The organism is Leptospira tipperaryensis (genome assembly GCF_001729245.1).
Taxonomy (GTDB): Bacteria; Spirochaetota; Leptospiria; order Leptospirales; family Leptospiraceae; genus Leptospira; species Leptospira tipperaryensis.
Map to the genome: position 1 here is coordinate 3,437,672 of NZ_CP015217.1, position 57,236 is coordinate 3,494,907.

Annotated in this window: 60 protein-coding genes (2 of these 60 running past the window's edge); 38 read left to right on the top strand and 22 right to left on the bottom strand. The window is 43.5% G+C overall.

Annotation, left to right across the window (positions count from 1 at the left end; genetic code table 11):
• The 16 genes from ppk1 to A0128_RS16255 all read left to right on the top strand — a co-directional run.
• On the top strand, window positions 1–921 hold the end of the coding sequence (gene ppk1, locus A0128_RS16175) for a polyphosphate kinase 1 (protein WP_069608451.1). It extends 1,218 nt beyond the left edge of the window; the window shows 921 of its 2,139 coding nt (coding positions 1,219–2,139); its start codon lies beyond the left edge, outside the window; it ends in the stop codon at window positions 919–921.
• Between the two features lie 31 nt (window positions 922–952).
• Window positions 953–2,371, top strand: coding sequence for an FAD-binding oxidoreductase (locus tag A0128_RS16180; protein ID WP_069608452.1), 1,419 nt, complete (start codon window positions 953–955; stop codon window positions 2,369–2,371).
• The gene (locus A0128_RS16185) at window positions 2,371–3,954 is read left to right on the top strand and encodes a bifunctional GNAT family N-acetyltransferase/carbon-nitrogen hydrolase family protein (RefSeq protein ID WP_069608453.1); all 1,584 of its coding nucleotides are present in this window, start codon (window positions 2,371–2,373) and stop codon (window positions 3,952–3,954) included. The genes A0128_RS16180 and A0128_RS16185 overlap by 1 nt, the downstream gene beginning before the upstream one ends.
• A complete protein-coding gene (locus tag A0128_RS16190; protein ID WP_083244153.1) occupies window positions 3,936–4,298 on the top strand; it encodes a transmembrane 220 family protein in 363 nt (120 codons plus the stop codon). Before A0128_RS16185 ends, A0128_RS16190 begins: the two co-directional genes overlap by 19 nt.
• Window positions 4,279–4,908, top strand: coding sequence for a VTT domain-containing protein (locus tag A0128_RS16195; protein ID WP_069608455.1), 630 nt, complete (start codon window positions 4,279–4,281; stop codon window positions 4,906–4,908). The genes A0128_RS16190 and A0128_RS16195 overlap by 20 nt, the downstream gene beginning before the upstream one ends.
• 349 nt (window positions 4,909–5,257) lie before the next feature.
• Complete coding sequence (locus tag A0128_RS16200; protein ID WP_069608456.1) at window positions 5,258–7,705, top strand: TonB-dependent receptor family protein; 2,448 nt, start codon at window positions 5,258–5,260, stop codon at window positions 7,703–7,705.
• A 315-nt stretch (window positions 7,706–8,020) separates the two neighbouring features.
• Complete coding sequence (gene lruB / locus A0128_RS16205) at window positions 8,021–9,337, top strand: imelysin LruB (protein ID WP_069608457.1); 1,317 nt, start codon at window positions 8,021–8,023, stop codon at window positions 9,335–9,337.
• Window positions 9,338–9,370: 33 nt separating this feature from the next.
• The gene (locus A0128_RS16210; protein WP_069608458.1) at window positions 9,371–10,888 is read left to right on the top strand and encodes a di-heme oxidoreductase family protein; all 1,518 of its coding nucleotides are present in this window, start codon (window positions 9,371–9,373) and stop codon (window positions 10,886–10,888) included.
• A complete protein-coding gene (locus A0128_RS16215; RefSeq protein ID WP_069608459.1) occupies window positions 10,885–12,090 on the top strand; it encodes an imelysin family protein in 1,206 nt (401 codons plus the stop codon). The genes A0128_RS16210 and A0128_RS16215 overlap by 4 nt, the downstream gene beginning before the upstream one ends.
• A gap of 383 nt (window positions 12,091–12,473) precedes the next feature.
• Entirely contained in the window at window positions 12,474–13,028 is a 555-nt protein-coding gene (locus A0128_RS16225) for a hypothetical protein (RefSeq protein WP_069608461.1), read from the top strand.
• Between the two features lie 85 nt (window positions 13,029–13,113).
• Complete coding sequence (locus A0128_RS16230) at window positions 13,114–13,536, top strand: MAPEG family protein (RefSeq protein WP_069609352.1); 423 nt, start codon at window positions 13,114–13,116, stop codon at window positions 13,534–13,536.
• 50 nt (window positions 13,537–13,586) lie between these two features.
• Complete coding sequence (locus A0128_RS16235; protein ID WP_069608462.1) at window positions 13,587–14,036, top strand: hypothetical protein; 450 nt, start codon at window positions 13,587–13,589, stop codon at window positions 14,034–14,036.
• Window positions 14,020–14,454 (top strand): PRC-barrel domain-containing protein, encoded by a 435-nt coding sequence (locus A0128_RS16240; RefSeq protein ID WP_069608463.1) that lies wholly within the window; start codon window positions 14,020–14,022, stop codon window positions 14,452–14,454. The genes A0128_RS16235 and A0128_RS16240 overlap by 17 nt, the downstream gene beginning before the upstream one ends.
• A 109-nt stretch (window positions 14,455–14,563) precedes the next feature.
• Window positions 14,564–15,277, top strand: a complete 714-nt coding sequence (locus A0128_RS16245) for a phosphate signaling complex PhoU family protein (RefSeq protein WP_069608464.1) — start codon at window positions 14,564–14,566, stop codon at window positions 15,275–15,277.
• 143 nt (window positions 15,278–15,420) lie between these two features.
• Complete coding sequence (locus tag A0128_RS16250) at window positions 15,421–17,649, top strand: WGR domain-containing protein (protein WP_069608465.1); 2,229 nt, start codon at window positions 15,421–15,423, stop codon at window positions 17,647–17,649.
• A gap of 91 nt (window positions 17,650–17,740) precedes the next feature.
• Entirely contained in the window at window positions 17,741–18,250 is a 510-nt protein-coding gene (locus tag A0128_RS16255) for a DUF1564 domain-containing protein (protein WP_069608466.1), read from the top strand.
• 39 nt (window positions 18,251–18,289) lie between these two features.
• Here the strand turns inward: A0128_RS16255 and A0128_RS16260 are convergent, their stop codons facing one another.
• The 4 genes from A0128_RS16260 to A0128_RS16275 form a co-directional block, all read right to left on the bottom strand.
• A complete protein-coding gene (locus A0128_RS16260) occupies window positions 18,290–19,099 on the bottom strand; it encodes a prohibitin family protein (RefSeq protein WP_069608467.1) in 810 nt (269 codons plus the stop codon).
• 29 nt (window positions 19,100–19,128) lie between these two features.
• Complete coding sequence (locus A0128_RS16265; RefSeq protein WP_069608468.1) at window positions 19,129–19,557, bottom strand: FxLYD domain-containing protein; 429 nt, start codon at window positions 19,555–19,557, stop codon at window positions 19,129–19,131.
• A 157-nt stretch (window positions 19,558–19,714) separates the two neighbouring features.
• Window positions 19,715–20,392 carry a hypothetical protein gene (locus tag A0128_RS16270; protein ID WP_069608469.1) on the bottom strand — a complete coding sequence of 226 codons (678 nt, stop codon included), beginning with the start codon at window positions 20,390–20,392 and terminating at the stop codon, window positions 19,715–19,717.
• Window positions 20,389–21,096, bottom strand: a complete 708-nt coding sequence (locus tag A0128_RS16275) for an alpha/beta hydrolase (RefSeq protein ID WP_069608470.1) — start codon at window positions 21,094–21,096, stop codon at window positions 20,389–20,391. The genes A0128_RS16270 and A0128_RS16275 overlap by 4 nt, the downstream gene beginning before the upstream one ends.
• A gap of 160 nt (window positions 21,097–21,256) precedes the next feature.
• Between A0128_RS16275 and A0128_RS16280 the strand changes: the two genes are divergently transcribed.
• On the top strand, window positions 21,257–22,024 hold the full coding sequence (locus A0128_RS16280; protein ID WP_069609353.1) for a beta-ketoacyl-ACP reductase: 768 nt from the start codon (window positions 21,257–21,259) through the stop codon (window positions 22,022–22,024).
• A gap of 328 nt (window positions 22,025–22,352) precedes the next feature.
• The gene (locus A0128_RS16285; RefSeq protein WP_156781865.1) at window positions 22,353–23,423 is read left to right on the top strand and encodes an Lsa36 family surface (lipo)protein; all 1,071 of its coding nucleotides are present in this window, start codon (window positions 22,353–22,355) and stop codon (window positions 23,421–23,423) included.
• A gap of 51 nt (window positions 23,424–23,474) precedes the next feature.
• On the opposite strand, the gene A0128_RS16290 is transcribed toward A0128_RS16285, so the two are convergent.
• Genes A0128_RS16290 through A0128_RS16300 form a run of 3 tightly spaced genes read right to left on the bottom strand, consistent with a single transcriptional unit; the run spans window position 23,475 to window position 25,648 of the window.
• Window positions 23,475–23,795, bottom strand: coding sequence for a DsrE family protein (locus tag A0128_RS16290; protein WP_069608471.1), 321 nt, complete (start codon window positions 23,793–23,795; stop codon window positions 23,475–23,477).
• A 40-nt stretch (window positions 23,796–23,835) separates the two neighbouring features.
• Window positions 23,836–24,966 carry an NAD(P)/FAD-dependent oxidoreductase gene (locus A0128_RS16295; protein ID WP_069608472.1) on the bottom strand — a complete coding sequence of 377 codons (1,131 nt, stop codon included), beginning with the start codon at window positions 24,964–24,966 and terminating at the stop codon, window positions 23,836–23,838.
• 1 nt (window position 24,967) lies between these two features.
• Entirely contained in the window at window positions 24,968–25,648 is a 681-nt protein-coding gene (locus A0128_RS16300) for an ArsR/SmtB family transcription factor (RefSeq protein ID WP_069608473.1), read from the bottom strand.
• A gap of 94 nt (window positions 25,649–25,742) precedes the next feature.
• On the opposite strand from A0128_RS16300, the gene A0128_RS16305 reads away from it, so the two are divergent.
• From A0128_RS16305 to A0128_RS16320, 4 genes are all read left to right on the top strand, one after another.
• Window positions 25,743–26,291, top strand: a complete 549-nt coding sequence (locus A0128_RS16305; RefSeq protein WP_245667165.1) for a class I SAM-dependent methyltransferase — start codon at window positions 25,743–25,745, stop codon at window positions 26,289–26,291.
• A gap of 175 nt (window positions 26,292–26,466) precedes the next feature.
• Entirely contained in the window at window positions 26,467–27,291 is an 825-nt protein-coding gene (locus A0128_RS16310) for a sterol desaturase family protein (RefSeq protein ID WP_069608475.1), read from the top strand.
• Window positions 27,292–27,307: 16 nt separating this feature from the next.
• Window positions 27,308–28,399, top strand: a complete 1,092-nt coding sequence (locus A0128_RS16315) for a hypothetical protein (RefSeq protein WP_069608476.1) — start codon at window positions 27,308–27,310, stop codon at window positions 28,397–28,399.
• A 36-nt stretch (window positions 28,400–28,435) separates the two neighbouring features.
• Window positions 28,436–29,140, top strand: a complete 705-nt coding sequence (locus A0128_RS16320) for a class I SAM-dependent methyltransferase (protein ID WP_069608477.1) — start codon at window positions 28,436–28,438, stop codon at window positions 29,138–29,140.
• A gap of 9 nt (window positions 29,141–29,149) precedes the next feature.
• On the opposite strand, the gene A0128_RS16325 is transcribed toward A0128_RS16320, so the two are convergent.
• Window positions 29,150–30,208: an AraC family transcriptional regulator gene (locus tag A0128_RS16325; protein WP_069608478.1), complete on the bottom strand. Its 1,059-nt coding sequence runs from the start codon at window positions 30,206–30,208 to the stop codon at window positions 29,150–29,152.
• A gap of 299 nt (window positions 30,209–30,507) precedes the next feature.
• Between A0128_RS16325 and A0128_RS16330 the strand changes: the two genes are divergently transcribed.
• From A0128_RS16330 to A0128_RS16350, 5 genes are all read left to right on the top strand, one after another.
• Window positions 30,508–31,668 carry a thiolase domain-containing protein gene (locus A0128_RS16330; RefSeq protein ID WP_069609355.1) on the top strand — a complete coding sequence of 387 codons (1,161 nt, stop codon included), beginning with the start codon at window positions 30,508–30,510 and terminating at the stop codon, window positions 31,666–31,668.
• A 2-nt stretch (window positions 31,669–31,670) separates the two neighbouring features.
• On the top strand, window positions 31,671–32,027 hold the full coding sequence (locus A0128_RS16335; protein WP_069608479.1) for a Zn-ribbon domain-containing OB-fold protein: 357 nt from the start codon (window positions 31,671–31,673) through the stop codon (window positions 32,025–32,027).
• Between the two features lie 113 nt (window positions 32,028–32,140).
• Window positions 32,141–32,560: a c-type cytochrome gene (locus tag A0128_RS16340; RefSeq protein ID WP_069608480.1), complete on the top strand. Its 420-nt coding sequence runs from the start codon at window positions 32,141–32,143 to the stop codon at window positions 32,558–32,560.
• Window positions 32,561–32,654: 94 nt separating this feature from the next.
• Entirely contained in the window at window positions 32,655–32,870 is a 216-nt protein-coding gene (locus A0128_RS16345) for a hypothetical protein (RefSeq protein WP_069608481.1), read from the top strand.
• Between the two features lie 49 nt (window positions 32,871–32,919).
• Complete coding sequence (locus A0128_RS16350) at window positions 32,920–33,258, top strand: STAS domain-containing protein (protein WP_069608482.1); 339 nt, start codon at window positions 32,920–32,922, stop codon at window positions 33,256–33,258.
• Here the strand turns inward: A0128_RS16350 and kdsB are convergent.
• The 8 genes from kdsB to A0128_RS16395 all read right to left on the bottom strand — a co-directional run bounded on the left by kdsB (window position 33,251) and on the right by A0128_RS16395 (window position 39,474).
• A complete protein-coding gene (gene kdsB / locus A0128_RS16355; protein WP_069608483.1) occupies window positions 33,251–33,991 on the bottom strand; it encodes a 3-deoxy-manno-octulosonate cytidylyltransferase in 741 nt (246 codons plus the stop codon). The two genes, A0128_RS16350 and kdsB, sit on opposite strands and share 8 nt — an antisense overlap.
• Entirely contained in the window at window positions 33,991–34,515 is a 525-nt protein-coding gene (locus A0128_RS16360; protein WP_010573664.1) for a flagellar basal body-associated FliL family protein, read from the bottom strand. The genes kdsB and A0128_RS16360 overlap by 1 nt, the downstream gene beginning before the upstream one ends.
• Before the next feature lie 40 nt (window positions 34,516–34,555).
• Window positions 34,556–35,383: a flagellar motor protein MotB gene (gene motB, locus A0128_RS16365; protein ID WP_069608484.1), complete on the bottom strand. Its 828-nt coding sequence runs from the start codon at window positions 35,381–35,383 to the stop codon at window positions 34,556–34,558.
• A gap of 15 nt (window positions 35,384–35,398) precedes the next feature.
• Window positions 35,399–36,181, bottom strand: a complete 783-nt coding sequence (locus tag A0128_RS16370; RefSeq protein ID WP_069608485.1) for a motility protein A — start codon at window positions 36,179–36,181, stop codon at window positions 35,399–35,401.
• 6 nt (window positions 36,182–36,187) lie between these two features.
• Complete coding sequence (locus A0128_RS16375) at window positions 36,188–36,412, bottom strand: flagellar FlbD family protein (RefSeq protein WP_069608486.1); 225 nt, start codon at window positions 36,410–36,412, stop codon at window positions 36,188–36,190.
• 5 nt (window positions 36,413–36,417) lie between these two features.
• Window positions 36,418–37,518, bottom strand: a complete 1,101-nt coding sequence (locus A0128_RS16380) for a glycosyltransferase (protein ID WP_069608487.1) — start codon at window positions 37,516–37,518, stop codon at window positions 36,418–36,420.
• A 519-nt stretch (window positions 37,519–38,037) separates the two neighbouring features.
• Complete coding sequence (locus A0128_RS16390) at window positions 38,038–38,457, bottom strand: nuclear transport factor 2 family protein (RefSeq protein ID WP_069608489.1); 420 nt, start codon at window positions 38,455–38,457, stop codon at window positions 38,038–38,040.
• 216 nt (window positions 38,458–38,673) lie between these two features.
• A complete protein-coding gene (locus A0128_RS16395; protein WP_069608490.1) occupies window positions 38,674–39,474 on the bottom strand; it encodes an MlaD family protein in 801 nt (266 codons plus the stop codon).
• Window positions 39,475–39,828: 354 nt separating this feature from the next.
• On the opposite strand from A0128_RS16395, the gene A0128_RS16400 reads away from it, so the two are divergent.
• Genes A0128_RS16400 through ftsZ form a run of 3 tightly spaced genes read left to right on the top strand, consistent with a single transcriptional unit; the run spans window position 39,829 to window position 43,032 of the window.
• Window positions 39,829–40,575: a cell division protein FtsQ/DivIB gene (locus tag A0128_RS16400; RefSeq protein ID WP_069608491.1), complete on the top strand. Its 747-nt coding sequence runs from the start codon at window positions 39,829–39,831 to the stop codon at window positions 40,573–40,575.
• A 1-nt stretch (window position 40,576) separates the two neighbouring features.
• Window positions 40,577–41,806 carry a cell division protein FtsA gene (gene ftsA / locus A0128_RS16405; RefSeq protein ID WP_069608492.1) on the top strand — a complete coding sequence of 410 codons (1,230 nt, stop codon included), beginning with the start codon at window positions 40,577–40,579 and terminating at the stop codon, window positions 41,804–41,806.
• A gap of 23 nt (window positions 41,807–41,829) precedes the next feature.
• Window positions 41,830–43,032 (top strand): cell division protein FtsZ, encoded by a 1,203-nt coding sequence (gene ftsZ / locus A0128_RS16410; protein WP_069609356.1) that lies wholly within the window; start codon window positions 41,830–41,832, stop codon window positions 43,030–43,032.
• 212 nt (window positions 43,033–43,244) lie between these two features.
• Here the strand turns inward: ftsZ and lep are convergent, their stop codons facing one another.
• Window positions 43,245–43,577: a LipL41-expression chaperone Lep gene (gene lep / locus A0128_RS16415; protein ID WP_069608493.1), complete on the bottom strand. Its 333-nt coding sequence runs from the start codon at window positions 43,575–43,577 to the stop codon at window positions 43,245–43,247.
• A gap of 27 nt (window positions 43,578–43,604) precedes the next feature.
• Window positions 43,605–44,672: a lipoprotein LipL41 gene (locus tag A0128_RS16420; RefSeq protein WP_069608494.1), complete on the bottom strand. Its 1,068-nt coding sequence runs from the start codon at window positions 44,670–44,672 to the stop codon at window positions 43,605–43,607.
• A 165-nt stretch (window positions 44,673–44,837) separates the two neighbouring features.
• Here A0128_RS16420 and A0128_RS16425 point away from each other — a divergent pair, with 165 nt between their 5' ends.
• The 3 genes from A0128_RS16425 (at window position 44,838) to ispF (ending at window position 47,288) form a co-directional block, all read left to right on the top strand.
• Window positions 44,838–45,362, top strand: coding sequence for a hypothetical protein (locus tag A0128_RS16425; protein ID WP_069608495.1), 525 nt, complete (start codon window positions 44,838–44,840; stop codon window positions 45,360–45,362).
• The gene (gene nadA / locus A0128_RS16430) at window positions 45,359–46,333 is read left to right on the top strand and encodes a quinolinate synthase NadA (protein ID WP_069608496.1); all 975 of its coding nucleotides are present in this window, start codon (window positions 45,359–45,361) and stop codon (window positions 46,331–46,333) included. Before A0128_RS16425 ends, nadA begins: the two co-directional genes overlap by 4 nt.
• A gap of 463 nt (window positions 46,334–46,796) precedes the next feature.
• The gene (ispF, locus tag A0128_RS16440; protein ID WP_069608498.1) at window positions 46,797–47,288 is read left to right on the top strand and encodes a 2-C-methyl-D-erythritol 2,4-cyclodiphosphate synthase; all 492 of its coding nucleotides are present in this window, start codon (window positions 46,797–46,799) and stop codon (window positions 47,286–47,288) included.
• Between the two features lie 105 nt (window positions 47,289–47,393).
• Here the strand turns inward: ispF and A0128_RS16445 are convergent, their stop codons facing one another.
• From A0128_RS16445 to A0128_RS16455, 3 genes are all read right to left on the bottom strand, one after another.
• Entirely contained in the window at window positions 47,394–48,137 is a 744-nt protein-coding gene (locus tag A0128_RS16445; RefSeq protein WP_069608499.1) for an LIC_13076 family protein, read from the bottom strand.
• 87 nt (window positions 48,138–48,224) lie between these two features.
• Window positions 48,225–49,325: a hypothetical protein gene (locus tag A0128_RS16450; RefSeq protein WP_069609357.1), complete on the bottom strand. Its 1,101-nt coding sequence runs from the start codon at window positions 49,323–49,325 to the stop codon at window positions 48,225–48,227.
• A 232-nt stretch (window positions 49,326–49,557) separates the two neighbouring features.
• Window positions 49,558–50,004 (bottom strand): GNAT family N-acetyltransferase, encoded by a 447-nt coding sequence (locus A0128_RS16455; RefSeq protein ID WP_069608500.1) that lies wholly within the window; start codon window positions 50,002–50,004, stop codon window positions 49,558–49,560.
• Between the two features lie 131 nt (window positions 50,005–50,135).
• Between A0128_RS16455 and A0128_RS16460 the strand changes: the two genes are divergently transcribed.
• The 4 genes from A0128_RS16460 (at window position 50,136) to A0128_RS16475 (ending at window position 53,979) form a co-directional block, all read left to right on the top strand.
• A complete protein-coding gene (locus tag A0128_RS16460; protein WP_069608501.1) occupies window positions 50,136–50,483 on the top strand; it encodes a DoxX family protein in 348 nt (115 codons plus the stop codon).
• Window positions 50,484–50,646: 163 nt separating this feature from the next.
• Complete coding sequence (locus A0128_RS16465; RefSeq protein WP_069608502.1) at window positions 50,647–51,531, top strand: tetratricopeptide repeat protein; 885 nt, start codon at window positions 50,647–50,649, stop codon at window positions 51,529–51,531.
• Entirely contained in the window at window positions 51,528–52,511 is a 984-nt protein-coding gene (locus A0128_RS16470) for a DNA-processing protein DprA (protein ID WP_069608503.1), read from the top strand. Before A0128_RS16465 ends, A0128_RS16470 begins: the two co-directional genes overlap by 4 nt.
• Window positions 52,468–53,979 carry an HTTM domain-containing protein gene (locus A0128_RS16475; protein WP_069608504.1) on the top strand — a complete coding sequence of 504 codons (1,512 nt, stop codon included), beginning with the start codon at window positions 52,468–52,470 and terminating at the stop codon, window positions 53,977–53,979. Before A0128_RS16470 ends, A0128_RS16475 begins: the two co-directional genes overlap by 44 nt.
• A 2-nt stretch (window positions 53,980–53,981) precedes the next feature.
• Here A0128_RS16475 and ygiD read toward each other — a convergent pair whose 3' ends face one another.
• A complete protein-coding gene (gene ygiD / locus A0128_RS16480) occupies window positions 53,982–54,752 on the bottom strand; it encodes a 4,5-DOPA-extradiol-dioxygenase (RefSeq protein WP_069608505.1) in 771 nt (256 codons plus the stop codon).
• A gap of 447 nt (window positions 54,753–55,199) precedes the next feature.
• On the opposite strand from ygiD, the gene A0128_RS16485 reads away from it, so the two are divergent.
• Window positions 55,200–57,236, top strand: partial view of a beta strand repeat-containing protein gene (locus A0128_RS16485; protein ID WP_069608506.1) — the 5' portion only. It continues 3,642 nt past the right edge of the window; the window shows 2,037 of its 5,679 coding nt (coding positions 1–2,037); it begins with the start codon at window positions 55,200–55,202; its stop codon lies beyond the right edge, outside the window.

Here is a 57,236-nt window from a genome sequence, read left to right on the forward strand (position 1 = left end):
GGGGATTCTCCGATCATCCAATACCTCGGACAAGCGGCGGAGAATGGAAAACAAGTCACCGTTCTTGTGGAACTCAAGGCTCGTTTTGACGAAGAAAGAAACATAAAGTGGGCGCAGAAACTCGAAGCGCGCGGCGTTCACGTCGTCTACGGCGTTGTCGGATTAAAAATTCATTGTAAGATGCTCCTCGTAGTTCGCAAAGAAGACGATCACATGGTGCGTTATGTGCACCTTGGAACCGGAAATTACAATTCTACAACTTCCAAGTATTATACGGACCTCAGTTTTTTTACCGTAAACAAACAGATTACCGAAGACGTTTCCACGATCTTTAACACGATCACGAGTTATGCGAAGATGCCGACTTTGAACCTTCTTTCGGCTTCTCCCCACAACCTCAAATCCACCTTTATCACGATGATCGAAAAGGAAACTGAGAATGCCCTCGCGGGAAAACCGGCGAGAATCATCTTCAAGATGAATTCCCTCGTCGATCCGCATATTATACTTTCATTATATAAAGCGAGTCAGGCCGGAGTCAAAGTGGATCTTATCATCCGCGGAATCTGCTGCCTCAAACCGGGACTCAAAGGAATCTCCGAAAACATCACGGTTCTATCCATCGTGGGAAGATTTCTGGAACATACAAGAATCTACTTCTTTCATTCCGGAGGAGCGGAGGCGACCTTCCTCGCTTCGGCGGATTGTATGCCACGGAATTTTGAAAGAAGAATCGAAGTTCTTTTTCCGATTTTAGAACCCAAGAACAAGGAAAGAATCAAGAAAATTTTGGACGTTCAGTTGAGAGACAACGTAAAAGCGAGATTTCTCCATCCGGACGGGCACTATCGCAAAAGAACCTTGGAGAAAGACGAAAAGATGGTCGATTCTCAAATTGAAAGAATGAACTTCGCAGAATAATTACGAAACCTGAATATACGAAATTAGAATTATGACTACAACTTCCACAATCAACAAATCAGAATTAAAATCCCTCATTGGACCGGGAAAAATATTTTTTAGAAACGATCCGGACTTTGACGAAGCGACCTTTCTTTCTTTTGGAACCGACAGAACCAAAGTTCACAGTCCCGATTTCGAAATTCTCGCTTTTCCCACAAACACCGAGGAAGTTGCAAAAATCGTAAAGTACGCTTTTGAAAACGATATCTCCATCGTTCCTTCCGGTGGAAGAACGGGTTACGCTGGAGGAGCGATCGCGAAAAATCAAGAATTGGTTCTTTCCCTTTCCAAGATGGACAAGGTCCTGGACTTTGATCCTTTTTTCGGAAGTATCAAAGTGCAAGCGGGAATGATCACGAAAAATCTTCACAAAGAATCCGAAGAAAGAGGATTCTACTTTCCGGTGGACTTCGCATCCACGGGTTCTTCCCATATCGGCGGTAACATCGCGACTAACGCGGGTGGCGTGAGAGTCGTCCACTACGGACTCATTCGTCAGTGGGTTTTAGGACTCACCGTAGTAACGGGCTCCGGTCAAATCTTAGAATTCAACGGCGAAGTTCTTAAAAACAACACCGGATACGATCTCAAACAACTTTTTATCGGCTCAGAAGGAACGTTAGGCGTCATCACGGAAGCAACTCTGAAACTCACTACAAAACCTCTGGACAACCGGGTTCTTCTCGTAGCGGTTCCCGATTTTGTCTCCATTCTTTCCCTTTTCAAGGAAACTCACCAGGTGAAGGTTCCCCTTCTCGCATTTGAATTCTTCACCGAATATTGTCTCGGAAAAGTAAAAGCCCATTTGGGAGTTTCCGATCCGTTTTCGGCTCCGAGCCCGTATTACGTTTTGATGGAATTCGAAATCGCCGACGAAAGCGACGATGAAAAACTCTTCGGCTTTTTGGAAACGATCACGGAAAAGGAACTGATCAGCGACGGAAGTCTCGCTCAGAATTCCAAACAATCCGAAACCTTTTGGAAGTATCGGGAAGGAATCAGCGAAAGTATTTCCATCGATTATACGGTTCATAAAAACGATATTTCACTTCCTCTTCGAAATATGGAACCCTTCCTCGTGGAAATGGAAACCCTTTTAAAAGACGAATACCCAGGTTTTGAAATCGCGCTCTTCGGTCACGTAGGCGACGGCAATCTTCACCTAAACATCGTTAAACCCAAGGATCTTTCCAACGAAGAATTCTTCAAAAGATGCAAGAGCGTGGATCCTGATATGTTTCGTTTATTACAAAAATATCATGGATCGATCAGCGCGGAACACGGAATCGGACTTTTAAAAAAGGATTTTCTCCATTTTTCCAGGTCGGAAGCCGAAATTCTTCTGATGAAAGAAATCAAAAAATCCATGGATCCGAAGAACATCATGAACCCCGGTAAAGTGTTCTGATGATATCCACGAACGGAGCCGGCGGAAAAAAACCGAGGAAGAAAAAGAAGAAGATTCAATCCGATCATAGGATCGTAATCCGAGCTCTTACCTTGGACGATTACGACGACGTCAAAGAAATTATGGACATCGTCTTTCCGGAGTTTGACGGAGCCTGGAAAAGAAATCAGTACGAATCTCAGATCACAAAATTTCCGGAAGGCCAGATCTGTATCGAAGACAACGGAAAAGTCGTCGGCGCTGCGATCAGCCAGATCATCAAGTGGGCCGATTACGGAGACAATCATACTTACGAAGAAATCGTAGGAAAGGGAGATCTCAAAAATCACAACGAGGAAGGAGATTCCCTCTACGGAGTCGATATCTTCGTTCACCCGGAGTATAGAGGTCTTCGTCTCGGTCGAAGATTGTATGACGCGAGAAAAGAACTCTGTGAAAGACTCAATCTCAAAAGAATCGTAGTCGGAGCTTGGATGCCTGGTTACGAAAACTATGAAGACTCGATGACTCCGGCGCAATACATCGAAAAGGTGAGAGACAAGGAAATCTACGATCCCGTTCTTTCCTTCCAGTTGGCAAACGGCTTTCACGTTAGAAAACTAAAACGCGGTTACTTCGGAAACACAAAGGGTTTTAGCTCTTACGCTGTTCTATTAGAATGGTTGAATATATACTACGAAAAAGAAGAAACCACTCTTATCGGCGGTAAAAAAACCGTGGTCCGAGTTGGAGTCGTTCAACTTCAGATGCGGCCCGTGACCGGGATCGAAGAATTGATGAAACAAGTCGAATTCTTCGTGGATACGGTCGCCGGATACAACGTGGACTTTGTTTTATTCCCCGAATTCTTCAACGCATCACTTCTTGCAAAATACAACGATCGAAGCCCTTCCGACGCGATGCGGGCTCTTTCCAGTCATACGGAAAGTATCATCGAAAGAATGGTGGAACTCGCGGTTTCATACAACGTGAATATCATCTCCGGAAGTATGCCGGAGTACAGGGATGAAACCCTGCACAACGTTTCCTATCTTTGCAGAAGGGACGGAACCTACGAAGAACAGTATAAACTCCACGTAACCCCGGACGAAGACTTCTACTGGGGAGTGAAAGGTGGATACAATCTTTCCGTGTTCAACACGGATTCTTGTAAGATCGGAATTCTTATCTGTTTCGACGTGGAATTTCCGGAGCTCCCGAGAATTTTAGCGGAACAAGGAATGGACATTCTTTTTGTTCCTTTTTATACGGACACGAAGAACGGATACAACCGAGTCAGACACTGCGCGATGGCAAGAGCCATTGAAAACGAATGTTACGTAGTAATCTCCGGCTCCGTCGGCGCTCTTCCTCATGTGGAGAATATGGATATCCAGTATGCTCAGTCTGCTGTTTTTACTCCTTCCGACTTTGCTTTTCCTCACGACTGCGTCGCCGCAGAATCCGTTCCAAATACGGAGATGACCTTGATCGCCGACTTGGATCTCGATCTTTTAAAAGAACTTCGTAAAAAAGGTTCAGTCAGAAATCTAAGCAATCGAAGAAAAGACTTATACGAACTCAAATGGATTTACGAATCATGAAAGCATTTTCTATTACGATCATTCTTCTTTGGATTTTGTTTGCCGGTCTTCAATGGAACGATCCGGATCCTTGGCTCTGGATGCCGATCTACCTCAGCGTCGTCGTTTTATATGCAGGATTTTTGATATACCCCGAGAAGACAAAAATCTGGCTCCGAACCTCTTTGATTCTTTCCGCGGCGTTTTCAGCGGGAACGGTTCTCGCCGCGATGCAGATCCAAAATCTTTCCTTCGACGACGAGGTTACGAGAGAAACGGGAGGACTGATTCTTTCAGCGATCGTTTCTCGTGTGCCTTCTTATATCATTCGAAAGAGAGAGACGAGTGCTGTTTCAAAAGGATGAAATCTTTTCGTATCACAAGAAAAGAAATTTCTATTCCGGTCTGATTTTTCTTTCCACAGTTTTTATAGCGCTCACACTTTTGATCTTGGCGACTTCCGGGATTCTTAAATTTGAAATTCCGGGCTTGAGCGCCGTTCAGAAGCTCGTCCTCTACGTGAGCAAGGAAATCCAAAAACCGAGTTTGATCGGCGTTTTTTTTACGACCCTCTTCGGCGGTTTGTTTTTCTTTTATCTTCCCATCGAATTCTTATACATTCGTGCGACCTATTCCAAACTCGACGGAAGCGATCTCATTATGCTTCATATTCTCGGACTTCTGATTTCTTTCTCGATCAATTATTTTCTGGGAAGAATCGCGGCCCGCGCTTGTATCAAACTGATAAGTCCGAAAAAATTTTACAGGATGAAAGGATTTCTAAATCGTTACGGTGTTTTGGCGATCTTTGTTTTCAACGCTCTTCCTTTGCCGGCTCCGATCTTGAGCGCGATCCTCGGAGTCATCCGTTATAAGAAGAAAATTTTTTATCCAGTCTTCGTTGCGGGGCAACTCTCTCAGTCCGTCGTGATTCTCTTTTTTGTTCGTTACGTTTTTACGGGTAAGATTTTCTGAAGAATTCTTTTTGAGGGAGTTCCTACTTTTCTTTACGGCCTTTTTGTAAAAAACGCGGGAGTTCCCACATTCGTTTAACGGAAAAATTATTTGGCACGTGAAAAGCAGAGGAGTTCCTACTTTTCTTTACGGCCTTTTTTGTAAAAAACGCTGGAGTTCCCACATTCGTTTAACGGAAAAATTACTTGGCACGTGAAAAGCAAAGGAGTTCCTACTTTTTCCTCCCCCATTCCCTAAGTTCTAGTTTTTGAGAATTTTTCTAAGCGCTTCATTCTTTTCTCCTCAATCTCCCTTGACTCTAAACTCAGCCCTCAAATATTGAGAATCATTTTCAAAATCGAAATCGACGATGCATAAAAAAACAATTCTGTCCGTCTTAATTCTCTTCTTCCTTTTCTCTTGGGGAGTTCCCGCACAACCTCAGGAAAACACCGAAAACAAGGAAAAACAACCCCCGCCCCCGACCGCGGAAGAGACCGAAAAAGAAAAATGGTCTCGAGGAACCATCTCCGTGATCGGGAAAAAGAAAAACGACCTCAAACGGATTCCCGGTTCGGCGACCATCATCGAAAAAGAATATCTCGAACAAACTCGTCCGGTCGATTCCATGGAAGTCCTTCGAAGAGTTCCTGGAGCTTCGATTCGTTATCAAGATACGGGCTTGATCTTGAACGTCGGTTTTAGAGGGGTTAATAGCGATCTCGGAAGAAAGGTTCTCATCCTCGAAGACGGAATTTTTACTTCTCTCAATCCTTATTCAGCTCCGGAACAATACTACACGCCTAACATCGATCGTATGGAAAGAATCGAAGTGGTAAAAGGATCCGGCGCCATTCTCTTCGGGCCTTCCACCATCGGGGGCGTGATCAACTTCATCACAAAACGTCCGCCAAAAGATCCGGTTCTCTCGGTTTCGATGCAGGGTGGATCTTATGGATTCTTCTCCTCTCAAATTTCTTACGGGGGAACCTTTGGAAATACGGGAATCGATATCTCGGTTCTTAGAAAACAAGGAAACGGTTTCCGTGATCATCAAGACTTTCGACTTCACGAAGTTTCCTTTAAATCCGTAACCGATATCAATGAGAAACACGCACTCACAACAAAATTTTTAGGAACCGTCCAAGACGCAAACATGACCTATCTCGGTCTTACGACGGGGCAATTCTGGAACAATTCTTCTTCGAATTTTGCGGAACAAGACAATCGTAAACTTCAGAGATATTCCGGCGACTTGGGTCACGAATGGAAAATCACCGACAACTCCAAACTTGTCTCGAAAGTTTACGCAGCTTATACGGAAAGAAACTGGACTAGACAGAATTATGTTCGAAACACCGGCTCTAATTTCAGCACCCTTCCGAGCAACGTAATCAAAGCCTATGATACGGAACCTTTTGTAAATAGACCGGGAGACACGGTCTATATGCTCGATAGCGTAGGTCATAGGGACCGTTCTTATCGTTTTGTAGGCGCGGAATCCCGCTATCAACTCGATTATCAGTTTTTTGGAATTAAGAATCAGTTGGACGCCGGTCTTCGTTATCACTACGAGACTGCGGATATCAAATACATAGATGGACCGTCTACTCCTGATTATGCGATCTTTGGAAACGGTTTGGGAAATCCTGCGACCGGAACCGCTTCTTCCGAATATTCTCTTGCAAAATCGGGACAACTCAGAGATCACGAAGTCAACAATACGAAATCGATCGCGGGCTTTGCACAAAACAGTTTTAAATTCTACGATAAGTTTTCGGTGATTCCCGGAGTTCGTTATGAAACGTTTACTCAGAATCGAACGATTCTTCGTCAGCAAGCGGTCGATCCCGTGACAAACCAACCGGATCTGAATTCTCCTCCGCAAGAAGTCGACAAGGGAAGCACTCACACTTATCGAGTTCTCATCCCCGGTTTGGGTCTTACTTACGATATCAGAAAAGACCTGACTTGGTTTGCGGGCGCACACAAAGGATTCTCCCCTCCTCGTTATCAAGATGCGCTTAACAATTCCGGCGTGATCAACAAAATCGATCCAGAATATTCTTATAACTATGAAACCGGGATTCGAGGGGATATTACAAATTACTTAAACGCTCAAGTGACTTATTTTGATTTGAACTATATCAATCAGATCATCATTACTTCTTCTACTTCCGGAAACGATTCCGCTTCTTCCGCTAAAAACGGCGGAAGAACTTATAGCCGCGGCCTCGAAACGAACTTCACTTTCGATCCGGCAAAACTCTTTGACGCGAACTTTAAACTTCCGATCGAACTCATCTACACAAGGGCCGATGCGAAGATGAACCAATATTCGATCGATACTTCCAAAGTGACCGCCAACCAATCTCTCTTGGATTTTATAGTTACCCAGAGAGATAAAAATGGGAACTATGTTCCTTACGTTTCCAGAGATACCGCTACGATTTCTCTCGGTTATATTCATCCGAAGGGATTTTATGCAAGAGCTGAATATCAATATTTCTCGGCCCAGTTCCACGACGATACAAACACTCGAACGACCTATTGGGCGGATTCCATCACGGATCCTCTCGGCAAAAAAGTATTACAATATTTGAATATTACTTCTGACAGCTCCGGTGAAACCGGAGTCATCCCGGCCTACGCTCTCGTGAACGCTTCTCTGGGTTATAAGGACCCGATCAAACGTTGGAGCGTCTTTGTGACGGGGAAAAACTTAGGGGACGTTCGCTACATTTCCGGACGCCTCCCGGAAGGGATTCAAGTTGGACCCTTTCGTCAGATCAACGTAGGAGTTAGTTTTGAACTCTGAGAATCTGAAAATGAAATCTTTCTTTTCAAACGCGGCTTTCGCTGTGGAGTTTTTGCGTGTGAGATCCTACTTTTCTCCGGAAAATCCTTCCTTCCAGAGACGGATCTCCTTTGAAAAACGTAGGAACCCCCTTTTTGAGGGATTTTTTTGCGGGAGTTCCCGCAATTTTGATCGAGCAGCATATTTTCGATTGACCAAAAATATGATTTTGAGAATTAGTATCAATATCATAACAACCAGTTCATCGAAAATTCCCCGGTTGTCGGCGAAAGCTTCCATCCGGGACCTTTTTTCAAAGACATCCAGGAAACTCTCATGCATCTAAAAAAAACATCTCTTCTCTCGATTCTCCTCATCACGACTTCTTTTCTATTTACGAATTGTAAGTCGGAAAAGAATAACAACGATTCGACGATACTCGCCGGTATCGTGGCGTTAGGATCCGTCCCGACCGCGACAAAGGCTCAGGTCATCGATCGTTATCTCCAATTGGGATATGAATCTTACGATCAAAGTTATAAGGACGCAGTCACTCTTCAAACTGCTGTCACTGCATTTGCAGCAGCCGCAACTCCATCCGCGGCGGATCATACAAATTTAAAGAATCTTTATGTAATCGCTCGGGCTTCTTATCTTGTCACCGAAGCGTTTCGTTTTTCTTCCGGCCCGATCGACAACTCCGATGCGGTTGGTTGTGGAGCGGCTGCGGACGGATCCGGATCGTCGGAATGTGAAGGACTTTTGAATGCATGGCCTTTGGACGAATCCGCGATCGACAATTATATCGCGGGCGCCGGAGCTACGACCTATACTGCAATCTTAGCAGTAAACGGAAATGCAACCGCAACAGGAGCAACGGAAGGAAACGATGAAAAAGTAGTCACCGTTGGCTGGCACGCAGTTGAATATCTTCTCTGGGGACAAGATCTTTCCAACGCTGGAGTCAATCAGATTTCCGGACAACGCCCGGTGAGTGATTTCGCAAACGCAACCGCAGGGGGAGCCAGAAGAAAGGCTTACTTGAAAGCAATCACAGACGCGATGGTTGTTCAACTGAAACTCATCCGCGACCAGTTCTCCGACGGAACCACATATTCCAATCTTATGAAATCCAATCCAAGCGCGGGACTCACAAATATCTTTCAAGGTCTTGGCAAGTTCATCGCCGGAGAATGGGGTGGACAAAGACTTACCGGAACGTTTGACGGACAACAAGAAGAAGAACATTCCTGCTTTAGCGATACGACAAAAGCGGACTTCTACTACGACGCACAAGGCGTCCTCAACGTATGGTTTGGATCTTTTCAAATTAAAAAAGGAGTCGTGACTTCTACCGGCCCGGGCTTAAGCTCCCTTTTCGGAACTCTCACCGCTCCACCGATCGCTTCTCAAGTGACGGCTTCCAGAGACGCATTCTGCCTCAATCTTCCGGAACAAGTCGCCGATCCGAATTACACGACCACATGTCCTTCCGGATCTTTGACAGGACGTTACGATCAGATCATCCGAAACACGGATTCCGAATATAATATTCTATTCAATACTCAGAAATTGATCGGAGACACTCTGAAAAAAACGATCACCGACGCGGCAAAAGCGGTCGGGGTTTCGATCACGGACTTTTCCATTTAAGTTAGAAAATAAAATACAAAAAGATGAATCGTTATGAAAAACAAAAATACAAAAATGAGGGAAGAATTTTCTTCCTTCATGGTTTCAGCATATTCTAATATACGCAAAGGATTCCTCTTGGGAATCTTTTGTGTTATATTTTCACAGTGTGGAATTTTAGATCAAAAGAAAAAAAACAACGATCTAGAATTGGCAACCATTCTTCTTGTCCTTCAAAATCTGGACCCGGGCGAACAATACTCCGGCGGATTTACGACAACATTTGATAGCACCGTAAACGCGTTTGATTTGGTCGCGTCCAATCTTCGCGAAGGCGGGAACATTGACTTTCAGGGCGGGAATTCCTTTTTCAATCGCCTCTGGGTTCAAGGCGGCAATTCCGCCTCCGACGGTTTAGGCCCGGTTTTCAACAGCACTTCCTGCAACGGTTGTCACGTAAAAGACGGAAGAGGAACTCCTCCCGCAAGCGGAAGTAGTAATTTTTCAACGATGCTGATCCGAGTCAGTAAGAATGGAAAGGATTCGATCACAGGCGGTCCCCTCGGACTCGACAACTACGGTTTGCAGATCAACGACCACGGAGTCGCGGGTCCGCCCTTAGTTCCGGCGGAAGCGGTAACGACCGTAACTTTCGCCGAAGAACCGGGAACCTTTCCTGACGGCGAAGCCTATTCTCTTAGAAGACCGACATTTACGATTTCGGCTTGGGCCTTCGGAACTCCTGCCGTAGTCAATCAGTCTCCTCGCACTTCGCCGATGATTCCCGGACTTGGACTCTTAGAAGCGATACCGGAAGCGACGATTCGTTCCTTTGCGGATCCGGACGATTTGGACGGAGATGGTATATCAGGAAAACCGAATACAGTCTGGGACGCCAAACTTCAAAAAAAGGTACTGGGTCGATTCGGATGGAAGGCAAACGAGCCGAACTTAACTCAGCAAAATCAGGGAGCGTTCTTAGGAGATATAGGAATCACGAGCCCTCTCTTTTCAACTCAGAACTGTACCGCGGCGCAGACGAATTGTCTCGCGTCCACTCCGGGGAACAACGGAACCGCGGAAGGAACTGAAATTTCGACGAAGACGGCGAATCTCGTAACCTTATACACAAGACTCGTAAGCGTTCCGGGGAGAAGAAACTGGACAAACACGGACGTAGTGCGTGGAAAAGAAATCTTCACACAAGTCGGTTGCAACGCTTGTCACAAACCTTATATCTTTACCGGTCCCATAGACGGATTTCCGGAAATTTCTTTCCAACACATCAAACCTTATACCGATCTTCTTCTTCACGATATGGGAACCGATCTCGCGGACAATCGAGAGGACTTTGATGCAACCGGAACCGAATGGAGAACTCCTCCTCTTTGGGGAACCGGACTCGTTCAAAAAGTAAACGGTCACAACAACCTTCTTCACGACGGAAGGGCAAGAGGTCACAAGGAAGCGATTCTTTGGCACGGAGGAGAGGCCCTCAATTCTAAAAACAAATTTATCGCTCTACCGAAAGCGGATCGGGACAAACTGATTCTTTTCCTGGAGTCTTTATGAGAACTTTAGAGTTTTCTAATAAACTCCGAAAGAGCGCCGACTTTGCAAAAAAAGTCAAAATTCTTATATTGACCTTCTTTGTGATTTTTCCCGGAATCCGTTGTGAGGAAATCGGAAAAATCTCCGGCGCAGAAACCTTGATAGTAGCCCTTTTTGCAAACGCAAGTACGGGAGAATTTTTGAATTACACCGCCAATCGAGTGGCGGTTCCTCAGTTCAATAAACTCTTGGTCGCTTCGAACCAATTGAAGACAAGCGCCGCAACGTATCAAACGACTCAAAATACGACCACTCTTGCCGATCTTCAGAACCAGTGGCTGGCGACGAGAAGACTCTTTAAACAAGCGGAGATTTTTTATATCAACCGTTCCTATCTCCCTTCCACGTATTTTCATAGGCTGGATGGATATATTTTGGGAGAAACCAATCGACCGGTTTCCACCGATCTCGATACTGCGGCGGCAACAACTCCTTCGTCGAGTACAGTAGACGGCTATCCGCTCACAAGAAAAGGATTTGCCGCGTTAGAATACTTTATCTTCGACGATGGAACCGGAAACAAAACGGCGACTGCAATCAATACCGCAAACGGAAATGCCGGAAGAAGAGCGTATATCGCATCTCTCGCGACTGTGATTCAACTTGATTCGCAAAGACTTTACAACTCATGGAATTCTTCTTTTGCAAACGAGTTGGCGACAGGATCCACTTCCTTTGCTGGAATCAAGGACGCCGTCGATTCGTTTATCAACGGGATCGTCCAGTTGGAATACGTAAATCAGGACGTCCGCATCGGAACACCCGCCGGGCTGACTCTTGCAGGCACGACTCAGTATCCTGCAAAATTGGAATCGATCTACAGCGACACTTCTTACCAAGATCTTCTTTCCTCGGTGGAAGGATTAGAACTCGTTTATGCCGGAAATGCAGGAGAGGCGGATTCTCGATCTCTGAGTTATTTGGTGACGTTGCAAAATAGCCAATTGGATACGAGAGTAAGAAGTAGGATCGCAACTCTCAAGAGCAATCTTCAGAGTAGAATCAACGCATCCGTCACGTTAAAAGCCGATCTCACGGGCAATCTGACATTTGTGGACGAACAAGTTTACGATCGATTCAAAGAATTGAGGACGATCTTTGCTACCGAAGTCATCGGAATCTTAGGAGCCAACGCACTCCCGTCCAACGCGGACGGAGATTAAGTTTTTAGAATATTCTTTTTTTATGATTTGAAAGAATCAAAAGGAACAAACAAAGGTTTGTTCCTTTTTTTATAGAAATGGAAGGATTTAGAGGGAATACATAAGGCAGGCCCGGATTCACAACCGCGTTCGAATAAGAATACTTTCTAATTTTCAAACCCGGATCCGCAAACTTTCTTTCCACGCCGCTGGAACAGTGAATTATAGAAGGTTCTGAAAAAGTGGAAACCTTCACGATCAAAAGCACTTTTGGAAAAGATTCAAACCGTATTTAAGAATAAAAAAATGAAACTTCTTATCTTTTCACAGTTTGGCTCTCGTTATTTTCTTTGCAAAGCCTTCTAATGTTTTAAAATCGAATTTAACAAGTCGGAAATTTTTCTATGAATCTTTCTAAGAGCGCAGTCGTTTCCTCACTTTTAATTTTTATTTGGATTCCGTTTCTTTGTATGAGCCAAGTTCATTACCAAACAATTTCTCTGGAAGAGTTGGTCCGAAGTTCCCCTTATATCTTTTTGGTCCGCGCGGAAAATCCGTCCTTTTCCGTTACAAAAATTAAGATTCATTCCAAACTTCTAAAAGAACTTGGAATTCAAGAAAAACTGATAAAAAAAGTTCCCGATTTTGAAAGAAGAATCGGCCATTACCGAATTCAAGAGGTTTTAAAGGGAAGCTGGGATCAAAAATCAATCTCGGTACTTCCGGCGAATTTTATAAATTCTCTCGAACTCCATATTCTTTACTATGGAACCGGACTTTCTGTTTCTCCCATCTATCTTTCTTACAATTCTCCCCAGAATCTAAACGAAGAAAATCAAGATTTTATCATATTCTTACATCGTTCTTCCCGACCTGCAATGTTTGAGTGGACCACGGTGGGAAGCCTCGAATCCATCGATCGTAAGGAAGAGATTTTGAATCTGATCTCCAAACAATGAGAAGAACTTTCAAATGTGAAAATCCGACTTGCCATCCAAAGGAAGATTGATTCCATTCTCCGAAAAAACAAAGAGTGGAGAACAAATGAATCCGGCAATCATCGCGTTAATAGGTTTTACGGCTTGGACGATCCTTCTGGGAATCGGAGTGATCAGCATTCGCACGTTTAAGGTCCTAAAGGGAGAAAAGAAATCAAACGAGTTTCCTTCCGGAATCCAACACGGAAGCAATTTCTATTGGAGACTCAACAGAGCGCACGTTAACTGCGTAGAAAATCTTCCGATCTTTGCAACCTTGGTTTTGATCGGAGCTTTCGTCGGAGTCTTAGATTCTACGTTCGCAATGGTAAGCCAAATCATCTTAGGAGCGAGATTGATACAAACCGCCGCCCATCTCAGCTCCGGTTCCGATATCGCGGTGAACGTTCGCTTTACGGGATTCGTGGTTCAGTATGGAAGTTTTATCTGTTTAATCTGGCAGATTCTTCACAAATCGGGAATTGTCTAAAAAACAAAAAGAATTGGATTCTTTAGAATTCTCCTGAATTCTGGAATCAGATGATTCTATTTGCGGACAAAGAAAAAGAACTCAAAGACTCGAAAAGTTTTTGGGCCTGCCTGGGACGAAACGTTCTCTCCAAATCCGGAGAGAACTCCGGAAGATTGATCGACGTTCGAATTCTTTCTGGAAATCTTTCGGGCATCCTCGTCCTCAAAGGTTTTCGAAAAATTTACTTTTCGAAAGAATATCTCAAGTCCGATTCCAAAGAAAGAATCCTTTTAAAGATCGATCCTCCGAGTAACCTCCTCGGCAAAAGAGTATATGACAAAAACGCGAGACTTCTTGGATCCGTAGTCTCGATTCAAGTCGCGCCGGGAACTTCCAAGTTGGTTCGTTTTTGGGTTCGAAAATTTCCATTCTCCCCTAAAATCGAATTTTATCCCGAAGACATCGAAACCTCTATTAAGAATGTCTTATTAAAGAAAGATTATGCCAAACGAAAGTAACATAATCACTTCCGATGATATTCTCGGAAAGGAAGCGCTGGATCCGGAAGGCCAGATTCTCGGGGTCGTGGTCAAACTTCATATCGATCGTGTGGAAAAAAGAATCACAGGAATCACAATCGATCAGGGTTTTATGAAACCCGATCTTTTTGTGGGAATCGACTTTGTTCGCACTTTAGGAGTGGACGCAATTCTTCTGAATACGATTCCTTTTGAAAAATACAAAGGCCTAAAGGTTCTAAACAGCGACGGCTCCGAAGAAGGCGTGGTCGAAGAAGTGATTTCCAAAAACGGAAAGTTAGAATTCCTACTCGTCAAGACCTCCCTCAATCCTCTTTCCAAGGAAAGAAAAAAGATCCCCGCGTCTAAGGTTCAGGAAATCGGAGACAAGATCTTACTCAAAAGAAAATCTTCTTGACCAAAACCGGTTTTTAAGAAGGATTCTGAGTACCTGAACTTTTGTCCACTTTCCGCGATAAATTTAATTCGGAACCTTGTTATCAAATCTACAGGTCTTAATAAATTCTATGACTTCCAAGTTTGACTTCCTCCGCAAAAATCTCTACAGTATGGCGGAGCTCTGTCTCGAACAAGTACTCATTCTCGACGACGCTTTGGAAACCGACGATTCCGAACTTGCAAGAAAGCTAATCGACCGAGACGATCTCATCGACAACCTCGAAAAACAAAACGACAACCTTTCTCAGAACGCGATCTTAGAAGCCGTCGCCAATCGAAATTCCATGGGAATGGATCAAGTCGACGGAGAAGTCATTCTAAAAAGAGATCCTCTCCGCTTTGCACTTTCCGCGATTCGGATTACTCGAAACTTAGAAAGAATGGGAGATCAGATCGTAAACTGCGCGAAGTGTTTTCGAAGAGGTCTGATTCCGAAACGGTTTTTCTGTGACGAGGAAATTCTAAACAAACTTTTATCCAGAGTCATTACCATCGTGGGTATGGCCGTGGAATCTTTGGTCGAAGAAAAAAATCGTTTCTATGGAAGCGTTCATTCGGTCGAAGAAGAGATCAACAATCTCTGTCAATCCGCATTCTTAAAATTCGTAATGGATCCAAGATTGGATAAAAATCAATTTGCCGATGTGTATCGTCTCATCCTTTGTTTGGAAAGAACGGGAGACTATGCGGTCAACATCGCGGAAGAATTGGTCCGTTTGAATACGGGAATGGATATTCGACACGTTTCGGATCCGGTTCAAGCAATCGCAAAGACAAGCTGAGATTTCTTTCACACCTAACTCTAATTAGTTGTCTCTGGATGTATAATTCTGTTCATTTCAGAATATAACGTGATAGGTAAATATCTCTGCGATGAGTTATACTATGAACGCGTAATTTTTAAATCTAAGAATTTGGTTTTATCATGAGAAAACACTTCACTCATACTCAGAACGGGATCGAAACATTTTGGCAAATCGAGCTCTCCGGATATTCTATCCTTCTTTCCTTCGGAAAAACGGGTTCACTTGGAAAACGAAGAATTCTCAACTTCGAAAAGAGAGACGAATGCAGCAAAGAATTCGAAAGACTCGTTGAAGAAAAAACAAAACAAGGATTTCAAGAATCCGATCAGATTCCACAATACAAAATTTTTTCCGGCGATCCTAATTATTTACAGAGCTGGAATCAAATCTTAGAATCTCCCGATCGGAAAGAAGCGCTTAGGAATCACTTTCAGTTTTTGTTGGAAACGGAAGAATGCAAATCACTCCTGGATCAAATTCTTTCCCAAATCACGGACGTAAAAATCGAAGAAGATCAATTGATTCTTACCTTGCCTTGGTCTTACGACGACGAAACTCCGGTGCATCTTTGCTGGCAAAAGCCGTTTCTTGGAAAAATTCATACTTCGGTTCCGAATTCCATGGCAAAGTTTGCTTGTATCTTTAACGGAATCGAAATCAAACACGACGAAGACGATTATCCGACCTTTGCAATCCGAGGTATTTCTACAAATACGGATTCTCCCGATCGACCCGCAAACGTAGAAAGCGACTACGGTTGGGAAGAAGAAATCTTAGAAGAAGGCGAAAGTTGGTGGATCTCTCCGCTGGAAATCGTAGGAAAAGATTTCTCCGACGTACAATCGTTAGGCGCCTTTGACGATAGCCAGAACTGGCTCGTATATCATCCGTTTATCAAAAACAAATACGGAGAACCGGCGATCTCTTGCGTGGATCACGGAAGTTGTGATTTGGAACCGCCTACGGTTCGTTACGGAATGGGCGGATTCTTACTCAGAGAAATTTGCCGCTGGGTTCGAGACATTGAAGTCGATTCGGAAGAAGAATTGAGTTTGGACGGAACTCCGATCGTTTCCAGAAAATTTCAAGAATTTATGGCTCACAAGGCGGTTCAGATTTCCGAGAACGATTCCGACGTCGCAAAACGTATTTTAGAATTCGACTGGCATTCTTTCGCATTCAAAATTCACAGAACGATTTTGAAATGGGTAAAAAGTCTTGGAAAAGAAGGCGCCGTAAAAGAAAAGATTCTCGTTTTTGATTCTTATTGGGACGACGCTGGTGAAGTCGTTTATCTCGGTTTTGATTGGCACGCGGGAAGCGACTACGATGAAGCGATGTCGGAAGGTGCGAACGTCATCGATTACATTTTGAATTTCACTTCCTTCTACGATTTTATATTAGAAAATCATGAATCTTCGCAAATTTCCGGGGATGAGATCGTGGAAATTCTAGGAGACGATTACAATTCCGTTCGAGATATTCTCGCGTTTCTTTCGATCGAAAATTTTATCTCGATCGCAAACGGTAATGAATTCAAAAAAATCCCGAAAGAGGAAGAAGGGATTTATTTTGCCTATTCGCATTATCACGACGAAGACGCGGATGTCGCTTATCATTCTCAGAAAGGAATCGAGAAAAAATTCTTCGATGAATATTTTCCAAAGGACAAAAAACCTAAGAAAGAAAAGGAAATCTCGGAAAAAGAACAGGAACTTCTGGACGATATCGTCGGCGACGTCATGGAAGACTACGCCGGAACTTGGAAGAGCACGATGGAACAATCCATCGAACGTCTCGACAAAAACTTTCACGAGAATCAAGAAAGGTATCAGAGAGAATTCAATCGTATCTTAGAATACAGAGAAAAAGTCACCAAAGAAGAGGAAAAAGAAAGATTGAGCGATTTAGGAATGCAGATCAGTTCCATCGCTCTGAATCGTTTTTTAAAGGAAAACAAACCGGAACTCGCGGGTTGGGTTCTCAACTGTTATCATGAAATTTATCCTACTCTCGGAATCAATCGTAAGTCCGTAGTGAAGGGGAACGATTCCGGGAAGATGTACAACACGACCGAATACTTTGCCGGAGACATCATCGTCTTTATCGCCAAATACGGCGGTGGGAAATTTCTTTCTTTGGTGGAGAATTTGCTTCCTCTCGAGATCAAGGACAGTCGTCTCGCTTTCAATCTCGCTTGTTTGAATTCTTTGGAAAAAAATAAATCCAATACGCTTCGTTATACTCAGATCGCTTTGGCTCTTGGAAAACCGAAGAGCGATTTTAAAGACAGAGACTTTGATAATTTTCGGGATGATCCGGAGTTTCATTCTCTCGTCGCTCATTGATCACGAGTAAAAGGGAATGAGGAAAATTTAATTCCCTGAGTTATATTTTTTTTTCCGCCTTACGGTTCGTTGGCGAGGAACCGTTTGGAGTATGGGAACAATTCATCTATACACAAACAGAAAAATTCAATCCGTCTTATTTGAAGCCAAAAAAGAAGTCGAGACCATCCTATTTCCGGAACGTTATCTGAATTCTTTGTCCGGTAAAGAGAGGAAAGAACTCCCGGGAAAAATTCTTCCGCTCCTGAAAAGATATCAAAAGTTTATGTTATCCAAGAGAAGAATCAATCCGAGAGCCGGAAAGACTCTTTATCAGGGAGATCAAGGAAGGTTGGTGCGCGTGAATTTAAGAATTGAATCCGAGGCCTGGATCCTCCTCGGAGTTCTTTCTGCGACCCACGGAGTGTCTCGTTGTTTTATGGTGAACTACCTTCTTTGGCTGGATGACTCCGGAGTGGGAGATTCTATCGATGAGGCCTTGAACGTAGGATGTCCACCGTTCCATAACTCGTACAGCTATATCTGGCACCTCGACCTGCTCGGAAAAAGGATCATTCGAAGAATAGAGTTCGATCCCGACCCGCTTTTTACCGATTCTTAAAAGAATCTTCCCAAAACGGATCAGGACCTCAAAAAAAAATTATTCTTTCGGACTAACTACGATCGGTAAATTGCTCTTATCGAGAGGAATAAAAATCATCTTAGAATTCGGATTATCAAAAGCTTTATACTGAAGATATCTCGTAGTCAACTTCTCATTGATGATCGCCTGCGATTTAGCCTGACCTTCCGCGCGAATCATCTGCGCTTCCGCATCGGCTTTCGCCCTCTTCTTCGCAATTTCGATGTTCTTCTCTGCGATTTCGAGTTCGTATTTTTGCTGTTCCAACTCTTGTTGTTTCGTCAACTTTGCTTCGATCGCGTGCAACATATTTGGAGAATATTCTATATCATCCAGGATCACGTCGAAAACTTCGATATGTTTTCCCCTGGTTCTTTCGATCACGGCCGTCTTGATATCTCTCGCAAGAACCGCGCTGTTTTTTGAAATCTGAATCATCTGGTGATGCGAAACTATATTCCGGATCGACGCGCGAAACTCGGGCTGCACAATACTTCTATAATATTCGGGACCGACCTCTACGTGGAGCTGAAAGATCTCTTCCCGAATCGGGCGAAGAATGATGACGGCCTGAACGTCGATTTTCAAATCGTCGTTTGTAAGCACGTCCACCTTCTCTTTATGAGAATCCCATTGCATCGAATACGTATAAATATCATTCCAAGGTAATAACCAGTAAAACCCGTTTAAGACCGGATCCTTACTAAGACCGACTTCCGTAAGTCCGAACGGTTTCCAGAACAATCCTATCTGTCCGGGATGAACCGTGGAACCGCAATTCAGAGTCAAAACCAGGAGAACACTGAGAAAGAATTTTTTCCTATTCATAAGTAATCTCTTATATTCCTTTTTTTATATTAATTGATACCGTCAAATTCGATGGTAAAACGTTTTATCAACTTCGGATCCACGTATTTTGCGCTCGCGTAAAAATCCCTTTTGTGACCAAAAGGAAGTCCCTGCACCGCAAATTGACAAGATTCCAGAAGAACGTCGTCCTTATCATAGAAGTTCATCGTAAAAAAAGCTTCCGTGTGATCCTTCCCGGAAAGGTTTTCAATCTGTCCGTTGATCTCTAAGAACGTAAACTGATCTTGCAAACCTACATTGTAATATTTGTATTTCCCATCGATCGTCAATTCTCCATTCGGAACTTTGTTTCCGATCATTAGAGCTGGGAAGATAAGGAAGAAAAACAAGAGAGGAATCAGCTTGGACCAAATTCTTCCTTGTTTTGAAGAAAGAGCTTCGCGGAACAACACGGCTTTGATTTTTTTTTCAGTCATAGAATACTCGATCTAAAAGCGTATCACTCATTTCAAAAAACGGAAATCGCTTTCTAAACACTGTCCAATATTTTTGCTATTTTTTGAATGTACGACGCCAAAAGAGAAAGATTCCGAATATAAGTTACAAAGGTTAGGCCCAAGTTGAAGTTCCTTTTCAACTATTTTCAGGAACCTGATCCAGATAACTTTTCAATTCTTCTTTTAGACCGGGAGGCAAGGCGAGACCGGCGCCTTCGATTCTTTCGTTGTATTTGTTAAACGAAAAGCGGTGTCTCGAAGTACGAATGTAATCTTCCAAGGCTTCGGAACCCCAGTCTAAAATGTCCTGTATAAATTCTTCATTCTCTTCCAGCTTTTCGCAATAAGGAATGAAAAGAGGACGATTGACCGGTCTTCCGATCGTTCTATAAAACATAAGTCTTTTGAGAAGATCACTGCCTTGTAGATTCTCTTTCTTTTCCATGGCTTTTTCAACCATTCTTAGATTGATACAATCCAAAAACTCGACTTTCAGATTTTCATCGTTCAGACGTTTGCGAAGAGAGGTTTTGATCTCTTCGGTTTCATAGAGAAAGTTAGGGCAATACTCGGGGCATTCCACTTCTTTGTGAAGATCACAAAAATGAAGAAGAATACAATCGATATCGGATGCCGTTTCCACGATTCCAAAATTGATCGAGCCAAGAATTTCGACTCCCGTATGAAAACCTTTCTCCTGCAATTCCTTGAGGGCGATCCGAAAAGCCTGCATCCGTTTGAGCGCCTCTTTCGTATCGTAATTTCGATACTTGTTTTTGAGGGCGATGTATTTTTCTACGAGCGTTGCTGTCATCCGGTGATGTTCCTGAGATACAGGTTTATTCCCTTAAGTACGACCTCGGGAATTTCATGTCCACCCGGAAAAGCGATCATTTCCCCTTTCCATCCCGCACCGATCAAAAGTTGTTCTAATTTTTTCGCGGCGGGATAACCGAGAACGGGATCCATTCTTCCATGACTCTGAAAAAATTTGTAATCCTTCTTCTTCTCCGCCAAACGTTTCCAATCCGTTTCACTAATAAGAGTTCCGGATAAGATAAGAAGCCCGGCAGGATTGATTTCAGAATGAAGCGCGATGTCGGTGGCGAGCATCGCACCTTGACTGAATCCCCCCAGGATCACTTTGTCCAAAGAAAGTCCCAGACTGGAAATCATCTCGAGCGCTTTTTCGCGCGCGCTCTCCAGTCCCGCCGGATAACGATCCGAAAAATCTCTATATCCTCCCGTAGTCATCGCCCTCTGCAACGCTTCCATATCGATCGGAAACCAAGCCCTTCCGTTGTAACCCGGCATCACAGGAATTTCTAAAATCCCGTTTGGAAAAAGCCAATTGGTTCCTTCCGGAAGATCGAGATACGCGCTGAGGGGAGAAAGATCGTAAGCGTTCGCTCCGTATCCGTGAAAAAGAATCACCGTGTATGCCTCGGGATTTCCTGGCAGATAAACGGCTTCGATAGGACCGATCGATTCTAAAGGACGATTGTATGAAGATTGCATGTTTTGATTCTCCAAATTCAAAATGAAAGAATGTTCATCTAACGAATATATATTTTCGTTTTAGAAAGGCAAAGGAAATTCGAGAGAAAGTTTTTACTTGGCAATTCTATTTCTCTCACGGAAATGGAAAGCCAATCAGTATCTCGACACGAGGGAAATCATGTCTAAACAATTCGAAGGAAAAATAGCACTCGTTACCGGAGCGGCGTCTCCACGCGGGCTCGGAAGAGCGATCGCAAATACTATCGCTAATGAGGGAGGGGACATAGTAGTATGCGACCTCAACAAAGAACATATTGAACAAGCCGCAGCAGAGATCGCGAAAGAATTCGGTGTGAAAACCTTAGGAATTCCGTGCAACGTAACAAAGCCCGAAGACTGCGACGCTGTGATCGCAGGAATCAAAGAAAAATTTGGTAAGTTGGATTTTCTTGTAAACAACGCGGGAGTTCTCAAAGACAATCTTCTCATGAGAATGACCGAGCAAGAATTCGACTTCGTTATGGATGTGAACCTAAAAGGTGTTTTCCTCATGACAAAATCGGCTTCCAAACTTCTTCTCAAAGCCGAGTCCGGAAGAATCGTAAACATCTCTTCGGTTTCCGGTCTTACGGGACAACCGGGACAAGCAAACTACTCCGCTTCGAAAGCGGGAGTTATCGCTCTCACGAAAGTTTCAGCGAGAGAATTTTCCGGAAGAAACGTTCTTGTGAACGCAGTTTGTCCGGGATACGTTCAGACCGACATGACCGCCGCCCTTCCGGAAGAAGTGAAGAAAAAATTAACCGATCCTATGTTCATTCCGCTGAGAAGACCAGGAACACAACAAGAGATCGCGAACGCAGTAAAATTCTTCTTAAGCGATCAATCCAATTATATCACCGGCACCTATTTAAGAGTAGACGGCGGCGCCGCTATCGGAATGTAATTTGTCCTCTTTGAATTTTGCAGGGGCCTTTTAAGAATGGCTTCTGCAAAATTCAAAATTCTGCATGTATTTTTCTTTTTTTCCAAGTCGCTTTTCTTTCTTTTCATTTCATAAATCGAAAGCGATAACTCACCGAAAAGTTTAACAGGGACGTATTTAAGTCCGGGTGCAAGCTCTTTTTAAAAAAGAAACTTTGTCGTAACAAGAGAACTCGCTTCCTTATAAAATAGAATTCTAATTTTCAGAATTGTTTCAAATTGTTTATAGGAAAAATAAAGAAGCGATCTATCACTGGTAATGTAGGAAGAACAACTTTTTGAAAAGAACCTTGAAAATCCGAAAATTCACCTGCTTCAAGATATTCTTCTTTGTCTCCTTACTCTTCGGCGATTCCCTTTTTTCGGAAGCCGCCTGCGTAGGAACCGAATGCGCGTCTCTCCCTGCGGAAGTCGTCATCGGAAGCAACCTCATCGATCCTGCGTTAGACGCGGTTTATACAAAGGAGTTCCTACTTTCTATGGGAGAAGCCGCCGTATTGCAAAATATCAACTCTTCCATGTTAGGAGGAACGATTTTTACCAAAAGAAGAATCGGTGCTGGTTATTCTATCGCAAGGACCAATTTGAGTCCGAGAAATTACTTCTTCGAAAACTCGGAATTGCGGGAACTCCCCAAACAAGGAATGGCCGCCTCTCCTTCGGTCAACTTCGGTTTCAACTTAGGAAGTCTCTTCGAAGGACCGAGTCCGCAACTCTCGAAATGGAACATTCACTTCCACTATTTTCCCTACGAACTCTCGGAACAAAACGTTCCGTTTTTAAAATTGAGGAAGACGGACCTTCACGGAAAAGTAGCAAACACCGGTTTTAACGTAAGATACTTTCCTTTTTATTCATCCGCAAACTCTTCCGATGGAATCGGCAAAGACGGACTCTCCTTAGGCTTCGGAATCTTTCAATCAATCCAGACGATCAGCCTACATTCTTACGATCGAAAACCGACAAACATTCGTCTCTCGGGACAACCTCGAAAATGGATCGGGATCAACGATCTCACATACAATTCAAATATCTATTCGGCTACATTCGATTTTCGTTATGCAAAGACGATCGGATTTTTTTCCTTCTACGGAGGCCTCGGCGGGATGTTCAATCAAGGAAGTGTGGGAATCCAAGTGGAAAGAAATTTCGCTCTTTCAGCTCTCGCAAACAAAGACGATTTCACGACCAATCCGACCCTCGTCTATCTGGATCTAAAGCGAAATCTTTTTGTAAATCATTCCAATTGGTATGGAACGATCGGGATGGAATTCAACTGGAAAGACGCGAGCGTAATTATAGAATATTTAAAAAATAAGAATTCAGAGTCGGTCAGCTTGGGAGTTTTTATTCATTTTTAAGAATCCTTAAAAACTACGTTTTCATAAACATTATAAAAATTGAATCTATTTTTAAAAACTCAATAGTTTATCGCTTTCGGAAATGATTTCGTAAAGATCGGCGAGGTTGGAATACTTGCAAAAATCCTCCCCTTTTGTGTGTCTTAAATCCAAACAAGTTCCACACGCGAGAATGTCTCCGCTCCCGTCCTGAAAAAACGAGATCTGATCTTTGATTTTAAATTCGGAAGAATCGAGTCGTAACGATTCGACACCTTCACCCAAAAGAAAAACTTTTACGGAATCTCCTTTTTTCAAAGCAAAGTTCCCGATTCGGAAAGCGTTGTAAACGGTTTCCGGTTGTGAGGTATAAATGATAATTCCTAATTTCATCTTTGATTTTCCTTTCTTCGGTTTAACAATTTTCTACGACTTATACCCATCGCCAAAGCCACCACTTTTCAAAAAGAACCTTTGCGAAATGCCAGAATCGAGAAGGACGACGAATAGAAACACCCGGGCCGTCTTTAGAATAAAATCTTCCGGTAGCAAACCCAGCCTTCCGGGCGCCCACTTCCAAGAAACAGCCTCCTTCTCCACGAAACATATCCTTAGGAGTTCGAAGTGATATTTCATCCGCAATTCTGGACGCAACAATTTCGGCTTGAGCATGAGCAAAGACTCCCGCTTTCGGAAGCGGTTTACCGGAAGGAAGCGCAATTGTAGTAACGTCTCCGATCGCATACACGTTTGGAAGTGAAGTGTTTAGAGTTACCGGATCCACTTTTACCCAACCTGTTTCCGTTACAATCGGTGAATCCTTCAAAAACATCGGAGGCGAATGAGCGGGAATACCGATTAAGAGATCGAAAACGATCTTTTCCTCGTTGGAAAAAATCAATTCCTTTCGCTCTGAATCGATTTTTGTAACTGCTCTTTTATTCTGAAAAGAAATTCCCTTTTGTTTTAGAAGTTCAACGACCTGAATTCCGGCTTCCGGTCCACCCGCCGACATGGGCATCTCTTCGGGAGTTACAATCGTAATCTTTGGTTGTATTTTTCTCTCTTTAAAAAACGAATCGATCAACAATGCGGCCTCGTATGGAGCGGCGGGGCATTTGAAAGGAAGCGAAGAGATTAGGATAGTTACGTTTCCGGATGAAGAAGCGAAAAGTTTTTCTTTTGCTTTCATAACTCCGTCTACGGAATACAAATTGAATGCACCGTCTGAAAACCCTGAAATCTTTTCAGGATTCAAATCCGCACCGGGCGATAGCACGAGATAATCATAGGACAGTTCGTTTGAAATCGTATTTACGATTTTTTGATTCCAATCTATGCTCAAAACGGAATCGACGATCAGATTAACTCCTTTTGATCGTATCTTTTTTTGAAAATCGTTCGGTTTTCTTTTACCCACCAATGCCCAAAGAAGAGAAGGAGAAAACGTATGAATTTCAGAACGATCAATCATAATGATTTCGACATTCCGATTCTTTTTTCTCAATTCCCTCGCGACAACAATTCCGCCGATTCCGGCGCCAATGATTACGACTCGTTTCATCCTAATTCTCTCCTTCTTTTATCAATTCAATACCGTGATTTTTGAAATCGAGCGGACCCTGCGGAATTCGATACGCATGCAAACCCTTCGCCCTTAGAATTTCCACCGCTTCTTTGGAAAGAACACAATACTTACCTCGACAGTAGGCCACGATCTTCTTACGTTTTGGAAGCGTGTCCATTTTTGATTTGAGTTCGCTCAAAGGAATAGAAATCGATCCGGGAACGTGTCCGGAATTGTATTCGTTTTCGGGACGCACATCGAGAAGTATGATATCTTTCGAAAAAACTCGTTTTAAAAAATCCTTATATTCGAGTTCGTTTAATTCTTCTTCGGAATCAAAAAAAGAATCCATTGCCACTCTGATTTCCGCGCTATATTCTTCTCCCGTCGAGGCAAGACTCTCGAAGATCGAAATTCCCGCAGATTCGATACGATAAAAAATATTTCTCCCGTCCTTACGATCCGTTACGAGGCGCGCTTCTTTTAAGATTTGAAGGTGATGCGAGGTCGCGGCCACGCTCATTCCGATTTCCCTGGATAAAAGATCGACGTTCTTCTCGGCTTGAAGCAAAAGATCCAACAATTCGATTCGTTTTGGGTCCGAAATCGCCTTCCCGTATTTTGCCAGAACGGCATAGATAAAATTCTTAAATTCGCGACCCGATTTTTGATTTTTCATACTTCCTCAAATATTCAAACATATATTTGAATATTTGATTGACTCTGTCAATCCTATTTTTTAAATTCGAACCATGAAAGTAAGAGACAGCGGTATGCCGGAAGCAGAATATTGGGACACTCTTTTTAACGTGCCCTTAATCTTAGAAAGAATGAATTTGTTAAAAGAAATCGGAACGATCGTAGAATTCGGATCCGGCTACGGAACGTTTACGCTCCCATTGGCAAAAAATCATAAGAATCGAATCCTTGCCTTTGAGATTGAAAACGACTTAGTCCAAGAGCTTCAAGAAAAAGCAAAACGGGAAGGTTTGGATCATATCGTTCCGATCGAAAAGGACATCATTGCGGACGGAACTTCTCTCACACCGGATTCCGTGGATTATGTTATGATCTTCAATCTTTTGCACCACGAAGATCCGATCGCAATTTTGAAAGAAGCGCACCGAATTCTAAAACCGGGAGGTTATGCCGGACTCGTTCATTGGAACTACGATCCGAAAACTCCTCGCGGTCCCAAAATGGAAATTCGTCCCAGACCGGAAGAGATTTATAACCGAGCCAAAGAGACGCAATTCCAAATCGAAACGGCTCAACCGATCGACCTTCCCCCTTATCACTATGGCTTCCTCGCGCGGAAATAAAATTAGCAATCCGAATGCTGATTCTTTCCTGCATTCAGCAAAAACAAAAAGCGCGGAAAAGGCTGATCGAATCCGGCTTTGATCAGCCTTTTGCCGGATTCGATAAGAGGAGAATCGGAAAATAGGTTCTAATCGTTCGTAAGTTCGAACCAAACACCGGACTTAAGGATGAACCATGAACGAACAATGCCACTTTCTTCAAACCGTATCGGCGCTAATCCCTCACGCGCCGAAAATCTTTCTGATCGATTTTCTCAGATACTTCGTATTCGCCGGACTCGCTTTTACGGGACTTTATATCTGGAAACATCCCTTTCAACACAGAAAGATTCAGACTAAAAACGCAAAACCTTCCCAGTTTAGAAAAGAGTTTTTATACTCCGTCTCTTCGGTCGTAGTCTATACAAGCGTAACCTTGATCGTCTTGGTTCTGAAAGAATACGGATTTTTTAAGTTCTACGATAGAATCGAAGACTATGGTTGGGGTTATCTTCTCTTAAGCGTATTTCTCATTCTGTTGATCCAGGACTTTTACTTTTACTGGACTCATCGTTTGATGCATACGCGACTTTTTTTCAAAACCTTCCACAAAGTTCACCACGACTCTACGACACCTTCTCCTTGGACGGCGTATTCTTTTAGCCCTTGGGAAGCGCTCGTTCACGCAATGATCATGCCGATCGTGGTCTCCCTATTTCCGGTCCACACGCTTGCGCTCGTGATCTTTATGACATTCCAGATCATCAGAAACGTATTGGGTCATAGCGGTTATGAAATGTTCCCAAGCTGGATCCTATCCAATCGAATTCTAAAGTATATCAATACGAATACGAATCACGATATGCATCACCAATACTTTCGATATAACTTCGGACTCTATTCTACGATTTGGGATGAGATGTTCGGAACCGTTCATCCGGAATACGAACAAACATTTAAGAATATAACCGAACGAAAACCGATAAATCTTTCTCAAGAAGTTGAGACAGGATCCAATTAAGTTTTTGTGAAAAGAAATGCAGAACGTAGCCATCATCGGAATACTGATTTTGTTTAGTCTCTTTTGTCAGCAGACACAAAAATTCTACCGCGGACAAGGAATGCTGGTCGGAAAGGAAAGAGAACTGGCCGTAGACAGCGATGCGGCCGTAAAACTACTTCAGTCATCGGAAGCGGAATTGAGAATTCCATCACTCAAAGAACTTTCGTCTTTGGTAAAACGATATTCTTCCGATTACGCTACGATCTTTTTTCTAAGAGCCATCTACTCAAACCCGTTTCAGAAGCGATCCCAAAAACTATATTTGAATTTTGCCGAACGATTGAAAACATCCGGCCTCTCGAAACGAGATCTCGTCAGGCTTGACAAATTCCAATTTCTTTTTGTTCCAGGACTCGCTTATCGTCTCGACACTTCTACGGGGGCGGATTTTTCAAGACAACGCGAATGGTTTGGAAAACGAGGAATCAAAACCGTTCTTATAGAAACCGATGAGTTCGGTCTTGCTAAAAACAATGCGCTTATCATCGGGAAATATTTAGCGACTCATTCCGATAAACGCAAAATAATTTTAGTCAGCGCCTCGAAAGGAAGCCAGGACGTTCTCGCCTATCTGAATGAAATCGCTTCTCCGGAAGAAACCGCACGGATTCACTCTTGGGTCAATATTGGAGGGATCAATCGAGGAACCTTGCTTGCGGATGAATTCACAAAATTTCCGAAATCGCTGTTGGCGAAAATTCTTCTGGGATTTCGCGGGAGATCGACCGAACTCGTAAAGGATCTACAAAGAAAACAAGGTCCGATAGAATCTGGAAAATATTTTTTTCCAGACACGATTAAGGTGATTCATTTTCAGGGAGTTTTGCTGGAATCACAGGTGAACGATAGAATCCGGTCTCGTTATAAGATTTTAAAACCGTTTGGCCCGAATGACGGACTGACATTGACGATCGATTCGATCATACCCGATGGAATCGTAATCACTGAAATCGGTCTCGATCACTACTTTCAGGATCCGGAGATCGACATAAAAACAGCCGCCCTTGCCCTGCTTGCGGCGGACAATGAAACGATCTACAATAATTTAAGAATATTAAACAATTAGAATGAATTGATTTAAAAATACGATTGAGGAATAAATATGAAACTTACCGTCTTTACAAAAAGTTTAGCTTTTTTTATCGGAAATATCAAGCTACGAGGTTTTGTCCCCGTATTGGGACAAATTTTTATAACGATAACGATTTTTTTGTTCACCATCTCCTGCGCGGGAATGAGCCAACTTCAGTATTCTAAGATATACTCAAGAGCGGGATGGCAACTTCCGGAACAAGTAGTGGAAACGCTTAAAATCAAACGCGGACAAATCGTCGCAGACTTAGGCGCGGGAAACGGATATTTTACAAAGTATCTTTCCAGAGAAGTCGGTGAAACCGGAAAAGTTTATGCAATCGAAGTGGAGCCGGATTTGGTTTCAAAGCTCAAAACAAAGTTTTCCGATCACACACCTTCCAACGTTCAGATCATTCTCGGAAACGCAACAAATCCAAATCTTCCAGAAAAAGTGGATCTAATATTCTCCTGCAATACCTATCACCACATCGAGAATCGCTCCGCGTATTTTTCGGAGTTAAAAAAATTTCTCAAATCGGAAGGAAGGATCGCGATCGTCGACCACAAAGACGACCTAACCGGAATCCTTCGTGTTCTTGTAACAAAGGACCACTGGTCTCCGAGAGAAATCCTGGTAAAAGAAATGAAAGAAGCCGGCTTTGAAGAAATCGATCGTTTCGATTTTTTACCGACTCAAAATTTCTTTCTCTTTCAGATACGAAAACAAAACTGAAAATTCGACTCAGCTTGTTTTTTGAAAAAGATTTTGTTTTCGGAAATCGGAAGGAGTGACACCTACGATTTCCTTGAACGCCCGATTGAACGGGGCCAAAGATCCGTAACCGAGATCCATCGCGATTCGCAGAACTTGCAATTCGTTTTTGGAAGGATCGGACAAGATCGTCTTTGCTTCGCGGATTCGATAGTGATTTAAAAATTCGTTAAAGTTTCGATAACCCAATCCTTGGTTGATCAATTTTCTAACTTTCTTTTCGGGAACGTTCATCTGCCGAGCGAAACTTAGAATCGTGAGATTTTCTTTCAAATAGATACGCTGTATATCCAGAAGTGAATTTAAGTTTTTGAGTAGATTCTCATCCAGGGGTTCTTCATCCGCTTTTTGTTTCCGATCCGAAACCAAAAATGTGTTCTCTCTGAACTCAAAAAGTTGAAACGAGAAAAAGAAAACGAGCGCGGCGATCAAAACCGAATTCACCAAATCCAATTCGATGGAATATTCTGAATTTTTCATGATCACTTCCACCATTACGACCGAAATGGCGTAGATTCCGGTAATGGCCGCAAAGATCACACGAAATTCCCGCCTTGATTCCAAAAGATCCACATTCTTATCCCTTAAAACACCGCCTAACGCAAAAAGAATGAGCCCTAAATAGACCAATTGAGGCATACTAAATAGAATTTTAGCCGTGACTGACGTTTCATTTCGTATATTCGAAAGAATGAATATATAAAAACTAAAAAGGTTGATAAGAAAAAACAGGACCCCGTGCCAAATCCTGAATCGGAATCCGTCAGTAAACAAGCTCGAAACAAAAAGATAAAAAAGTATCGAAACGGAATAACACCCGATATGTACGATCACAAATACAAACGGATTCACTGCGACATGGGAGAGCGCGGGACATAGAAAATACGCAATCAGGCTCATGCAAAAAAGACTGCCGAGAGCGGTCTGATATGTGATTTTGATTCTTAACAAGAAGTTAAGAATCAGAAAGCCCAGCTGTGCGACCGTAATCGCTTTCAAAACAAAAATCAAATTTACTAAATCAAACATTTTTTTTCCATATCGAATTCAAATCGATTCACGATCCATCGAAGATAAGAATCTCTTTTCTTTATAAGAGCATTCAATCCGTCTTTAAAATCAATCTTACGAATCGTCGGTAAAAAAGTATAGAAAAGTAATACAAAAGAAATCCCTTTGGACCCGTGAATTTTAGCTTAAAAAAAAGAAGTGCATTCTCCGCAGACTTTCCAATTCTTCTTCCAAAACTTCGAAGGAATAGAAAGAAATATTTGAACTTTTGTTCACTTGATTCTAAAACCGTCGATTCAACGCAGGGAGAATTTTCCATGAGAGAAGTAGCGATCATCGGCGCTTACGAAACCGAACACGGAAATCACAAGGATCGAACCTTACGAGACCTTGTCACCGAAGCGGGCAATGGGGCCATCTTAGATTCTGGAATCGACCGAAAAGAAATCCAGGCCGTTTTTGTCGGCAATTACGCGGGCAACGAATTCAATCATCAGAACACGATGGGTTCCTATGCGGCCAACTTACTCGGATTAGGCGACAAGCCCGCGATCCGAACCGAAGGGGCTTGTGCTTCCGGAGGAATCGCGGTCCGTCAGGGATTCTTATCCGTCGCCGCAGGAATCTATGACACCGTTTTGATTCTCGGAGTCGAAAAAATGAACGGCCTGGATCCGGAGACTACGATGGAAATCGTCGCTCGAGGACAAGACGCGGATGTGGAAGGCGGTTATTGTATCTCCGGTCCTTCCGGTTTTGCACTCAACGCGATCCGTCACATGCACGAGTTCGGAACCACAAAAGAAATGCTTTCCAAAGTCGCGGAAAAGAATTATTATCACGGAAGTCTAAACCCATTCGCTCACAAACAAAAAGAGATTTCGTTTAACAATATCATGAGAGCAAGAATGGTCACGACCCCTTTCGGTTTTCACGACGTTTCCTTAGTTACGGATGCAAGCGCCGCGATCGTGATCACAACCTTAGACAAAGCAAAATCGATTCGCAAGAATCCGATCTCGATCAAAGGTTCCGGTATCGGAGGTGATTATTTCAACGTGGCTCTGAAAAAGGATTCCGTCAGTTTTCCCGCGAGTATTCAAGCGGCGGCGGAAGCGTTTAAAATGTCCGGTGTAAAAAGAGAAGACATCGACGTTTTGGAATGTCACGATTGTTTTACGATTACCGAAATCATCAACATCGAAGATCTTGGTTTTGTGGAAAAGGGAAAGGGCGGCACCTTTACGATGGACGGACATACTCGTCTCGGAGGAAAACTTCCCGTAAACACTTCGGGAGGACTCAAAGCAAAAGGCCACCCCGTTGGAGCCACCGGAGTCGGGCAGATCGTCGAGATGACCTTTCAACTCAGGGATCAAGCGGACAAACGTCAGGTTACAAACGCAAGAACCGCAATGACACACGTATTAGGCGGACCGGGTGCGGTCAGTTGTATTCATATTCTTCAGAGGGTTTAACAATGTCGGAAACTATATTAGAAATTTTGAAAGGAAAGAAATGCAATTCCTGCGGTTTTCAGATGACGGAACCTTCGGTCGCCTGCACGAGTTGCGGAAGTTCGGAAACTTCGGAAATTCAATTTTCAGGAAAAGGTAAGATTTATACTTACACAGTGGTTCACGTGGGCTTTGGTCATCTCGCAAAAAGAGCGCCTTATGTTTTAGCGGTCGTCGAGTTAGAAGAAGGAATCAAGACGATGGGTCTTTTAGAAGGAGAAGTCTCCGGTGTTTCCGTTACGGAATCCGTAAAAATCGATCTTCCCGTACGGTTTTTAAAAGAAGAATCCGGAACGGGATTCATCTTCACGCCGGCTTGATGGCAATCGGGGCTTGAGAAAAATCAAGTCCCGTGACAATTACCTGACAAAAAAATTCTATCGTGAAATTTCCTCTCAGGATAAGCTGGCTGCACAAATAGAGGTGATTTTCGATGAACTCCAAAAATATGATCATTTCCATCGTGATCGCTCTTACCTCTCTGGTTCTTTTTTTGAACTGCGGAGATAAGTCCGAGAAACCAGCTGAAACGTCTGCGCCTGCCGCAACCGAAACTACAGCTTCTACCCTCAGCCCCGAACTTCAAAAAGGACAGGAAATCTTTCTGCAAAACTGCGCTTCCTGTCACGGTGAAAAAGGTGCTGGAGATGGAGCTGCTGCGGCAAGTCTGAATCCGAAACCTCGTAACTATAAGGCTCCTGCCGGACAGTGGAAAAACGGAAACACCGAAACTGGAATTTTGAAAACTCTGAACAACGGGATTCCCGGTGGTCCGATGGTCGCTTACAAATTCTTAGGTGATGAGAATATCAAACTACTTGCGAAATACGTAGTTCACCTGACTCAAAACTAAGACTTCCCTTTTTGGGTCGGAGGATTTTCATTTTCCGACCCTCCTTCCGGTTTTTCGACTGGTATTTTTTATAGCCTGGAAGGAAGCTACTTTTGTGAACTCAAACATCCAGCAGACTCCCTGTGGCGAAAATTGCGGAATCAGTAGAACCTCTGCCAACGCTCAAGAAAAAAAGACTTACACCAAACTCGGAATCTTTTTGATTCTTTTTGGAATCTCATCTAAACCGAAGGAAGTTAAATTCTTCTGTAAAAAATGCGGCAAGCAATTCGACCAATTGTCGGCAATCGAACTCGGAAATTATGCGTAATTCGATTGACTTTAATAGAATTTAGCTGTTTTTAGTTGAAAGATTCCTTATGTCCGACGATTTCAAAATTTTCGTAGATCTCACCGTATCTGTTCCCATCATTCACATTGAAGGCGAGATTACTTCCGAAGCCGACGAGGAAATCGTAGGGAAGTATGAATCTATTCCCGCAGAGAAAAGAAGCAGAGTGATCTTGAACTTTCAAGGGACTTCGTATATCAATTCGGCGGGAATCGCAACTCTCATCAGTTTGATTACGAGAGCCTCCGAGACGAAAGGAAAAATCGAATTCGCTGGTCTCAACGAACACTTTAGAAAGGTGATGGATATTGTCGGTTTAACCGATTTCGTCTTGATCCACAACACTCTTCAAGAAGCTCTTAAGTAACCCAACCTTTCTTTTTAAAATCCTGGATTACGATCTCCAGATCCTCGGGCGTGTCCACGGACAATCCCGCTTCCTTTGCAAGAAAAACTCCGATTCCATAACCGGCTTCGATCGCCCTGAGTTGTTCCAACGATTCGGATTCTTCCAAATTGCTTTTCGGGAGAAAATTGTATTTTAATAAGAATTCTCGATCGTATCCGTAAATTCCCAAATGACGATAGAGTGGAACCGTTGCCTTGAACTGACTTGGTATGAGCGATCTTGAAAAGTAAATTGCCTTTCCATTCTGATCAATGATGACTTTGACTCGGTTGGGATCGCTTCCATGCGTCGGATCCAGAAGCGGAACTGCCGCCGTGCTCATCGTCCATTCCGGATGAGCAGCTTTTATACTAGCAACTCCGTCGATGAGTTCCGGTTCGATCCCCGGTTCGTCTCCTTGGATGTTTACGACGACTGGAAAGTCGGGAAATTTTTCCGCGACTTCTATGATTCGATCCGTTCCGGAAGGATGATCCGGACTCGTAAGAACACTCTTCCCTCCGAATCCGATGACGACTTCGTGAATCCGTTCGTCATCAGTCGCAACCACCAACTCGGAAAGAGTGGAAGACCGGGAGGCATTCCGGTATGTCCACTCTATCATCGTTTTATCCCCGATCTTCACGAGCGGCTTTCCCGGAAACCGAGAGCTCGCATAACGCGCCGGGATTACCCCGAGAATTTTTCTCATCAGTTGACGATAAATTCCGTAAAGTAAACTTCCTGGATCTTTCCTTCGGTAAGAATATGATTCACCTGAGCTTTGATCTCTTCCCGAAGATCCAACTGATCTTCGATATTGATCAATTCGTCTTTGGATTTTCGTCCTACGATCAAGTTGATCAAATCCCGCATCTGTGCGTTTCTTTCCGCAAGCTCCGCAGACAAGGTTTGATCTTCTTTGGCGATTCCAAAAGCCAACTTCATCTTCACGAAGTGAGCCTCTCCTTTGTCCGAAGTATTGATCCGAAATTCTTCCGTAAAATTATAGTTCGCTAATGGTGGAGGCGGTTTTACCAACGCCACGTTCTTCATCTGTTTGAATGTACTGGTTGCCGTTTGTTTTGCGACGACCATTGCAATGATGGCTACGATGATAATTCCAAAAATTGCTCCGGCTACGTAAAGAAGCCATTTGATTATGGGCGATGTTCCACCGCCGCCTTCGGCGGCGGGTAGCCCGCCTTCTTCCTCATCTATTTCCGCATCACCCATTGGTTTGCCTCCTGAATTTTGACGTTAGTTGTTCTTCCGGTTACTCGTTGCCTGGTGTAGACGACTCGGAACCGGGAATCCTAGTTTTTGGAAGTCCGAAATTGGTTTCGTATGGACTTCTCTTGGTAGACTTATCAGTCATGATTACGATATCGATTCTTCGATTGTATGCCTTTGCTTCCGGTGTTCCGGAGTATTCTACAACCAAGGGTCGGAACGCTCCAAAACTCACCGCTTGGAACCAAGAAGGATCCAATTTTTCCACGTTGATGATATAGTCCGTCGCGTTGATCGCCCTTGCTCCGGCCAAATCCCAGTTGTTGATATAAGCCCTTTCTTCTTTTCCGGGCGCGACTCCGGGGTTGACGGCGTCCGCGTCGCAGTGCCCTTCTACTCGAACAAAACGATCGAGTTCTTTGATCAAGGAACTCGCCTTCTTCAAAGCGATCTTGATCGAATCCGTAAGAACCGCAGAGCCCGGATTAAAATAATCGGCGCTGACGAGAGAGATGATCAGACCTCTTTCGTCTTCGGTAATTTTTACCTTACCCGCTTCTACCTCGGGTTTAAAAAGTTCAGTCGCGAGTTTTTTGGATTTTGAAAGTGTCTTCCCGGTCGTCTGAGAAGGAAGACTTTCAATGTTCATTCCCATTTCCTCAAGTTTCCCTTTGGAAAGAGTTTGACCTCCGTCGAAAAAACCCGTCGTAGTTTTGAATGCGGAAAGAATGATCTGCATCTCGATCGCGTTTGTCTTACCGGTAGTATAGAGCATGATGAAGAAACAAAGAAGAAGCGTCACCATGTCCCCGTAGGTAAGCATATACTCGGGGATATTCTGAATACATTCCGGACATTTTCCTTTTGCCATAATAAAAGCCCGAGTTTACTCGCTGTCGTCCTTGAGTACGTCCCTTTCCGAAGGAGGAAGAAATGAAGACAGTTTATCTTTTACAATCCTCGGATTATCCCCGGACTGAATGGAAAGAGTTCCTTCGATCATAATCTGTTTGATGGTAAGTTCGTCTTCGGATTTACGCATCAGCTTTTTCATCACGGGAATCGCGAACATGTTCGCACCCATGGATCCGTAAAGCGTCGTAATCAAAGCCGCCGCCATCCCCGTTCCGATCGCGGAAGGGTCTCCGGAACCAAGGTTCTTTAACATCTGTACGAGTCCGATCAAGGTTCCGATCATCCCGAAGGCGGGAGCCAAGGCTCCCCAGTTTTCCCACCAGGCCTTACCGTTATTATGACGCGCGGCGATGTTTCCCATCTCCGTTTCCATAATGTTACGAACCAGCTCGGGGTCGGTTCCGTCCACGACGAGAGTAATTCCTTTTCGTAAGAATTCGTCGGGAAGTTCGTTTACGTCGTCTTCCAGCGCGAGAAGACCTTCTCTTCTGGCTTTCTCCGAAAAGGAGACTAACGTTTTGATCAATTCGATGAGGTCGTGTTTTTCGGTTCTAAAAACCTTTTGAGTAACTTTTCCTACCGCGAGTGTGGATTCCCAAGGGACCGCCATGATCGTTCCCGCAGTCGCCCCTCCGAATGTAATGATGACCGATGGAATATCAAAAATGTCTATTGGGCTTAATCCTGCTGAGATAATACCGAAGATCATTAGGACAACCGCCGATCCTAAACCAACTACTGTTCCAAAATCCATAATTTTTTATTCCACCCTTTTGAACTGGTCCGGAGAAGATCCCAGAGGAAACACAAGAATCCGTTTCTTATATTCTAAAATTTTTTCGATGACTTCGGGAATGGATTCCTTTACCACAAACTTTCTATCGTTGGAAAGGGTGATCGTCGTATCAGGATTGGCTTCAAGGCATTCGATATGAGATGCGTTGAGTACGAATTCGTCCCCTTTCAGTCTGTGAAGTAGAATCAAAACAATTAGCCCTTTTTCCTCGGAGTTCTCATTCTAGTCTCGACCTGCTTCTTGATTTCGATAATGAATTTTTCCTCGGTAAATCGGCTTACGTTCTTCTGAAAATCGGCGGTTTTCCAGGAAATACGATCGGCTCGATCGATCGCCTCGTTCAAAGACTCCGCGCTTTGTTCCTGGAAGAAGATTCCCGTTTTCCCCGAGACCACGGTTTCAAGCGCTCCTCCCTTTCCAAATGCGATCACTGGAGTTTGATAGGCCTGGGCTTCGACGGGCGCGATTCCGAAATCTTCCATGCCGGGGAAGATAAAGGCTTTTGCCTTTTTGTAATATTCTAATACTTCTTCCCTTTTGAGTTGGGGAAGTACTTCGATATTCTTCGGAAGATGAGAAGTTAGCTTTTTAAACTCCTGGCCTCCTCCGATGAGGACGAGCCTCTTTCCATTCTTTCGAAACGCTTCGATCGCGAGATCGATCCTTTTGTAAGGCGCGAATGCGGAGACGATGAGATAGAAATCGTCCTTTTTCTCGGAAACAACTTTCCATTTTTCGGGAAGACAAGGTGGAAAGATAACTTTCGATTCTCTACGATAGAATTTTTGAATTCTTCTCGCGACAAACTCTGAATTGGACCAGAAAGAATCCACCCTGGAAGAAGAAGCCGCGTCCCAGGTTCTTAGATAATTGGAGATGAGTTCGAAGGCGAAAAATTTAAGACCTTTACGAGAAGGAAAGTAATCGTAGTAGAGGTCCCAAACATAACGCATCGGTGAATGGACGTAGCTAAAATGAACCGAGTCAGGATCGGTGATGACCCCTTTGGCGACACAGTGAGAAGAAGAGATAACGAGATCGTATCCTTTCAGATCCAAGGACTCGATCGCAGTAGGAAAGAGAGGAAGATACCAGCGATACTTGGAATCCTTAAAGGGAAGATTGTTTGTAAACGCGGTTGTGATCTTTCTTTGTTCGATCCGTGGATTTAATTTTCCCGGAGTGTAGAATAGAGTGAAAAGATCGGCGGACGGATAAATTTTGAAGAGAGAATCGAGGACCAATTCTCCCCCGCGCATTCCGTTGAGCCAGTCATGGATGATTGCAACTTTCATATTGGATTCATCGGCAGATTTTGGATTTCTCTGTTTAGAGAAAGTAGGAACTCCTTCGTTTGAAGTTCGATGGTCGATGGAGATTTTTTAGAAAAAGTAGGAACTCCTATTTGCGATTCGGTTTTTTTAGAAAGCGCTTATAGAAAAATTCTAACCTGTTTGTAAAGTTGTTTTGGAAAGAATGTAGGAACTCCCCTGTTTCCCTGTGATTCTGGTAAAGTGCGGGAACTCTGCGTTCGAGATTTTTCGGTAAACGCCTGATTCTAAAAAGTAGGAACTCCTTCGTTCGAAGTTCGATGATCAATGGGAATTCTTGAAAGAGTGGGAACTCCTAACTACAGCCTCAAGATGACACAAAGCAGTTGTCCCGACAAAGAATCGCCTTTCCAGATCTTCTGTCTCAAAATACGACGGGACTCAAGAATTCAGAAAATTTTTGCCGAACGATCCAGGACAAAATTCTTAAGGGACCGATTCGAGATTCAGATTCTCATCACGCTCGCAAAGAAGAATTGAATTCTATTCTAAATTTATCTGAGAGATTTTTGTAAAAAAAGAATCCGCTTCCACCGGACTTGCAAAGAAATGAACTCCTTCCACAATCTTTCCGTCAGCAAATTTCCAGAGGACGCAGACGAGATGATTCAAATTGATTCCATCTTCTCGATTTGTAAAAATGTGTTGGCTTTCGATAACGTAATCATCGTTCGCAGAAACGATCAGTTTTTCGGCTTTCACGTTTGATTTGCCCATGACGGAACTCATCGTATCAAAAAAATGAATCACTTCTTCAAAGCCATTCTTCATTCCGCTATAAGGATGTTGTCCGGGAAAACTCCACTTTGCATCTTGAGAAAGAACTTTCTTTAAGGACGTCCAATCTCTTTGCACATACGCGTCGAAAAATCGATCGATGATTTCTAAATTGGGATGTTTCAAAGTAGGATCTCCTTTTATTCGATAAGAATCAAGAGATCAGAAAATTCTTATTTTTAAAAAACTTTTTTCAACCTAAAGTTCATTTTTAGTCGCTTCGACATAAATGAATTTTCGAAATCCAGTTGCTACGGACTTAAAGTCCGTTCCATTTTAAGATCGGAAATCCTATATTCCAAAAGTCTGATAAAAACTGAGCGCGAACGAAGAGAAAAAACTTCAGAGTTTCCCGAAATAGTAATCATTCCCGACACTTCCGATAAGAGTCGTTCTCCGATACAAATTGATCGTAAAGGGAGCGGGTGCGGAACGTTCCAATTTACGATAACCTTCCGTATAACGTCGAGCGTCGTTTCCAAAAATTCTCGCGTCGGTAAGGAGTTCCATAATATTATCGTAAGTTTCGGGCGAATGAATCATCTGAGGAATCGTTCCACGATTGGATTTTAATTTCTCAGAAATCTCATAGAGGTTTGTAAAAGAAGCGCGTATGTCTTCTCGATTCTCGCGAATCACTCCCGTAGAGGCGGCGAAAAAATCTTCGAAGTAATCCGCCGACGGAAGAAAGTCGGGAGCGTGTTGTTCGTCTTCGAGATAAGTAGGCTGGAAGAATGTAGTATCTTCCTTCTCCGAAGAACCCGGATCGATGTCGATCGTTCTTCCGGAAAGAATCGTATTCGTCTGAAACGTAATCTTATAATTGTCCCAGAGCGTGATCGGTTCCTTGAGTCGAATCACGATCTCGATCGCTTTTGTTTGATCCTTATTTAAGAATCTCTGGTCCCCCACTTCGTCGATCGGAACGACATCCAGGCTTCGAACGATTCCCCTCTCGACTCCCAGAATTCGAACCGGCGCACCCGGATGAATTCCTTCCAGACGAGGATAATAGATCTTCATAGTGTAAGGATAGTCGTCTATGGTTCCGGCTTTTTCAACCACGGCCATATACATTCCAAGGGAGAATCCTAAGAAGAAAATGACGCCCGTGAGGATCGTTGTGTGCTTTGAGAGATTCATAAACGAATTGGTATATTTATAAGATCGGTATTAGATACTTCGCTTTCCAAGAAGGAATTCTTTTTTTGAAAAAATAATGTCCCAAGAAGAATTCTCTCCGCCGAAAAAGCACCGGATCCTATGACCAAAAATTCTTCCCTTACGATTAGAGTTCCTTTGTATTCCGGAAGAATGCGGGAACTCCCCTTTTTTTGAGCGCCTCCGAGAGAACGGCCGCCTTTCGAATCTTCAGATTCTCCCGACTTGCAAATCCTTTCTAAGAATGAGAAGTTACGAACTTCAAAAACAAGCTGTACTTTAGAAAGAAATTCCCGATATTGGAATCAGAGAAGAAATTTACCTCAAGATTTGACTATGAGACATAATCTGATTGACTTTCTAAGAGAATTCGTGCAGAAAAGGAGAAACATTCTCCTCTTGGCTCTTCTGATCTGCATTTTGAGCATGGGGGTGATTCTCGGATTTCGTTTTCAAGGAATTCCCCGAGAACTGAATAAGTTAATCATAACGGGGCACGAAAAGCTCAAAACGGAAGAAATCGTCAGAATGCTTGAAATTCAGCCCGGAACCTCCTTCGATACTCTGGACTTGGATCTTCTGGAAAAAAAACTCTCCAGGTATCCGAGAGTCAATTCTGCCCGTATCACAAAAAAGTCGGAAGACCAACTCCTCATCGAACTCACCGAAAGAAAAGCTTCCTTCATCGTAAACTCGGACGGACATCTCTACGAGATCGATTCCGAACACAGAGTTCTCTCTAAAGACGACGTCCGTGAAAAGGACCTCTGCGTTCTTTCCGGAAACTTTCCCGTAAAAAACGGATTTATCCAAGACGCAAGCTTTCGAGATCTTTATAATTCCGTAGAACAGGCTTTTAGAATGTATCCGGCTCTCAAGCCAAGAATCTCCGAAGTTCTTCTTCAAGAAGACGGAGAAATTTTTTTCTTCGCGGACGAACCGATTCAGTTAAGAATTCAGATCGGAACCCTTCTTCACAGGGATCAGATTCGTAAACTCTACGCAATATTAGCATATTTTGAAAAAGATAAGATTCAATCCGAGCTCGTAGATATCAGAGGAGAAGACGCCGTCTATCACTGAAATGCTGGAACCAAGAGATAGAATCATCGCCGCTCTGGATCTCGGGACTTCTTTGACAAAAGTAGTCGTGGCCCGACCTATCTCCGAATACGAAGTCGAAATCATCGGAACCGGAGCCTATCCTTCTTCGGGAGTTAAAAACGGATCCATCATCAATATAGAATCCACGACCCGTTCCATCATCGAAGCCGTGAGCGAAGCTGAACTCATGTCCGGACAAGAGATCACTTCGGTCGCGGTCAATATCACAGGGAAGACCGTCAAAGCCGATAACTCCAAAGGAGTCGTCGCAATCACAAACCGCGATCGAACCGTAGCCGAACCGGACGTGGTACGAGTGATCGAAGCCGCACAAGCGATTCGAGTTCCGGCGGATCAACAGATTCTTCACGTTCTTTCCAAGGAATTTTCCGTGGACGATCAGACGAGTATTCGGGATCCGATCGGAATGACCGGAGTTCGTCTGGAAGCGGAAGTCCATATCGTCACCGCGGGTATAACAGCAATTCATAATTTAGAAAAGTGTATTGAATCTTCGGGACTTCATTGTGAAGTGATGATTCTTTCCAGTCTCGCTTCTTCCGAAGCCGTTTTGACCTCGGGAGAAAAGGATCTCGGAACCGCAGTTCTTGATATCGGCGCGGGAATCTGCGATCTTATCATCTACGTTGACGGAGGAATTTCTTATTCTTCCGTGATTCCTTTTGGAGGAATCAACGTCACGAGCGATATCTCGATCGGTCTCAAAACTACATTAGAAACTGCTGAACTTCTCAAAAAAAGATACGGACATACCATTCTTTCCGAAATCGATCCTACGGAAACGATCGAAATTCCACCGATCAGCGGAAGACCCGCGAGACAGGTTCTCAGAGAAGAATTGGTTGCAATCATAGAACCGAGGATGAGAGAAATTTTTGAGATGGTGGATAAGGAACTCGTAAAGTCCGGTAAAAAAGGACTTCTCGCGGGCGGAGTGATTCTTACGGGAGGAGGAAGTCTTCTCGAAGGAATCGACACCCTCGCAGAAGACGTGTTTCGTCTAACGGCATCCAGAGCCCGACCGGGCGGGATCAGCGGACTCGCAGAAAAAGCCTCCTCGCCCGAATTCTCCACCGTGATCGGAATGATCAAATACGCAGATAGAATGACGGACATGGATCAGAAATCCGTGGACCGATCGGAAGGTTGGACGAAAAAAATCAGACGATGGATCGAAGAGAATCTTTGACCGTCCTCCAAAAGGAAAATACGATGATCCGTTTTGAAGAAGAAACAAAAACAAGTCCCGCAGTTATAAAAGTTTTCGGAGTAGGCGGAGGCGGAATGAACGCCGTCACGCGGATGTCCAATTCCACTCTCAAAGGAGTCGAGTTCGCGATTCTCAACACCGACGAACAGGTGTTACTCCGCTCTCCCGTGGAAAATAAAATCATCTTAGGAACCAAGATCACTCGCGGAATGGGCGCGGGCGGCGATCCCGAACTCGGCTACAAGGCCGCGGAAGAAGATAAGGAAAGAATTCAGTCCGTCGTGAGAGGAGCTGATATGGTCTTTATCACAGCGGGAATGGGCGGCGGAACCGGAACAGGCGCGGCTCCGGTGATCGCAAAGATCGCAAAAGAAATGAAATGTCTCGTGGTTGGAGTGGTGACTCTTCCCTTTTCCTTCGAAGGAAGAAGAAGAATGGAACTCGCTCGTAAAGGAATCGAACAACTTCGTTCCCACGTCGATACTCTGATTCTTATCAACAACGATTCTATCTTTCGAGTTGTGGACAAATCCACTCCGATCGATCTCGCCTTTCAGGTGATAGACGATATTCTTCTCAACGCAGTGAGAGGAATCAGCGATATCATCAACAATCCCGGTTTGATCAACGTTGACTTTGCCGACGTAAAGACTATCATGCGCGATACGGGCGACGCCGTTATGGGAGTCGGTGAAGGAAGCGGAGAAGGAAAGGTAAAAGAGGCTGTGGAATTTGCGATCAACAATTCGTTGTTAGACTCTACTTCGATCGCGGGAGCTTCTTCGCTTCTCATCAACGTTTCCGGCGGAAAGGATCTTACGATCTCCGATTGGAACGAAGTTTCAGGAATCATTACTTCTCAAGTCGATCCGAACGCGAACATTATCATCGGCCTTCACGAAGACGAAAGTCTCGCGAACAAAATCCGGGTCACCGTGATCGCGACCGGCTTTAGTAAACGTAATCCTTCCGGTAAACTGATTCAAAATCAGGATCTCAATACAAGAGTTCAGGAGAATTACGGCTTTCAGAGAAAGGCGGTGGGAATGGAATCACCTAACGAGAGAAAGGAGTTCCCACAAGAAGATCAGGGAGAATCGCTTCGACCAAATCCCGGTTCTTTGAGGCTTCGTTCGTCTAACGCACCTAAGTCGGAAGACTACGACATTCCCGCTTATTTAAGAAGAAACAATAGTCCGAATTAGGCGGTCCGGGGAGTTCCTACTTTTTGTAGGATTCTTCAATGATTCTTTCTCGTAACTGTTACAATAAAAATGGCCCGAAGATCTCGGGCCTTTTTTGTTTTTCTATGGAAAGAATCGTTTTTCCGTATTTTATCGGATACGGACTTTAAGTCCGTTTTCAATCTTTTTTTAAAAGACTTTAATTTGTCGTTAGAAGCTAAAAGAGGGAGTTCCTACTTTTCTTCTTCCTTACCGAATTGTTTGCATTCTTTCAAATCCAAAAACTTTTCCTTTCCAAGTTCGCACTGAACCTGTTTCAAAGTTTTATCCGACATACAACGCAAAACAATCGCCCGGGACATATCCGGCTGGAGAATTTGCTTTAACATTAGCTGTTGCATTCCAGGCGGAATTTCAGTTTCGGAGGCCTGAGCAATCAACTTCACATTGTGCATTTGGTTTTCGACGCACTCTTCTTCGTTAGGAGTCTTTCTACAATCCAAGAAAAAGAGAAAACAAAATGAGAATATAGAAATAAGAAAAGCGGACTTGCGCCCGCTTTTCATACATTGAATCAATTTCAAAGGAATCGATTACTTTGCGTTGCTTTCGTCAACCGCGAAAGTAGCTTCTACTCTCTTTCTAAGTTCTCTCAGGTAGCTTTTTTTAGCTCCGTTGATCTTCATAGCTTCTTCGTAGAGTTTAATAGCTTTTTCGAAATCACCGGTTGAAAAGTAATAAGTTCCGAGGTTTGCTTTCGCTCCCCAAGACTGACCCTTAGCTTTTTTATCGGCTTTTTCCCACGCTTCTTTTGCTTTTTTGAAACTTGGAGTTTCACCTTGGATTTCTTCGTAACCTTCAGTAAGAAGTTCTTTTACTTCTTCATCTTCGTCTTTTACGAAAATTTCGATCTTCTCAGTCTTAACGATCGGAGAAAGTCTTCCTTTGATGTAACCAGCAGCTTCGTCCAAACCTTGTCCGAAAGAATCCAGAATAGAAGGACACTCTAAGTTTCCAACGCTGTTGAAGATTTTTGCAGGATTAGAAACCACTGCTTTTTTCACTTCTCCAGTCTCTACTTTGATCAGAGTTGCATCGAGAGGGATCAACATGTAACGAACGCCGGTAGGCTTAGAAACTGGATCGTTTCCAGTGTTCACTTCTTTTCCAGTCGCCATAGAAGCCGCGAAACCCGCAACTTTCATTCCAGCAGCAACCATATCGATTTTGTTTTCGCTACCACACTCAGTGTAAGGTTTTTGATATCCAATGTAAAGAATCGCTTCCGCACCGAGAAGATTTCCGATCTTTGCTCTGGACTTAGTAATACCAGTAAGAGAAAGAGTAGCTTCGTTGAGAACGTCTGCGCGTTTGCTGAGGTCGATCAGTTTGTAATAAGATTCTTTGTCGAATGCTTCGAAAACCTTAGCTGGCATTTGATCGATAAAGCTAGAACCTTCTCCGAAGATCGCTTCCCAAAGACTTTTCTTTGGAGGCTCAACTGCCAATCCTACGTTACGAATGGTTCCGAGGAATTTTTGAAGGGCACGGCCTTCTTTGTCTTTCGGGAATACCGGATATTCTACATCGACTGTGTCTGCGCAATTTCCTAAGAACATAAGGAGAACTAACACAGAAATTAGAGAAGATAATTTTCTCATGGAAAGTAATACCAATCCTGTTTTGATTTTGGGGGTAAGGGCTTATTTAAAACTCGAAATAAATCGTGTCAATATATTTTAAAACACAGGCTTGCAATTTGAATCAGGACCGATTTCTTATCTTGTTTTTTTGATTGTAGCAAGACTTCTCTCAATAGAAATTGAATGGGACCGGATTTTGCTATGCACAAACAATCCATTTTCATTCTACTTTGTATCTTTTTAATGACCGGATGTTTTGCATCGAAGAAAGAATCCGATTCAAGAGACCAACAACTTATAAGTTGGCTCCTTGCTTCCGGTTCCGATCCATCCTGCGTCGATTACTATACTCAAGGGAACCTTTGTCTCAAAACTCCGGTTGTAATCAACGAAAAATGTTCCTCTCCTGAATTAGATCGCTTTCAAAATGGAATCCAACCGGCCGGTTCGCAAAACAGAGATACCTTAGGAGAACTTCTCCGCTGCTGGAGTAAGTGCAATTCTACATTCTATCTAAACTACGTTTCCTCGAACGGATCTTGTTCCTTCGATACGGAGAAAAATTTTGAAGATGCAAAGCGCTCCGGTTCCTCAAATAGCGGGAATCTTTGGAGACAATGCCAGTCTAATTGTAACACGGGGGCCGATCCCGCCTATCCAAAGTTAAAAGGAATTTCTACAACGACAACCTATTGGCCATACTTATGAAAACCCTCGAAGAAATCACCAAAGCACTCAAGAGCACTTATATGGATCATGAAGTGGAAGAAAAACTTCCTCTGATCCAAGAAATTCAGAAATTAAAAAAAGAAAAGAACGCGGTTCTTCTCGGACATAATTACATGACTCCGGATGTTTTTCATGGAGTTTCCGATATCACGGGCGATTCTCTCTATCTAAGTAAGGTGGCGGCCGACACTTCCGCCGATATCATTCTTTTTAACGGCGTCCACTTCATGGCGGAGACGGCGAAACTTATGTCCCCGCAAAAGAAAGTCCTGATCGCGGATTTGAAAGCGGGATGTTCTCTTGCAGAAAGTATTACGAGACAGGATGTAATCGATCTTAAGAAAAAATATCCGGGAGTCCCGGTGGTCACTTATGTAAACTGCACAGCGGACGTAAAAGCGGAGACCGATATCTGTTGCACTTCGGCAAACGCGTTACAAGTGGTCGAATCTCTGGAGAGTGATACGGTCATTTTTTTGCCGGACCAATATTTGGCTGCGAACGTTCAGAATCTTACGAAGAAAAAAATCATCACGCATCCCGGAAGTTGTATGGTTCACGAGATGTATTCCGCGGATGATATCGAACTTACGAGAAGACAATTCCCCGGTGTTACGGTCATCTCCCATCCGGAATGTAAAACTGAAGTCGTGGATCATTCCGATTATTCCGGTTCCACTTCTCAGATGAGTGAATTCATTCGTAAATCCGAAGCTAAGAACATTTTTCTAATTACGGAATGTTCCATGGGGGACAATCTTCGTTCGGAATTTCCGGACAGACACTTTGTCTCCACTTGTCAGGTCTGCCCTCACATGAAAAGAATCACTCTGGAAAAAATCAGAGACGCGCTCCTCTACGATCAGTTCGAAATTCATCTGGATCCGGAAGTCATCGAGAAAGGAAGAATGTCCGTTCAAAGAATGTTGGATCTTTCTTTTAAGAAGTAGGAACTCCTATTTTTTTTCGAAGAGATATGCGGCTTTCGTGAGAATTTTGAAAAGTAGGAACTCCTACTTTATTCTCGAAAAGATTTGCAACTTCGTGAGAATTTTGAAATGTAGGAACTCATACTTTATTCTCGAAAGGACATGCAACTTCGTAAAAATTTTGAAATGTAGGAACTCACACTTTATTCTCGAAAAGATATGCAACTTCGTGAAAATTTTGAAATGTAGGAACTCATACTTTATTCTCGAAAAGAAATGTAACTTCGTAAGAATTTTGAAAAGTAGGAACTCACACTTTCTAAGATCAACGGTTTCCATCTATCCTCTACAATTCTTCCGGGGATTTGTTTGTCGGAACAAATGTTGAGAGCAGCGAAAAAGACTTGCGTTTCAAAAAAACAGCAATTCTGAAAAAGAAAAAAATCTACATCGATAAAGAATATTATTATTTAGGAATATAACAATGTATCGAATTGGAAATGGAATCGATTTTCACAAACTGGAAATCAATCCGGAGCGAGCTCTCGTTCTGGGAGGAATCGAATGTGAATCCGAATTTGCTCTTGTGGGGCATTCGGACGCCGATATCATTCTCCACGCGATTTCCGACGCGATCTTGGGAGCATTGGCCCTCGGCGATATCGGCCAGTATTTTCCGGACACGGATCCGAAACTAAAGAATATGGACAGCAAGCTCATTCTTTCCAAATGTTTGGAACTCATGAAAGAAAGAAATTTCGAACTCATCAACGTGGATTGCACCGTGATCGGAGAAAGACCAAAGATCGCCCCTCTCAAAGAAAGAATTACAAAATCCTTAAGTAGCCTATTATCTCTTCCTGCAGATTGTGTTTCCGTAAAGGCCACCACAACCGAAAAGATGGGAGCTTTGGGAAGACAGGAAGGAATCGGAACCTTCTGTACGATTCTTTTGGGTAAGAATTCTAAGATTTGATTCGGATTCTTCTCTAACCTTGATCGTAAACGAATCGTTTTTTGATTCAAAAAAAACGAATATACAAAACGATTCTTATGTTCGGACTTTCCTCGTGCGGAACTTTTACTTTTTCAGAGTGTCTTCGAACGCAATTTTAGAAATATCCGACTTTAGAAGATTTTTCTTTTCCTTGATCGTTTTTGGAACCCGCATATCGACCTTGTGCAGATTTGCTTTTTGAATGGTAATTTTTTTACCTTCCAGATTCTCCATCACGACTTCTTTGTCGTCCTGTCCGATTTGTTTTCCGTCGACACTCGAACCGTCTCTCAAAATCGCTCGATCCGTAAAACCGCCGTTCGGGTCGGGAATCACGGCTTCCAATTCAATAGAACTTTCATCAAAGCCTAGAATTTTAACCTGTGACAAGGAATCGCCCGTCTTCAAATGAACTATTACTTTTCCGGAAGCCGCCAATTGATAAAGCGTCTGATCTACCGATTGTTTTTCCGGATTCCAACTGTTCGCAAATAAATTCTCTTCACAAAATTCTATCGTCCGAGTTCTTCTCACGAGAGTGATCGCCCAACCTCCGACGAGAGTGACCGCGTAGTCTTTCCAGTTTGTGACTTCCGTGATTCTCAAAGTCTGACCTGCGGGAACGCTGGGTTCTGCTTTACGAAACACCGGAGCCAAACCGAACAAAAAAGAATAAAGAGGTTCAACGGAAGCAACCTTACAAGTCGAATCCGCAGAAGCCAAAACCGTTCTATGATTTTTATCCTCGCTCAATCTCTGATCGATCTTACAATAAGAAAGAAGAAGGATGATATAGAATGGAAATACAACGTAGAATTTAATTTTCATAGGCCCTTTTTAACGATTATGGTTTTTCAAGTTTTTGATTGGATTGCAATGAATTCAGAAAAATACATTCAATAAATTTAATGTATTTTAACTCAAATTCCTCCGAACACACCGAAGAGCTTTCTTAGCCCCCGAACTCACAATATTCTTCACTGATGCATTCGCAAGCCCTGGTCCGAGCATTGAAATTTTTGCCGCGGTGGAAGAAGTACAAGAAGTTGTTGTCCAATAATCCCCGGAAAAAGTTTCCGAAAATAAAGTCGTATCAATTGCAATTCCGGCAAATCCTGGCAAACAGACAATTCCACCGGCGCCTCCCGCAAAACAAGGATTCACCGTTTTAAATCCCGGGCAACCCGCCATCAAAGACCCGTTAGGGCCGCTATAAAGATCTGCCGGAGGGGGAGCAATCGCAGAATAAGCTCCAGGCAACGATTGCATTGCGGGCAGATCCTTTTGCATACTTTGACATGCAGTCATCAAAGGCCCGGAAGTTAAGAATAGACCGTCGTCACAACTTGCATCCGCAGTAGAACAATAAGCGAGAGTATCGGTTATCGCTCCGTAGTCATCAGCTGTGCTTCCTTTTCCTTGACAGTCATTGAAACCAGGTCTGTAGACTTGACCGTAAGAACATTTCGTCCAATAATTATCCAACCCGGAAGAAAAGATAACTACCGCCCCATTCACTCGATCGCCGTTCGCAGCCAAGACTACCGTAACAGTATAATCTTTTTTTAATCCGTTTTCATCGGTGAACGAATAAACAACTGGGTTTGTAAAATCCTGAACCGTAATTCCGGAAACCTGAAGTGTTCCCCCCACTTCCAGCTTGGAGTTTTCAGGAATCGAAAACGTAGCTTTCAGCGCGCTTACGACCGCTCCGTTCGGAACCGCAACGGTAACGGTGGAATTCGATTGCGCTTCCGTGATTCCTCCGGCGCAGATTCCCGCACCACAATAATTAGAAAAAGAAGACGATAGATCGAATGCAAACGCCTTGATTCCATTGGCGTTCGGTTTAATCACCGCGGCTAATCCGATTAACTGTTGCTCGGTACAATCCGGACAGTTTTCTTTGGTAGGAAAAATCGACTCGGTGACAAACTGAGAAAGTGGATTTAAAAAACAATTTGTAGAAAGACCACAAATCAAAATCACAAATAGATTACATAAGATTCTTTTCATTTTATAACTTTCCAATAAAAAGAGTGTAACCCAAGAAATCGGATCTTGCATCCAAATTTCAAAAACGGGGAAAGAAAGTTTATAAAAAAATGACTTTGTGCTCCGGAAAGGGACTTAGAGGACCACAATGAAGCCAAGAACCTCCCCCATTCGAGTAGGATTTCTATTTTTGTAGGAAAGGACTTCGTCGCTTAACAGAAACGTCAAACCGAAGTCCTTTCTCTCGCTCCATTTAACTCGGAACGTCGAAACTGAAATTATCCAGATCATCCGAGGGAGCTTTTTTAAAAATGAGCGCGTCCGAACCGTCGTTATAGTAGTGTTTTCTTATATGAATTCTTTGGAATCCGCAGACGTTATAGAGACCGATCGCGGAAACGTTGTGCGAACTGACCTCGAGGAAAAAAGTTTTTTCTCTTTCGGCGTTGAGCAAAAATTCTAATATGAGTTTCGCCTTACCTTTTCTTCGATGAGCAGGATGAACCGCGACTCGATAAATCTCGATTTCATCTCCGGCGAGTTTATAGAGCAAGTAACCCAGATCCTTTACCCCGATTCCTTCCGATTCTGCAAAATGAGAAAGAATCATTTCTTCGGTCCAGGCTTGCGATCCGAAACAGGCGTTTTCCAGCAAGAGCAGCCAGCTTAAATCGGATTTATCGAGTTTTTTTATATCCAAAAGATTGAAACCATTTTGATTTTACTGTCAAATTCTGATTGCAGGAGTCCAATGTTCAATCAAGATTCAGCACCTATAATATTCGAGAAGATTGAATTCTTCTTAGGAATCTTAAGAATCAAGGAGTTAGTATGAAAAAAATAGGTAAAATCGTATATGCGGTTCCCTTTGCGATTTTCGGATTGTTCCACTTCCTTTCCGCTCCGGCGATGTCCGGGATGGTTCCGTCCTACATTCCCTTTCCGGTAATCTGGGTTTATCTCATCGGCTTGGCTCTGATCGCGGCTGCAGTTTCCATCATTACGGGAATCAAAACTCATCTCGCGACGATCCTTCTTGCGGTTCTTCTCGGAATCTTTATCGTTTTGGTTCATCTTCCGGGCGCGGCTGCGGGAAATCAAATGTCCACCGTTTCCCTTCTCAAAGACCTTTCTTTGCTCGGCGCGGCTCTTTTGATCGCAGGTTCCACGAAAGACTGAGTTCTTTTTTTGAAAAAAGCGGGGTTTAACTCCGCTTTTTTCATTTTTCTCCTCAAAAACATCCTTCCTCTTTTCCATCCGAGAACCGTAACATTTAGGGAGATGAGATTTTTTCCGTTAGCCGATAGTTAAAGGAAGAACTCACCCGTTTCGAGGAAGTTTCATGTCACAAAACATTCTACGCGTTCTCATCGTTTTTACCCTTTTCTTTTTTGTTTCCTGCGAAAGGTCCAAAAACTTTGGATTTCAAAATCGGGGAGATCGACCTCCTAGCGTGGAAGATCTGGAAGCCTGGAAAGAAAGACTCGCCCTCAACGAAGCCGAGATCATCGAACTGGAAAAGAAAATCTCTGCGATGGTTCAAAAGACCAGATCCGCCGGCGCCTTGAGTTGGAAGATCGCACAAGGTTATATGAAAATCGGCGACTACGATATGGGAGTGAAATACTATAACCGCGCGCTCAAAGAAAATAACGAAGGGAAGAAAGTCGAAATCGTAGGAGCCGAACTTCATTTTTTCGAACCGGCGATTCCTTTTTTTGAAAAGGCTCTTCTTCTCAAACCGATCGACCAACAGCTGTTATTCGAAACCGCGCTCGCATACGCAAACGCTTCCAAAGACAGGGGTTGGGAAACCGCGAGAAGACAGATCGCGATCGATCTTTTTACTCACCTCGCGATCCAAGATCCGAGAGATTCTCGATTTCCATTTCAATTGGCTCTGATCTATTTCGATTCTTCCATGCCCGATTCTTCTTGGGAAGGTGTGTCAGCGGGTTTTCACGATCAGGACAAGGCGTTAAGAATTTTGGACGATATTCTAAAAAAAGAATTTAGAAACGTTCCCGCACGTTTTGCAAAGGCTAACTTTTTATACAGACTCGGAAAGACGGATGACGCAAAAGAAGAATATCTGAAAATCAAAAAGACAATCGAAGAATTGAACGACGCGGGTTTGGTTCGGGAAGGTCTGAATAAAAACGATTCTTATCAGAACGTCCTTCAAAACTTAAAAAAAATCTCCGAAAATTCTCCGAAAGAAGAATGAATCTCCTCGTCCTCGCAGATCCCAAGGTCTCGCAATTTTGCATTCGTACAAGAATATTCAAAAAATGGAATTCTTGGGAAGAAGCTCAAGTCAATCTACGTTCCTCTCTTCCGGAATCCATTTTGCGGAACTCAGAACTTTTTTCGGAAAGAATTTCGAAAGAACTTCAAGAGTTGAAGTTCTCTATCCTTTCCATCTTCGACGACGAATATCCGCCGCTCTTAAAAGAAATCTTTGATCCGCCTCTGATTCTTTTTACAAAAGGAAATCAAAAAATTCTCCGTGAGAATTTTGCCGCCGTCGTCGGAACCAGAGAACCTTCCCCCATTTCCTCCTTCACAGTAACGCTCCTTCCTTCGTTTCTAAAGACTCAGGGATTTTTTGGAATCGTTTCCGGCCTCGCAAAGGGAATCGACGCGATCGCAATGCGCTCCGCTCTCGACGAAGGTTTGTCCGTGATCGGCGTAATGGGAACCGGACCCGAAACTGAATATCCGATCGAAAATAAGAAATTGTATCGGAGTATGAAAGAATCGGATCGCGCCTTGATTCTTACGGAATATCCTCCGGGTCATGTCCCATTAAAATATTCTTTTCCAAAACGAAATCGAATCATCACCGGAATTTGTTCTTCGGTTTTTATCTTAGAAGCTCCTGAAAAGTCAGGAGCCATTTCTTCTGCACACAACGCCCTCGAACAGGATCGGCAGATCTTTATCTTTTCGCATCCGAGCCAAACTCGAAATCAAGGCGGGGAACTTTTAATTCGAGAAGGAGCTGACGTTTTGGATTTAAGAACCATCTCTTTGGGAATGGAAGAAGTCTTTCATTCAAACGAGCTTTTGCCCGATTCTCAATCGGCGATCCCAGGAATGCTTGCAGAACTTTCAAAGAAACGTTTTTCTGGCGAGTGGAAACATATCGGATCCGGTTATTATGCGAAAAAAACAAATTCCCAATCTTTACTCCCGGGCCTTTGATCCCGTTCCCGCCTGGTCTCTCGGACTTTATAGAATCGTCTTCGGTTTTTTACTTTTTATATTAGCATTTCGTTATTTTGCAAACGGATGGATCTCTAAATATTTTTTAGACCCGGCCTTTCACTTTAAATTCTACGGACTTTCGTGGGTCGGAGTTTTTCCCGCTTGGATTTTATATCCCCTCTTTGTTTCTCTTCTTTTTTTCTCCATTTTCATCGCGCTGGGTGTCTTTTATAGAATTTCGATTCTCTGTTTTTTTATCATCTTCAGTTATATCAACCTTCTGGAAGTCGCGGTTTATCTCAATCACTACTATCTCATCTGCCTCATTCTCTTTTTATTGATCTGGATCCCGGCGGACAGGGCTCTCAACGTATTTCATATTTTTAGAATATTCAAAAACAGAGCGATTCAAGAGATCGAACCGATTCCGGCCTGGAATTTATATCTTTTGCGTTTTCAAATCGGGGTTGTCTATTTTTTCGGGGGAATCGGAAAACTCGTTCCGGATTGGCTCGTCGACGCGCAGCCGGTTCGTATCTGGCTCTTACGGAACTCCGACATTCCTATTTTCGGTTCGACCCTTTCCATGCCCGCGACCGGCTATCTTTTTAGCTACGTCGGTTTGGTCTTCGATCTTACCGTTCCATTCTTACTCTTAAACCGGAAGACAAGAGCATTCGGATATTCTTTAGTTCTTATATTTCATTTTTTAACTTGGAAATTGTTTCCGATCGGAATGTTTCCTTGGGTGATGATCTTAAACGCTACGCTTTTCTTTTCTCCTACTTGGCCCGTGGATCTGTTTCGTTTTCTCAAATCCAGGAGTATGCTTCCCAATCGCGAGAATATTCTTCTTTTCTTATGGACCCGCTTCCCGATCCATTTTAGAAAATCGGTTTTTGCTTTTATCGAATCCTTTTTGCGCTTTTTAGAAAAGAAATCTTTGCAATCGGAGAATTTTCTTTTTTCAAAAGGAAGGAGTTTGAGAAAAAAATTCGGTTTTGTTTTGTCCGATCGTTCGTTCCGTTATTTCTGGGTTTTCTATATTCTTCTCCAAATCCTTTTACCTCTCAGACATTTTTTATATCCGGGTTATCATCTCTGGACCGAACAGGGATTTCGATTCTCTTGGCAGATCATGCTCGTTCAAAAAAACGGGATCGCTTCTTTTCGAGTCGTCAATCAACAAACCGGAGAAACCACGGTCGTACTTCCCGAATCTCATCTCAACGAGATCCAGAGAATTATGATGAGTTATCAGCCGGATTTGATTCTTCAATTCGCGCACTGGGTCGGCGAAAATGAAAAGGCGAGAACGGGTCAGGAAGTTTCCGTCTATGCGGACGTGATGGTTTCTTTAAACGGAAGAAAGAGTCAGATTCTGATCGATCCGGAAAGAGACCTCATGAAAGTTTCGAACTCTCTCGTAAACAAAGAATGGGTTCTTTCCGGCGATGAAGACTAACGTTATACGCCCACGAAGGACCGCATCGAAACCGATCGATTTTGAAAACTGTGATGAATGAACTTTATCTTTTCTTCCGGCTTCATCGCGCCTAAAACATAAAAGATCGGCTCCAAATGTTCCGTAGAGGGAGCCGCAAGTTTTGCGATATCTCCCTTTTTCTGAAATTCCAAAATCGCTTTATCGTTTCTGGATTCCAGAGCTTGTCGAACGAACTCGTCAAACTCGATCGCCCAGTCCGCCGGAGTCGCGTTCATGTTGTGAAAGTCGGCCTTTCCCAAATTGTGAACGATGTTCCCGCTTCCTATGATCAACGTTCCCTCTTCTCTGAGTTGTCTTAACTCTTGTCCGATCTCGTATTGTTGTTCGGGGCTCGCGTTTGCGTCGATGCTCAATTGCACCACGGGCAGATTTGCTTTTTGAAAAAGAAAATAAAGGACTCCCCAGCTTCCGTGATCGATTCCCCACTCCGACGTGGTTTGAACCGATACGGATTTGACGAGTTCCTTCACTCGATCCGCCAACGCGGAATCTCCTTTCGGACGATATTGGATTGCATACAACGCGTCCGGAAATCCATAGAAATCGTAAATTTGTTCGGGAGGATCGGAGATTGTCACATAAGTCCCTCTCGTTTTCCAATGCGCGGAAACAACGAGAATATTCTTCACTCCTTCGAGGTTTGAACCGAATGCTTCCAAACTACGAGTGAATTCCGATGGAATGACGAGATTCATGGGGGATCCGTGACCTAAGAATAGAACTGGATTCATACTGTTATTTAGACACAACCCGCTCCAAAAAGAAACACAGTTTTGATGAATTTCTAAAAATCCAAGATCCGCTTATCTAAATTTGGAAATTATTTTCAAGAGCCCTAATGCTTCCTTTTTCAAATCCGATGTTGTATCACGGCCGTCGATTACGATCCATTCTATAATATATTATATTTTTAGAATATTGTTGGTAAGGCGTCTTTGTTGGCCGTAATCTTTCGATCTACTTGAGTGACATAGATCGAAAACGGATTCATAAGCAAGTCATGATCGTTCGAGTATTGAGAGGTTATGGCAATTTAGAGTAATTTTATGTACTTCATTTTCGAAAAACAAACTCATAACCATTCCTAAGAATCGGAATAATCCTTAATTAGTAAAAAAGTAAACATGTTGCCAGAATTCTTTAGATCGAAACGTCGAAACTCATAACAAGCCAGATTGATGAAGAGAAAAGTTTTAGTCCTCATTCCCCTATTTTTATTTTTACAAAGTTGTATGGCTTGGCCTCTTCTAACCGGAACCTTGGGTTTAGCGGTTGGGAAAAAAAGCGGCGGCGCTCCTTTGTTCTTTCTTCCATCCGGTAGTTCGGAATCCGCAGTCACTCGTATCGAACTTACTTCACAAGATTCTTCTATCGCAAAAGGTACAAGCTCGCAACTTCACGTGACCGCCATTTTTGACAACGGAACCAATCGGGATATCACGAGTTCCGCTACGATTTTTTCCTCTTCCGCTTCGGTCGCAGCAATCGAAGGAAATTCTGTGAGAGGACTTTCCATTGGATCCTCCACTTTAGAAGCAGATTACCAAGGTTTTACTTCAAGATTGGAGATTACGGTTACCCCGGCGCTTTTGAATTCGATTCAAGTTACGAGTTTGGATTCAGGCACGTTAGCCGTCGGTTCCAGTAGACAGTTCTCCGCAACCGGTATTTTCTCGGACGGCTCCAATCAAGATCTCACAAACGATCCTCTGACAACCTGGTCTTCCAGCAACATCTCTTTGATTTCGGTTAACGCTTCCGGTCTCGCGACGGCGCAAGCTTCCGGCACGGTCAGCGTTCGAGCTTCCTTCGGTTCCAAACAAGGATTTTTATTACTAACGGCAAACGGCGTCACTCTTTCTTCGATTCAAGTAACTCCTTCCAATCCGAGTATTCCCTTAGGTGCGAATCAACAATTCATTGCTACGGGGATTTATTCGGATAATTCTACTCAAGATCTGACGAACTCGGTTACTTGGACGGTTTTAGACACTTCCATTGCTACGATTCAAAACGACGGTTTGTCTCAGACGATGGACGTCGGTTCCACCACGGTCTTTGCCACATCGGGATCTAAGATCGGCTCATCTACGTTAACCGTAACATCAGCCTCTCTCGTCTCCATCTCCATTAGTCCGGTAAATTCTTCCGGCGCGAAAGGTCTTCAGACTTCTTTTACCGCGACCGGAATTCTTTCCGATAACACGAGTTTGGATATTACAGATCAAGTCAGTTGGACTTCGACCGATACGAACATTCTTACGATTTCAAACGCTTCCGGCTCTCACGGTTTGGGTTCATCTCTCAATCCGGGAACGGTAACGATCACGGCTTCCATAGGAGGAATCGACGGGTTTACGGATTTCACGGTTACACAAGCGGAACTCGTTTCCATCGCTGTGACTCCGATCCTTTCCTCCAAAGCGAAAGGTCTTACGGAACAATTCTTTGCGACGGGGACTTATACGGACGGTTCAACTCAGGATATTACGAATTCCGTTACATGGACTTCTTCTTCCCCTATCGTCAGTATTTCCAACGTAGTCGGTTCCAACGGTTTTGCACAAACGTTCTCGATCGGCAGCACGGTTATCACCGCCACATCGGGAAGTCTTCATGGCAGCACGACCTTCAACGTCACTTCGGTGATTCTTACTTCCATTCAAGTAACTCCTTCCAATCCTTCTTTGGCAAAGGGTTTGACAAGAATCTTTACTGCCACCGGAATCTATTCGGATTCTTCCAATTTGGACATTACATCTTCCGTTACTTGGTCTTCTTCCAATTCGGTAATTGCTTCTATCTCGAATGCGAGCGGTAGCGAAGGGCTGGCTTATGGAAACGAAATCGGCACTACATCCATTCAAGCAACCTTTGGAAACATCACGAGTTCAGGAGTTACGTTATCCGTAACAGCGGCGGAACTGATTTCCATCGGAATCACTCCTTCTTCCGCCACGAGAGCCAAGGGATTGACTCAGAATTTTACAGCGACCGGTGTGTTCACTGACAATTCGACTCAAGACATCACGGAACAAGTGACTTGGTATTCTTCCGATACAGTCATCGCCCAAATTTCAAACGTCTCGGGAAACAAAGGTTTTACAGACGCTCTTGTTCCGGGCTCCAGCGATATCTCCGCCGCACTGGGTTCAATTTCCAGTCCATCGATTTCCTTTATTGTGACTCCGGCAGAATTGGTTTCTATTTCCGTG

Excerpts from the sequence above, each read along its gene's own strand:
- A0128_RS16250 (WP_069608465.1), top strand. The coding sequence starts at position 15,421 with ATGAGAAAACACTTCACTCATACTCAGAACGGGATCGAAACATTTTGG.
- ygiD (WP_069608505.1), bottom strand. The coding sequence starts at position 54,752 with ATGAATCCAGTTCTATTCTTAGGTCACGGATCCCCCATGAATCTCGTC.
- A0128_RS16335 (WP_069608479.1), top strand. The coding sequence starts at position 31,671 with ATGTCGGAAACTATATTAGAAATTTTGAAAGGAAAGAAATGCAATTCC.
- A0128_RS16350 (WP_069608482.1), top strand. The coding sequence starts at position 32,920 with ATGTCCGACGATTTCAAAATTTTCGTAGATCTCACCGTATCTGTTCCC.
- A0128_RS16180 (WP_069608452.1), top strand. The coding sequence starts at position 953 with ATGACTACAACTTCCACAATCAACAAATCAGAATTAAAATCCCTCATT.
- A0128_RS16465 (WP_069608502.1), top strand. The coding sequence starts at position 50,647 with ATGTCACAAAACATTCTACGCGTTCTCATCGTTTTTACCCTTTTCTTT.
- A0128_RS16395 (WP_069608490.1), bottom strand. The coding sequence starts at position 39,474 with ATGAATCTCTCAAAGCACACAACGATCCTCACGGGCGTCATTTTCTTC.
- A0128_RS16460 (WP_069608501.1), top strand. The coding sequence starts at position 50,136 with ATGAAAAAAATAGGTAAAATCGTATATGCGGTTCCCTTTGCGATTTTC.
- A0128_RS16280 (WP_069609353.1), top strand. The coding sequence starts at position 21,257 with ATGTCTAAACAATTCGAAGGAAAAATAGCACTCGTTACCGGAGCGGCG.
- A0128_RS16425 (WP_069608495.1), top strand. The coding sequence starts at position 44,838 with ATGGGACCGGATTTTGCTATGCACAAACAATCCATTTTCATTCTACTT.
- lruB (WP_069608457.1), top strand. The coding sequence starts at position 8,021 with ATGCATCTAAAAAAAACATCTCTTCTCTCGATTCTCCTCATCACGACT.
- A0128_RS16470 (WP_069608503.1), top strand. The coding sequence starts at position 51,528 with ATGAATCTCCTCGTCCTCGCAGATCCCAAGGTCTCGCAATTTTGCATT.
- A0128_RS16360 (WP_010573664.1), bottom strand. The coding sequence starts at position 34,515 with ATGGGTGATGCGGAAATAGATGAGGAAGAAGGCGGGCTACCCGCCGCC.
- A0128_RS16295 (WP_069608472.1), bottom strand. The coding sequence starts at position 24,966 with ATGAAACGAGTCGTAATCATTGGCGCCGGAATCGGCGGAATTGTTGTC.
- A0128_RS16450 (WP_069609357.1), bottom strand. The coding sequence starts at position 49,325 with ATGAAAAGAATCTTATGTAATCTATTTGTGATTTTGATTTGTGGTCTT.
- A0128_RS16330 (WP_069609355.1), top strand. The coding sequence starts at position 30,508 with ATGAGAGAAGTAGCGATCATCGGCGCTTACGAAACCGAACACGGAAAT.
- A0128_RS16320 (WP_069608477.1), top strand. The coding sequence starts at position 28,436 with ATGAAACTTACCGTCTTTACAAAAAGTTTAGCTTTTTTTATCGGAAAT.
- A0128_RS16270 (WP_069608469.1), bottom strand. The coding sequence starts at position 20,392 with ATGACAGCAACGCTCGTAGAAAAATACATCGCCCTCAAAAACAAGTAT.
- ispF (WP_069608498.1), top strand. The coding sequence starts at position 46,797 with ATGTATCGAATTGGAAATGGAATCGATTTTCACAAACTGGAAATCAAT.
- A0128_RS16185 (WP_069608453.1), top strand. The coding sequence starts at position 2,371 with ATGATATCCACGAACGGAGCCGGCGGAAAAAAACCGAGGAAGAAAAAG.
- A0128_RS16445 (WP_069608499.1), bottom strand. The coding sequence starts at position 48,137 with ATGAAAATTAAATTCTACGTTGTATTTCCATTCTATATCATCCTTCTT.
- A0128_RS16300 (WP_069608473.1), bottom strand. The coding sequence starts at position 25,648 with ATGAAAAATCAAAAATCGGGTCGCGAATTTAAGAATTTTATCTATGCC.
- A0128_RS16310 (WP_069608475.1), top strand. The coding sequence starts at position 26,467 with ATGAACGAACAATGCCACTTTCTTCAAACCGTATCGGCGCTAATCCCT.
- ftsZ (WP_069609356.1), top strand. The coding sequence starts at position 41,830 with ATGATCCGTTTTGAAGAAGAAACAAAAACAAGTCCCGCAGTTATAAAA.
- A0128_RS16275 (WP_069608470.1), bottom strand. The coding sequence starts at position 21,096 with ATGCAATCTTCATACAATCGTCCTTTAGAATCGATCGGTCCTATCGAA.
- A0128_RS16210 (WP_069608458.1), top strand. The coding sequence starts at position 9,371 with ATGAAAAACAAAAATACAAAAATGAGGGAAGAATTTTCTTCCTTCATG.
- A0128_RS16370 (WP_069608485.1), bottom strand. The coding sequence starts at position 36,181 with ATGGATTTTGGAACAGTAGTTGGTTTAGGATCGGCGGTTGTCCTAATG.
- kdsB (WP_069608483.1), bottom strand. The coding sequence starts at position 33,991 with ATGAGAAAAATTCTCGGGGTAATCCCGGCGCGTTATGCGAGCTCTCGG.
- A0128_RS16315 (WP_069608476.1), top strand. The coding sequence starts at position 27,308 with ATGCAGAACGTAGCCATCATCGGAATACTGATTTTGTTTAGTCTCTTT.
- A0128_RS16380 (WP_069608487.1), bottom strand. The coding sequence starts at position 37,518 with ATGAAAGTTGCAATCATCCATGACTGGCTCAACGGAATGCGCGGGGGA.
- A0128_RS16325 (WP_069608478.1), bottom strand. The coding sequence starts at position 30,208 with ATGTTTGATTTAGTAAATTTGATTTTTGTTTTGAAAGCGATTACGGTC.
- A0128_RS16400 (WP_069608491.1), top strand. The coding sequence starts at position 39,829 with ATGAGACATAATCTGATTGACTTTCTAAGAGAATTCGTGCAGAAAAGG.
- A0128_RS16225 (WP_069608461.1), top strand. The coding sequence starts at position 12,474 with ATGAATCTTTCTAAGAGCGCAGTCGTTTCCTCACTTTTAATTTTTATT.
- A0128_RS16190 (WP_083244153.1), top strand. The coding sequence starts at position 3,936 with ATGGATTTACGAATCATGAAAGCATTTTCTATTACGATCATTCTTCTT.
- A0128_RS16290 (WP_069608471.1), bottom strand. The coding sequence starts at position 23,795 with ATGAAATTAGGAATTATCATTTATACCTCACAACCGGAAACCGTTTAC.
- A0128_RS16340 (WP_069608480.1), top strand. The coding sequence starts at position 32,141 with ATGAACTCCAAAAATATGATCATTTCCATCGTGATCGCTCTTACCTCT.
- A0128_RS16475 (WP_069608504.1), top strand. The coding sequence starts at position 52,468 with ATGCGAAAAAAACAAATTCCCAATCTTTACTCCCGGGCCTTTGATCCC.
- A0128_RS16245 (WP_069608464.1), top strand. The coding sequence starts at position 14,564 with ATGACTTCCAAGTTTGACTTCCTCCGCAAAAATCTCTACAGTATGGCG.
- ftsA (WP_069608492.1), top strand. The coding sequence starts at position 40,577 with ATGCTGGAACCAAGAGATAGAATCATCGCCGCTCTGGATCTCGGGACT.
- A0128_RS16240 (WP_069608463.1), top strand. The coding sequence starts at position 14,020 with ATGCCAAACGAAAGTAACATAATCACTTCCGATGATATTCTCGGAAAG.
- lep (WP_069608493.1), bottom strand. The coding sequence starts at position 43,577 with ATGAAAAGCGGGCGCAAGTCCGCTTTTCTTATTTCTATATTCTCATTT.
- A0128_RS16235 (WP_069608462.1), top strand. The coding sequence starts at position 13,587 with ATGATTCTATTTGCGGACAAAGAAAAAGAACTCAAAGACTCGAAAAGT.
- A0128_RS16215 (WP_069608459.1), top strand. The coding sequence starts at position 10,885 with ATGAGAACTTTAGAGTTTTCTAATAAACTCCGAAAGAGCGCCGACTTT.
- A0128_RS16260 (WP_069608467.1), bottom strand. The coding sequence starts at position 19,099 with ATGAATAGGAAAAAATTCTTTCTCAGTGTTCTCCTGGTTTTGACTCTG.
- A0128_RS16420 (WP_069608494.1), bottom strand. The coding sequence starts at position 44,672 with ATGAGAAAATTATCTTCTCTAATTTCTGTGTTAGTTCTCCTTATGTTC.
- A0128_RS16265 (WP_069608468.1), bottom strand. The coding sequence starts at position 19,557 with ATGACTGAAAAAAAAATCAAAGCCGTGTTGTTCCGCGAAGCTCTTTCT.
- motB (WP_069608484.1), bottom strand. The coding sequence starts at position 35,383 with ATGGCAAAAGGAAAATGTCCGGAATGTATTCAGAATATCCCCGAGTAT.
- nadA (WP_069608496.1), top strand. The coding sequence starts at position 45,359 with ATGAAAACCCTCGAAGAAATCACCAAAGCACTCAAGAGCACTTATATG.
- A0128_RS16255 (WP_069608466.1), top strand. The coding sequence starts at position 17,741 with ATGGGAACAATTCATCTATACACAAACAGAAAAATTCAATCCGTCTTA.
- A0128_RS16305 (WP_245667165.1), top strand. The coding sequence starts at position 25,743 with ATGCCGGAAGCAGAATATTGGGACACTCTTTTTAACGTGCCCTTAATC.
- A0128_RS16230 (WP_069609352.1), top strand. The coding sequence starts at position 13,114 with ATGAATCCGGCAATCATCGCGTTAATAGGTTTTACGGCTTGGACGATC.
- A0128_RS16200 (WP_069608456.1), top strand. The coding sequence starts at position 5,258 with ATGCATAAAAAAACAATTCTGTCCGTCTTAATTCTCTTCTTCCTTTTC.